The 57671-nt window shown below is 57.0% G+C and carries 43 protein-coding genes, 2 tRNA genes and 1 other RNA gene (2 of these 46 cut by a window edge); 29 read left to right on the top strand and 17 right to left on the bottom strand.

All coding sequences use genetic code 11. The annotated features are described in order from the left end of the window. Positions 1-3058, top strand: the 3' portion of a protein-coding gene (locus Q4P78_RS07240; protein ID WP_303339694.1) for an amino acid adenylation domain-containing protein. 1184 nt of this gene lie to the left of the window's left edge; only the last 3058 of its 4242 coding nucleotides appear in the window; the start codon falls outside the window, past its left edge; its stop codon occupies positions 3056-3058. Positions 3059-3471: 413 nt separating this feature from the next. On the opposite strand, the gene aceE is transcribed toward Q4P78_RS07240, so the two are convergent. Continuing rightward, entirely contained in the window at positions 3472-6207 is a 2736-nt protein-coding gene (aceE, locus tag Q4P78_RS07235; protein ID WP_303339693.1) for a pyruvate dehydrogenase (acetyl-transferring), homodimeric type, read from the bottom strand. Positions 6208-6527: 320 nt separating this feature from the next. Between aceE and Q4P78_RS07230 the strand changes: the two genes are divergently transcribed. Both Q4P78_RS07230 and gndA read left to right on the top strand, forming a co-directional pair. Then, positions 6528-6603 (top strand) — tRNA-Val (locus Q4P78_RS07230). A gap of 173 nt (positions 6604-6776) precedes the next feature. Beyond that, positions 6777-8249: an NADP-dependent phosphogluconate dehydrogenase gene (gene gndA, locus Q4P78_RS07225; RefSeq protein WP_303339692.1), complete on the top strand. Its 1473-nt coding sequence runs from the start codon at positions 6777-6779 to the stop codon at positions 8247-8249. A 68-nt stretch (positions 8250-8317) separates the two neighbouring features. Here the strand turns inward: gndA and epsC are convergent, their stop codons facing one another. Both epsC and cysK read right to left on the bottom strand, forming a co-directional pair. Then, positions 8318-8899 (bottom strand): serine O-acetyltransferase EpsC, encoded by a 582-nt coding sequence (gene epsC, locus Q4P78_RS07220; RefSeq protein ID WP_303339691.1) that lies wholly within the window; start codon positions 8897-8899, stop codon positions 8318-8320. A gap of 224 nt (positions 8900-9123) precedes the next feature. Beyond that, positions 9124-10056, bottom strand: a complete 933-nt coding sequence (cysK, locus tag Q4P78_RS07215; protein WP_303339690.1) for a cysteine synthase A — start codon at positions 10054-10056, stop codon at positions 9124-9126. 385 nt (positions 10057-10441) lie between these two features. Between cysK and Q4P78_RS07210 the strand changes: the two genes are divergently transcribed. From Q4P78_RS07210 to Q4P78_RS07200, 3 genes are all read left to right on the top strand, one after another. Beyond that, positions 10442-10834: a hypothetical protein gene (locus tag Q4P78_RS07210; protein WP_303339689.1), complete on the top strand. Its 393-nt coding sequence runs from the start codon at positions 10442-10444 to the stop codon at positions 10832-10834. A 189-nt stretch (positions 10835-11023) separates the two neighbouring features. Then, complete coding sequence (locus Q4P78_RS07205; protein WP_303339688.1) at positions 11024-11329, top strand: hypothetical protein; 306 nt, start codon at positions 11024-11026, stop codon at positions 11327-11329. Beyond that, positions 11304-12278, top strand: coding sequence for a hypothetical protein (locus Q4P78_RS07200; protein ID WP_303339687.1), 975 nt, complete (start codon positions 11304-11306; stop codon positions 12276-12278). Before Q4P78_RS07205 ends, Q4P78_RS07200 begins: the two co-directional genes overlap by 26 nt. Positions 12279-12404: 126 nt before the next feature. Here Q4P78_RS07200 and Q4P78_RS07195 read toward each other — a convergent pair whose 3' ends face one another. The 6 genes from Q4P78_RS07195 to Q4P78_RS07170 form a co-directional block, all read right to left on the bottom strand. Then, positions 12405-13163, bottom strand: a complete 759-nt coding sequence (locus tag Q4P78_RS07195; protein WP_303339686.1) for a DUF6318 family protein — start codon at positions 13161-13163, stop codon at positions 12405-12407. 147 nt (positions 13164-13310) lie between these two features. Then, the gene (locus tag Q4P78_RS07190) at positions 13311-14150 is read right to left on the bottom strand and encodes a DUF6318 family protein (RefSeq protein WP_303339685.1); all 840 of its coding nucleotides are present in this window, start codon (positions 14148-14150) and stop codon (positions 13311-13313) included. A gap of 70 nt (positions 14151-14220) precedes the next feature. After that, complete coding sequence (locus tag Q4P78_RS07185) at positions 14221-14994, bottom strand: DUF6318 family protein (RefSeq protein WP_303339684.1); 774 nt, start codon at positions 14992-14994, stop codon at positions 14221-14223. 624 nt (positions 14995-15618) lie between these two features. Next, positions 15619-16314: a DUF6318 family protein gene (locus Q4P78_RS07180; RefSeq protein WP_303339683.1), complete on the bottom strand. Its 696-nt coding sequence runs from the start codon at positions 16312-16314 to the stop codon at positions 15619-15621. A 183-nt stretch (positions 16315-16497) separates the two neighbouring features. Then, positions 16498-17319: a DUF6318 family protein gene (locus Q4P78_RS07175; protein WP_303339682.1), complete on the bottom strand. Its 822-nt coding sequence runs from the start codon at positions 17317-17319 to the stop codon at positions 16498-16500. Between the two features lie 224 nt (positions 17320-17543). Then, complete coding sequence (locus Q4P78_RS07170; RefSeq protein WP_303339680.1) at positions 17544-18410, bottom strand: IclR family transcriptional regulator; 867 nt, start codon at positions 18408-18410, stop codon at positions 17544-17546. Positions 18411-18765: 355 nt separating this feature from the next. On the opposite strand from Q4P78_RS07170, the gene murA reads away from it, so the two are divergent. From murA to rnc, 14 genes are all read left to right on the top strand, one after another. Then, positions 18766-20202, top strand: a complete 1437-nt coding sequence (murA, locus tag Q4P78_RS07165; protein ID WP_303339679.1) for a UDP-N-acetylglucosamine 1-carboxyvinyltransferase — start codon at positions 18766-18768, stop codon at positions 20200-20202. Beyond that, positions 20202-21041 carry a 1-acyl-sn-glycerol-3-phosphate acyltransferase gene (locus Q4P78_RS07160; protein WP_303339677.1) on the top strand — a complete coding sequence of 280 codons (840 nt, stop codon included), beginning with the start codon at positions 20202-20204 and terminating at the stop codon, positions 21039-21041. Before murA ends, Q4P78_RS07160 begins: the two co-directional genes overlap by 1 nt. Before the next feature lie 3 nt (positions 21042-21044). Then, on the top strand, positions 21045-22139 hold the full coding sequence (locus tag Q4P78_RS07155; protein ID WP_303339676.1) for an NAD(P)H-dependent glycerol-3-phosphate dehydrogenase: 1095 nt from the start codon (positions 21045-21047) through the stop codon (positions 22137-22139). Between the two features lie 171 nt (positions 22140-22310). After that, positions 22311-23429, top strand: coding sequence for a D-alanine--D-alanine ligase family protein (locus Q4P78_RS07150; protein ID WP_303339675.1), 1119 nt, complete (start codon positions 22311-22313; stop codon positions 23427-23429). Positions 23430-23815: 386 nt separating this feature from the next. Continuing rightward, positions 23816-25558, top strand: a complete 1743-nt coding sequence (locus tag Q4P78_RS07145) for a serine protease (protein WP_303339674.1) — start codon at positions 23816-23818, stop codon at positions 25556-25558. A 463-nt stretch (positions 25559-26021) separates the two neighbouring features. Continuing rightward, positions 26022-27446 (top strand): PT domain-containing protein, encoded by a 1425-nt coding sequence (locus Q4P78_RS07140; protein WP_303339673.1) that lies wholly within the window; start codon positions 26022-26024, stop codon positions 27444-27446. 250 nt (positions 27447-27696) lie between these two features. Then, positions 27697-28878, top strand: a complete 1182-nt coding sequence (locus tag Q4P78_RS07135; RefSeq protein WP_303339672.1) for a thiamine-monophosphate kinase — start codon at positions 27697-27699, stop codon at positions 28876-28878. A 112-nt stretch (positions 28879-28990) separates the two neighbouring features. Further along, a complete protein-coding gene (locus tag Q4P78_RS07130; protein ID WP_303339671.1) occupies positions 28991-30154 on the top strand; it encodes a Dak phosphatase in 1164 nt (387 codons plus the stop codon). Between the two features lie 146 nt (positions 30155-30300). Then, positions 30301-33666, top strand: a complete 3366-nt coding sequence (locus Q4P78_RS07125; protein ID WP_303339669.1) for a helicase-related protein — start codon at positions 30301-30303, stop codon at positions 33664-33666. 65 nt (positions 33667-33731) lie between these two features. After that, positions 33732-34358 (top strand): 16S rRNA (guanine(966)-N(2))-methyltransferase RsmD, encoded by a 627-nt coding sequence (gene rsmD, locus Q4P78_RS07120; protein ID WP_303339668.1) that lies wholly within the window; start codon positions 33732-33734, stop codon positions 34356-34358. Positions 34359-34361: 3 nt separating this feature from the next. Continuing rightward, entirely contained in the window at positions 34362-34859 is a 498-nt protein-coding gene (gene coaD / locus Q4P78_RS07115; protein ID WP_303339667.1) for a pantetheine-phosphate adenylyltransferase, read from the top strand. A gap of 188 nt (positions 34860-35047) precedes the next feature. Next, entirely contained in the window at positions 35048-35551 is a 504-nt protein-coding gene (locus Q4P78_RS07110) for a DUF177 domain-containing protein (protein ID WP_303339723.1), read from the top strand. 30 nt (positions 35552-35581) lie between these two features. Next, complete coding sequence (gene rpmF, locus Q4P78_RS07105; RefSeq protein WP_005505656.1) at positions 35582-35785, top strand: 50S ribosomal protein L32; 204 nt, start codon at positions 35582-35584, stop codon at positions 35783-35785. A gap of 18 nt (positions 35786-35803) precedes the next feature. Beyond that, positions 35804-36502: a ribonuclease III gene (gene rnc, locus Q4P78_RS07100; protein WP_303339665.1), complete on the top strand. Its 699-nt coding sequence runs from the start codon at positions 35804-35806 to the stop codon at positions 36500-36502. Positions 36503-36600: 98 nt separating this feature from the next. Here rnc and Q4P78_RS07095 read toward each other — a convergent pair whose 3' ends face one another. Further along, positions 36601-37233, bottom strand: coding sequence for a hypothetical protein (locus tag Q4P78_RS07095; protein WP_303339664.1), 633 nt, complete (start codon positions 37231-37233; stop codon positions 36601-36603). A 215-nt stretch (positions 37234-37448) separates the two neighbouring features. Between Q4P78_RS07095 and smc the strand changes: the two genes are divergently transcribed. Then, on the top strand, positions 37449-41087 hold the full coding sequence (gene smc / locus Q4P78_RS07090; protein ID WP_303339663.1) for a chromosome segregation protein SMC: 3639 nt from the start codon (positions 37449-37451) through the stop codon (positions 41085-41087). Between the two features lie 100 nt (positions 41088-41187). Here the strand turns inward: smc and Q4P78_RS07085 are convergent, their stop codons facing one another. Next, positions 41188-42645 carry an MFS transporter gene (locus Q4P78_RS07085; protein ID WP_303339662.1) on the bottom strand — a complete coding sequence of 486 codons (1458 nt, stop codon included), beginning with the start codon at positions 42643-42645 and terminating at the stop codon, positions 41188-41190. 139 nt (positions 42646-42784) lie between these two features. Here Q4P78_RS07085 and ftsY point away from each other — a divergent pair, with 139 nt between their 5' ends. The 3 genes from ftsY to Q4P78_RS07070 all read left to right on the top strand — a co-directional run bounded on the left by ftsY (position 42785) and on the right by Q4P78_RS07070 (position 46994). Next, entirely contained in the window at positions 42785-43891 is a 1107-nt protein-coding gene (gene ftsY / locus Q4P78_RS07080) for a signal recognition particle-docking protein FtsY (protein ID WP_303339661.1), read from the top strand. 366 nt (positions 43892-44257) lie between these two features. Further along, positions 44258-46360 (top strand): LPXTG cell wall anchor domain-containing protein, encoded by a 2103-nt coding sequence (locus tag Q4P78_RS07075; protein WP_303339660.1) that lies wholly within the window; start codon positions 44258-44260, stop codon positions 46358-46360. Between the two features lie 561 nt (positions 46361-46921). Next, positions 46922-46994 (top strand) — tRNA-Glu (locus tag Q4P78_RS07070). Positions 46995-47134: 140 nt separating this feature from the next. On the opposite strand, the gene Q4P78_RS07065 is transcribed toward Q4P78_RS07070, so the two are convergent. Both Q4P78_RS07065 and msrA read right to left on the bottom strand, forming a co-directional pair. Continuing rightward, a complete protein-coding gene (locus tag Q4P78_RS07065) occupies positions 47135-47986 on the bottom strand; it encodes a DUF6318 family protein (protein WP_303339659.1) in 852 nt (283 codons plus the stop codon). Positions 47987-48238: 252 nt separating this feature from the next. Then, on the bottom strand, positions 48239-48766 hold the full coding sequence (gene msrA / locus Q4P78_RS07060; RefSeq protein ID WP_303339658.1) for a peptide-methionine (S)-S-oxide reductase MsrA: 528 nt from the start codon (positions 48764-48766) through the stop codon (positions 48239-48241). 117 nt (positions 48767-48883) lie between these two features. Between msrA and Q4P78_RS07055 the strand changes: the two genes are divergently transcribed. From Q4P78_RS07055 to Q4P78_RS07045, 3 genes are all read left to right on the top strand, one after another. Beyond that, a complete protein-coding gene (locus Q4P78_RS07055) occupies positions 48884-49792 on the top strand; it encodes a Nif3-like dinuclear metal center hexameric protein (protein WP_303339657.1) in 909 nt (302 codons plus the stop codon). Between the two features lie 120 nt (positions 49793-49912). Further along, positions 49913-50737 carry a glycosyltransferase family 25 protein gene (locus Q4P78_RS07050; RefSeq protein WP_303339656.1) on the top strand — a complete coding sequence of 275 codons (825 nt, stop codon included), beginning with the start codon at positions 49913-49915 and terminating at the stop codon, positions 50735-50737. Positions 50738-50757: 20 nt separating this feature from the next. Further along, positions 50758-51579: a glycosyltransferase family 25 protein gene (locus Q4P78_RS07045; protein ID WP_303339655.1), complete on the top strand. Its 822-nt coding sequence runs from the start codon at positions 50758-50760 to the stop codon at positions 51577-51579. Between the two features lie 85 nt (positions 51580-51664). Here the strand turns inward: Q4P78_RS07045 and Q4P78_RS07040 are convergent, their stop codons facing one another. The 3 genes from Q4P78_RS07040 to Q4P78_RS07030 all read right to left on the bottom strand — a co-directional run bounded on the left by Q4P78_RS07040 (position 51665) and on the right by Q4P78_RS07030 (position 54747). Next, positions 51665-52903 carry an S-layer homology domain-containing protein gene (locus tag Q4P78_RS07040; protein ID WP_303339654.1) on the bottom strand — a complete coding sequence of 413 codons (1239 nt, stop codon included), beginning with the start codon at positions 52901-52903 and terminating at the stop codon, positions 51665-51667. Positions 52904-53070: 167 nt separating this feature from the next. After that, the gene (locus tag Q4P78_RS07035; protein ID WP_303339653.1) at positions 53071-53796 is read right to left on the bottom strand and encodes a hypothetical protein; all 726 of its coding nucleotides are present in this window, start codon (positions 53794-53796) and stop codon (positions 53071-53073) included. Between the two features lie 168 nt (positions 53797-53964). After that, positions 53965-54747, bottom strand: coding sequence for a YaaA family protein (locus tag Q4P78_RS07030; RefSeq protein ID WP_303339652.1), 783 nt, complete (start codon positions 54745-54747; stop codon positions 53965-53967). Between the two features lie 70 nt (positions 54748-54817). On the opposite strand from Q4P78_RS07030, the gene rnpB reads away from it, so the two are divergent. Then, positions 54818-55205, top strand: an RNA gene (rnpB, locus tag Q4P78_RS07025) — RNase P RNA component class A. A gap of 95 nt (positions 55206-55300) precedes the next feature. On the opposite strand, the gene Q4P78_RS07020 is transcribed toward rnpB, so the two are convergent. Further along, positions 55301-55921: a flavodoxin domain-containing protein gene (locus Q4P78_RS07020; RefSeq protein WP_303339651.1), complete on the bottom strand. Its 621-nt coding sequence runs from the start codon at positions 55919-55921 to the stop codon at positions 55301-55303. Positions 55922-56288: 367 nt separating this feature from the next. On the opposite strand from Q4P78_RS07020, the gene pyk reads away from it, so the two are divergent. Next, positions 56289-57671, top strand: the 5' portion of a protein-coding gene (pyk, locus tag Q4P78_RS07015; RefSeq protein ID WP_303339650.1) for a pyruvate kinase. The gene runs 99 nt beyond the window's last position; 1383 of the gene's 1482 nt are visible here — the first part of the coding sequence; the start codon lies at positions 56289-56291; the stop codon falls past the right edge of the window.

The raw sequence follows: 57671 nt of genomic DNA, 5'->3' as shown, positions 1-57671 counted from the left end.
CGCAGCGGGTAAGCGCCCCGAACCTCCCGTGAGTGCGCGCATTCATAATATTTCCGCCGGTCCCGTGCCCGATATGACCGTGACCCTGCGCGGTATGCCCGGTCGCGGTAACCCCATTGCCCTGGAAATCGACGCGAACCCCGCACTCTACTCGCCCGAGATTCTGCGCGCCCACGCCAGCCATCTGGCGGATTGGTTCCGCAAATGGGCTATCGCCCTGGAGCACAACCTACCTCTTGAGGCACTCTCCACCGCGACCGATGCTGAGCTGGCGGTGCTCGATAGCTTTAATGCTCCCGAGCATCCGGTGGAGTATCAGAGCCTGCTGCAGCGTTTTATTGCGGCGGTTCAGCGCCACCCCGAGCAGATTGCTCTGCGTGCAGCGGCTCCCGCGCGACGTGCTGACGGTTCCTTTGGTCTGACTCCTGAGGATCCTCAGGCTTATGATTTCAGTCAGGAATTGAGCTATGTTCAGCTGGATTATCGTGCCCGCGCGCTCGCCGCTGAACTCATTGGTGCCGGTGTACGCCCCGGCCAGGCGGTGGGTCTGCGCGTGGAGCGCGGCATTGAACAATATGTGGCGCTCTACGCCCTGCTCTACGCCGGTGCCACCTATGTACCCGTGCTACCCGAACTGCCCGCCGAACGTATTGGTGTCATGCTTGAAGACGCCGGTGCTGCCGCCCTCATTCACGGACCCGGTTTGGCGCCCCTGGGTGCGAGCGAGCTTGCTCCCGAGCAGCCTGAACTCTACGCTCAACTGCCGCAGATTCAGCTGCCTCCCATTAATACTGCTCAAATGCTGAGCGAATCCGAGGTACCCGCCCGCGAGTACCTGCCCGGTCTGGATACCGACCTGGAGTCTGATGCCTATATTCTCTTCACCTCCGGCTCCACCGGCCGCCCCAAGGGCGTTGCCATTAGCCACCGCGCGATCGATAACCGTCTGCGCTGGCAGCAGCACCAGATCCCGATCGCTGCGGGGGATAAGGTTCTACACAAGACCGCTATTTCCTTTGATGTGCACGTCTGGGAGCTCTACTGGCCGCTACAGGAAGGCGCAAGTGTGGTCATTGCCGCGCCCGAGGGGCACCGCGACCCCGCCTACCTGGCGCGCGTTATCGCCGAGCAGGGCGTGGACTGCCTGCACTTTGTGCCCACTATGCTCACCGCATTCCTTTCCTCCCCGAGTGCTGCCCGTATTCTGCGCGAAGTCGGCTACGGTGAGGGCGAAAACGATAAACACCTGAAGTACCTGGTCTGCTCGGGTGAGGCGCTGCACCGCGAACAGATTCTGGAGGCTCACCGCGCCCTGGGTGTGTGGATTTTGAACCTCTACGGCCCCACCGAGGCAGCCGTGGATGTCACATTCTGGGATAGCTCTGAGGATCCCGAACGTGAGCAGGTACCCATTGGTGAACCCGTGTGGAATACCGGTACTTTTATCCTGGATAAGGCGGGACGTCCCGTGCCCGCCGGTGTGCTGGGCGAGCTCTACCTGAGCGGTGTTCAGTTGGCACGTGGCTATAAGAACAACCCCGAAGCCACCGCCGCCGCTTTCGGTGAAGACGCCGCCAACGGCATGCGTGTCTACCGCACCGGCGACCTTGCCACCTGGGAGCTGCTACCCGATGAGAGCGCACCCTATGGCGTGCGCGGCGTGATTCTCTACCGCGGCCGCGCCGACTCGCAGGTCAAACTCAACGGCCAGCGCCTGGAATTGGGCGATATTGAAGCGACCCTGACCGACTCCGAGCATGTGAGCGGTGCCGTGGCTATGCTCTACACCGGCCCGGAGGGTCATCGCGCCCCGGCGCTCGCCGCTTTCCTGGAGACCGGCACCGAGAGCGAAGAAGAGCAGGCGCAGATTATTGAGTCGGCTCGGGCTCACGCTCAGGCGAGCCTGCCGGAGTATATGGTGCCGACCCTCTGGCACGCGGTGCATACTTTCCCGGTGGGTACCAGCGGCAAGGCGGATCGTAAGCTGCTGGCGCGCCACGATTTCGCGGTCTCTACCGGTGAAGACGGCCCGCAGGATTTGCTGCAGCAGCAGCTGGCGGCTATTTTCGCCTCTGCCCTGGGGGTGGAGCGTGTGGGTGTGCACGATGATTTCTTTGCCTTTGGTGGCTCGTCTATGAGCGCGCTGAATGTGATTGCGTCCATTGAGGAGCAGCTGGGCATTACGGTCTCTATTGGTGCGCTTTTTGCCTACCCTTCGGTGGCTGAGCTGGCTGAGTCCCTGGGGGAGAATAGCGGTGCTGAGTTCCTGCCGGTGCTGCCTCTGCGCCGTGTGCCCGAGAGCCCGGAGCCGGATGCTCCCGCACCCCTGTTTATTCTGCCTCCGGCGGGTGGTTTGGGCTGGTCCTACGCGCCTTATGCTGCTGCGCTACCGTCGAATCAGGCGATATATACCCTACAGCTGGCGCCTTTTAGCGATGAATCTGCGAGTATGCCCGCAAGCTTGGATGAGCTGGCGCGCTATTTCCTGTCCCTGATTCTGGGTGTGCTTGAAGAGAAACAGCTGCCGGCTCGTGTTCAGCTCATGGGTTGGTCTGTGGGCGGTACCGCCAGTGTTCAGACCGCGGCTCTGCTGCGTGAGGCGGGCGTTGAGATTGAGCGCGTGGTGGTTTTGGACGGCTACCCGGCTGAGCAGTGGGCGGATGTTCCCGCGCCGGATGAGCAGGAGAGCTATCGTGCTCTGCTGCGCATGGCGGGTCTGCCCGAGCCCGACCCGGAAGAAGTGCTTGACCTACCCACGGTTCTTGAGCGTTTGAAAGCTATTGGTTCGGCTCTGGGTTATTTGGGTGAGGATGCGCTGGGCGTGACTTTTGCGGCTATGCAGGCTTCTCCTGCTCTGCTACGCGGTGCGTCTCATCGCTACTATGATGGCCCGGTGATAATGGTTGCCGCTGTCCATGAGGATCAGCCCTATTTGGATGCTTCCGGGTGGTCTGCTCATTGTTCGGATCTTGAGGTTGTGAACATTTCTGAAGCTAGCCACACTGGCATGGTCAATGATTCATTTGTTCCTCAGATCGTTTCATCTATCTGGGGCTAATCCGTTTTCGGGTTCATCGTTGGGATTGACCCGCATGGGATGACACTGTGTGACAGACTGTGAGCGCTCTAAGTGTCTATTGAGTGCTGTATTACATGACTCAATAGACACTATCTACGCTCACAGTCTGTCAACACCCGCATGCGTAAGCTGTAGAACGCAAGCAAGTTGTGCCGCCGGAACTCAAAGCTTCAGAAACCGGAGCAGGAGAGAGAAAGGTTGAGCGCTATTAGCTGGGGCTTCGCGCCCCAGCGCAAAGGCACAGGTCGTGCGCAAATGCCCTTCTCTCGAACCGCGACCCCGACTCAAAAACTCTAGCCCCGCCTCAAAACTCAAAAGCATATAACTATAGGGGTTGTCTCATATGAGACAACCCCTATAGCTTAGCTATCGCCTATAACGACTAGAGTGTATTACTCAGCGTCGCTACCGGTGCGACCAGCGTTGACATTTGCCAGGTCGTACTTTGCGAATGCCTGTGCAGCCAGATCAGCAGATACCTTGCCCTGCTTTGCCAGCATCTGCAGGGTGCGTACCACGAGGGACTCTGCATCGATGTGGAAGAAGCGGCGTGCGCCGGGGCGGGTGTCTGCGAAGCCGAAGCCGTCTGCGCCCAGTGCTGCGAAGTCGCCGGGCACGAAGGGACGGATCATGTTCTGCAAATCGGATGCGAAGTCGCTGGTTGCGATAACCGGGCCTTCTGCACCTGCCAGCTTCTGGGTCAGGTAGGGCAGGCGTGCGGGCTTGCCGGGGTTAAGGAGTTCCTCTTCCTCAGCCGCCACGCCGTCGCGAGCCAGTTCAACCCAGGAGGTGACAGACCATACGTCTGCGGATACGCCCCAGTCCTCAGCCAGCAGGCGCTGTGCTTCCAGAGCCCAGGGGACAGCGATACCGGATGCCAGCAGCTGTGCCTTGGGGCCTGCAACGGTGGAGTCCTGCAGCTTGTAGATACCCTTGATGACGCCTTCGACGTCCAGGTTCTCGGGTTCCTTGGGCTGGTGGATGGGCTCGTTGTACACGGTCAGGTAGTACATGACATCGTGGTCTTCATCCAGGTTGCCGTACATCTGCTCGATACCGCGCTTGACGATGTGGCCAATTTCGTAGCCGTATGCCGGGTCGTAGCTCTTGATAGCGGGGTTGGTCGCTGCAATGAGCGGCGAGTGACCGTCCATGTGCTGCAGACCTTCACCGGAGAGGGTGGTGCGGCCTGCGGTACCGCCGATGATGAAGCCGCGAACCAGCTGGTCGCCTGCTGCCCAGAATGCGTCGCCGGTACGCTGGAAACCGAACATCGAGTAGAAGATGTAGATCGGGATCATGGGCTCGCCGTGGGTGTCGAAGGAGGAACCAACAGCGGTGAATGCTGCGGTTGCGCCTGCTTCGTTAATACCCACGTGAATGATCTGACCTGCTGCAGACTCGGTGTAGGAGAGCATCAGGGCACGGTCAACGGGCACGTAGTTCTGGCCGTTGGGGTTGTACAGCTTTGCGGAGGGGAAGAAGGAGTCCATACCGAAGGTACGTGCTTCGTCGGGGACGATGGGCACGATGCGGTGGCCGAAGCCCTTGACACGCATGAGGTCCTTCATCAGACGCACGAATGCCATGGTGGATGCTGCCAGCTGCTTGCCGGAGCCCTTCATTGCGCCCGCGTATGCCTTGTCGTCCGGCAGGTCGATGACCGGCTGGGTGTTGGGGCGTGCGGGGATTGCGCCGCCGAGCTCTGCACGGCGTGCGTGCATGTACTGCAGTGCCGGGTGGTTTGCCTCGGGCAGGTAGTACGGCGGGTTGTAGAGGTCCTTCTCGAGTTCCTCGTCGGAGACGGGGATACCCAGGTGGTCACGGAAGCCCTTGAGTGCTTCCATGGTGAACTTCTTCATCTGGTGGGTGGAGTTACGGGACTCGAATGCGGGGCCCAGCTCGCGACCCTTGACGGACTGTGCGAGGATTACGGTGGGCTGACCCTTGGTCTCCAGAGCTTCCTTGTATGCCGCGTAGATCTTCTTGTCGTCGTGTGCGCCACGGCGCAGTGCCCAGATCTCGTCGTCGGTCATGTCGGCGACGAGTTCCTTGGTCTCGGGGTACTTGCCGAAGAAGTGCTCGCGGATGTAGCCGCCGTCTTCACCGCGGAAGGTCTGGTAGTCACCGTCGAGGGTTTCGTTCAGCAGCTGGACGAGCTTGCCGGACTTGTCCTTCTCCAGCAGTGCGTCCCACTCGGAACCCCACAGAACCTTGATGACGTGCCAGCCAGCGCCGAGGAAGAATGCTTCCAGCTCCTGCACGATCTTGCTGTTACCGCGCACGGGGCCGTCCAGGCGCTGCAGGTTGCAGTTAACAACGAAGGTCAGGTTGTCCAGCTTTTCGTTTGCTGCCAGCTGCAGTGCGCCGCGCGATTCGGGCTCGTCCATTTCGCCGTCGCCCAGGAATGCCCAGACGTGCTGCTCGGAGGTGTCCTTGATGCCGCGGTTGTGCAGGTAGCGGTTGAAGGATGCCTGGTGGATTGCGTTCAGCGGACCGATACCCATGGACACGGTCGGGAACTGCCAGAATTCGGGCAGGCAGCGGGGGTGCGGGTAGGAGGGGATGCCGTTCTCGCCCTTGGTCTTCTCCTGGCGGAAGCCGTCCATCTGCTCTTCGGTCAGGCGGCCTTCGACGAATGCACGTGCGTAGTTACCGGGGGATGCGTGACCCTGGAAGAAGACCTGGTCGCCACCGCCGGGGTGGTTGCGGCCGCGGAAGAAGTGGTTGTAACCCATTTCGTACAGGTCAGCAATACCTGCGTAGGTGGAGATGTGACCGCCAACGCCGATGCCCTTCTTCTGTGCACGCTGAACCATGATGGCTGCGTTCCAGCGGATCCATGCGCGGTACTGACGCTCGAGCTCTTCGTCGCCGGGGTACTCGGGCTGCTGATCTGCCGGGATGGTGTTGATGTAGTCGGTCTTGATCAGAGTAGGAACGGATACGCCCTGCTCGCCTGCTGCCTTGGTCAGTGCGCGCAGGATGTATTCGGCACGCTCGGTGCCGTGGGTCTTGATGAGATCCTCGAGGGATTCAGCCCATTCCTGGGTCTCCTCAGCGTCGATGTCCTTCAGGCCATCGAGGAGAGTGCTCAGGGAGTGTTCGTTCGGAGTTGCGTTACCCAAACTATTCAACCTCTCTTTGTTGTGGTTGAAGGCGCCGGTGCAATGGTGTTCGCGTGAGTCGGCGTCTTGCTGTTGCCAAAGGGTGATTGCGGTGCAGTGTCGGTCGTGCCGGGTGTGCCGCAGCCACTCTTAAGTGTCTTTACTATTTTAGTCCTAAATCAACGCTTAGTTTGCACCTTTGCGTAAATTTATGGGTGTTTCGCACTATGTGAGCCAGGTGTGCATATGCATGTGACTCAAAACACTGCTTTTCGAGTTGCGCGCCCCCTTGAACTGCCGTATAGTATTACTTGTTGCTCCGGTCAAGGAGAAAACGAAATGGGTCTTTAGCTCAGCTGGTAGAGCGCCACGTTTACACCGTGGATGTCATCGGTTCGATCCCGGTAGGACCCACCACTAACCCGCTAGGTTTTCACCTAGCGGGTTTTTTTGTTGTGCTCCGGTGCTTCTCCTGCAAGAATCCGCATAACCTGCACAATCTGCGCTCGGAGCGGGGGAGTGCCTTTCGCCAGACGATACATCGACCACAAAATTCCACGCTGGCGGGTAGAAAAGCGTACCCTATATATATGACTGAAACTAAGAAGGCACAGATTGGTGTAACCGGCCTTGCCGTGATGGGCGCAAACCTCGCCCGCAACCTGGCACGTAATGGCTACACCGTTGCATTGCACAACCGTTCTGTAGAAAAGACTGACGCTCTGCTGGCAGAGCACGGCTCCGAGGGTGACTTCATCCGCACCGAGAGCCTGCAGGAGCTCGTGGACTCCCTGGAGAGCCCCCGCCGCATCCTGGTCATGGTCAAGGCGGGTGCTCCCGTTGACGCCGTGATCGAGCAGCTCGAACCCCTGCTGGATGAGGGCGACATTATTATTGACGGCGGTAATTCGCACTTCCCCGACACCATTCGCCGCGAGCGCGCCCTGGCTGAAAAGGGCCTGCACTTTGTGGGCGTGGGCGTTTCCGGCGGTGAAGAGGGCGCTCTGTGGGGCCCCTCCATTATGCCCGGCGGTTCCGCTGAATCCTATCAGCACGTTGGCCCGCTGCTGGAGAAGATCTCCGCAAAGGCTCCTCAGGATGGTGCTCCCTGCTGCGCATGGATCTCCACCGACGGTGCGGGTCACTTCGTGAAGATGGTCCACAACGGCATTGAGTACGCCGATATGCAGGTTATTGGCGAAGCCTACGATATTCTGCGCTCCATCGCAGGTATTGAGCCGGCCGATCAGGCTCAGATTTTCGCTCAGTGGAATGAAACCGAGCTGGATTCTTACCTGATTGAAATCACCTCCAAGGTGCTGGCTCAGGTGGACGCTAAGACCGGCAAGCCCCTGGTGGACGTAATTCTGGACCAGGCTGGTCAGAAGGGTACCGGCCTGTGGACCGCTCAGGCTGGTCTGGCTCTGGGCTCGCCCGTGACCGCTATTGCTGAGTCCGTATTCGCTCGCGCTCTGTCTTCCTCTAACCCGGCTGCTCGTCAGCAGGCTCAGGAGCAGCTGCCCGCAGGTCTGATTGCAACCACCGGTATTGCTGCTGGCGACCCGGAGTTCGTTGAGGATGTGCGCCGTGCGCTCTTTGCCTCCAAGCTGGTTGCTTATGCTCAGGGTCTGGACCTGATTGCTCGCGGTGGCGAGGAGTATGGTTGGGATCTGAAGCTGGATACCATTGCCTCCCTGTGGCGTGCGGGCTGCATTATCCGCGCCGAGCTGCTGGATGACATTATGGCAGCGTACAAGGACCAGAGCCCGGTGAATATGCTGCTGGCTCCGCAGTTCACCTCCCTGATGGAAGAGCTGGTTCCCTCCTGGCGCCGCGTGGTGGCGAAGGCTACCGCTGAGGGTGTTCCGGTTCCGGTCTTCGCATCGGCTCTGTCTTACTACGACGGTCTGCGCCGTGACCGCCTGCCCGCTGCCCTGATTCAGGGTCAGCGTGACTACTTCGGTGCTCACACCTACGGTCGTATTGACGCCGAGGGCGCATTCCACACCATGTGGAGCGGCGATCTTTCTGAGGTTAACGCAGCCGATATTCACGTTCACTAAGGCTGAACGGTAGATAGGATAAAGCCCCGATAGCTTGCTATCGGGGCTTTAGCGTGTCTAAAAATATTTTAGATGGAGTATTCAATCAGATATTCCACCGCATCCACCAGAGGCTTGTGCTTATCGGGGGTGCGGGGGCGCGCCTTGGCGGGAATACCGGTAATAATGGAGTCCTCCGGGTGGTCATGAACCACCACGGCATTGGCACCAATGGCGCTATCCTTACCGATAACTACCGGGCCGAGCACCTTGGCGCCGGCACCAATGGTCACGCCATCTTCAATGGTGGGGTGGCGCTTGACCTTCTCCAGGGAGCGACCGCCCAGGGTCACGCCGTGGTAGAGCATCACATCGTCACCGATTTCGGCGGTTTCACCAATTACAATACCCATGCCGTGGTCAATGAAGAAGCGGCGGCCAATGGTTGCGCCGGGGTGAATCTCCACGCCGGTCAAAAAGCGGGTGAATTGGGAGAGGGTGCGCGCCAGGGACTTGGTTTCGTCTTTTTGCCAGAGCTTATGGGCGAGACGATGGGACCAGATGGCGTGCATGCCGGAGTAGTTGATCATAATCTCGGCGGTGCCTCGCGCTGCGGGGTCGTGGGTGCGGACCGTTTTGAGGTCTTCGCGCAGGGTCGAGAAAAATCCCATGGTCTTCTTTCGGTTCAGTGTATTTTGTGGGCTTGGCGATTATCGTAGCACGGCGTGGTGCGTGCAGCCTTGGCTCGGTTAGCGCCTATGCTGCCGGCGTATGCGCCCGGATACCTAGATGTATGGCGTAGCAAACGCCCCGCTGTCTTCGCGCGCTGCCTCCTGAGGAAGGTGGGCAGTGCGCGGGGACAACGCGGGGCGTAATGCTATGATCCGGTTACGCCTTAGCCGCGGATATCTTCGTAGAGAACGGTAGAGACGTAGCGCTCGCCGAAGTCGGGAACGATAGCAACGATCAGCTTATCCTTGTTCTCGCTCTTCTTTGCTTCTTCCAGAGCTGCAAAGGTTGCTGCGCCGCCGGAGATACCCGAGAGGATACCTTCTTCTACAGCCAGTGCGCGTGCGGTGCGGATTGCGTCCTCACCGGCAACGGGGGAGATGGCGTCATAGATGCCGCGGTCGAGGGTTTCGGGTACGAAGTTTGCGCCCAGACCCTGGATCTTGTGGGGACCAACGCGACCCTCGGAGAGCAGCGGGGATTCCTTGGGTTCTACAGCAACAACCTTAATGTTGGGGTTCTGTTCCTTCAGGTACTTGCCGGAGCCGGAGATGGTACCGCCGGTGCCGATACCTGCCACGAAGATATCTACCTTACCTTCGGTGTCTTCCCAGATTTCGCGACCGGTGGTCTCGTAGTGCTTGCGGGGGTTTGCTTCGTTGGTGAACTGGGATGCGAGGATTGCACCGGGGGTTTCTGCAACGATTTCTTCTGCCTTGGCAACGGCGCCGCTCATGCCGTCGGTGCCGGGGGTCAGTACGATTTCTGCACCGTAGGCGCGCAGCAGCACGCGACGCTCTGCGGACATGGTCTCGGGCATGGTCAGGATTACGCGGTAGCCGCGTGCTGCGCCAACCAGTGCCAGGGCGATACCGGTGTTGCCACTGGTTCCTTCAACGATGGTGCCGCCGGGCTTGAGTGCGCCTGCCTTTTCTGCGGCGTCGATAATTGCTGCGCCGATGCGATCCTTCACGCTGCCTGCGGGGTTGTAGAACTCGAGCTTGAGGGCGACGGTGCCGGGCAGGTCCTTGCTCAGGCGGTTGAGGCGAACGATCGGAGTGTTACCGATGGTTTCAATAATGTCGTTGTAGATTGCCATGGTGGTTATCCTTAGCAGTTGTGAAGTATTAGTGGGTTAGTACTCTTGACACTGTACTCCGCTGCGGCACGCTCTCAAAGTCCAGCGTCATATTTCGTAATACGGGTAATATATGACGTTTTGAAGGGCGGAGCGTTGATGCTCTTGGGAGGTGGTCCGAGGGACGGCTGATGTAGGCACGCTTGTATCTATATGGTATCAAAAACCATAAAGGCTATGCATGAAAATTCACTAAAGCTCTAAAAATTTATCCTATTGCGGTAAAGTACTTCAAAAATTTTCACTTAAATACATGATTTTCCTGAAATTTCTAGCCAGAAAGAGTAGAGTGGATCTAAACGTGGAAACGTTAATCACTTGAATCCCTGGGGGAAGGAGACACACGATGAAGTATCCTCGTTGCCTGTGTGCGTTCATGCTCGCTCTGAGTTGCGGGCTGGCAGCTTGCTCTGTTCCGGATGGGTCTAAGGACTCCTCTGGTTCTTTCATTATTCATGAGCCCTTTGACTCTATAGAGCCGAGTGATCATCCCGATCCTCAGGCCTATCAGAAAATAACGGAGCTCTTCACCTCTTCTTCCTCAGTGTTGAGGGCAAAAGAAAAGGCAATTCAAGATTGTATGGCGTCTAAAGGTTTTCCTGGATATAAATCAGTTCAAGAAAACCTCTACTCTATACGTTCTGAAATTCTTGTGGCTCCGCTGAGTGTCGAGCAGGCTCGGCTTCACGGCTATGATCTTCCCGTTGGCGAAAACTATCGGCGTATGGCTGAGAGTTAGGGGAATCTCACCTCAGAAGAGCACGAAGCTCTATATAGTAGGGAATCTGGGACTAGAATTGCCGGGTATCCCAATGGACCTACCCATAATAGCGATGGGTGTATAGTTCAGGGGCTCACCAAAATCTACGGTTCTGAGATTGACGCTGTCTTTATGGAGACCATCCCCCTGAGGGCAACGACCGCCTATATGAACTCTTTTGCTCTGTCCTCAGGATTTTATAGCATGCTCAAGCAGCGGAGTGTGTGTATGAAAGAGATGACGGATAAGGAGATTGATTATCCTGAAAAGGCGCGGCGTGAATACTTTAGTGATCATAGTATTGCCCTTGCAGATGCTCAATGTCGTGAACGAGTAGATTATGAAGGGTATATCCTCAAGGAAAGCGCTCCCTATCTCACGAAGTTTTTGGAAGAAAATCAATCCATGATTGCTAAAATTACTGAGCTGAAATCTGTGGGTGAAAATAATGCACAGAAAATTCTTAAAGATTAAATATGCTCTTTCTATAGTTTGCGCTCTTCTTCTCTGTGTCTCTCTGACGGGATGTTCAAAATCTGGGAAAAGCATTCCCTCAGAATCTCCCAGTTCATACACCCCGGAAATAGATATTCAGCCGGCAGCCCACCCTAACCCGCAGGCTCAGCAGATTATGAATTCTATGATGCAATATCCAGAAGAAATGACGGATCTAATCCAGCAAGCCCTCACACTGTGTATGAAATCCTCAGGAGCAGACTATGTGAGCAAAACGCCTGTGCATCTACCCGTACGGAGTCATTACACTCTTCTGGATGTGCCCGAGATGCGCACCCCCGATTATTCTCAGGATACGCGATTTCAAGTGGGCTACCTGCAGCGCTATGGATTACACTTCTCTGAGCTTTATGCTTATGGGTATACCCAAGAGCAAGCAAGTGCCTATCACTGGGCACTCTATGGGGATATGGATCATCCAGTTATTGGAAGTACCGGTCAGTCTCTTGGTACCGAATCTAGCTGCATGGTACAGGTATCCAGGTATATCTTTGGTGATCCCTCAACTCTCTTTTACTATGCCCTCGGTACCGGATATGCGGGAACAAGTTATATAAGCTCAGTACGATCCGATAAAGACTTTAAGGCCTTGGATCGAGAACTCATGGCATGTGTAGATAATCGGGCTGGAATCAGCTTTAAACGAGATATTCTCGAAGGGTATGCCTATGTCTACCCGGGAGCTCAGGAAGTGCCGGATCCTTCAATAGCTCGGGTTGAGTTGGACTGCCGGCAGGAACTCAACTGGGAACAGAAGATATCCTCCCTGCTCGATGCATACATCACAGCATTCTTGGAGAACCCAAAATATGAACGGGAACGAGAAGCCTATAAAAAAGCTCACGAGTACGCTCTGGAGCATTATGAAGAACGTAAAGCACAGCTAGCGGATTACCGCTGGATGTAAAGCTCCTGGGGTGCTATGGGCATTGCGATACAAGGGAGCTGAAAGCGGGTATAGCAAGAGAGTGAAGGCGGCACTCGGATTCCCGGGCACCGCCTTCACTCTCTATCTATATCAAGCTATAGGGGACTAGTTCACGTCCATCTGAAGATCCCAAATATTGTTCACATAGCGACCAACAGCCTCGCCGGTCATATTCACATAGCGCTTATCCTTGGGAGTCTCCTGTTCCTTACCGTTAGCAAAGAGCTTCTCACCCAAATCAATCACAAAGTCAACGCTCCAGTTGTACGCACCGGATGCCAGCACCGGCTGAGCGGACTTAATGGTGAGGGTAGCGGTGGGGTTGGCGTACCAGGTCTTCTTCTGGTCAATACCTTCCTTGGTGCGATCCGCGTACTTCTGCAGAGCGTTCAGGGTCTCGGTATTGGTGCTGACCTTGCGCAGGTACTCCATATCACCGGTCTTGAGCAGGTAATCCACCGCCGCGCTAAAGTACGCTAGAGCGGAAGCGAAGCCAGCCACGCTATTCTGGTGCATGGAATCGGGCAGAACCGGGGTGGGAACATTCTGTGCCGGGTGCTCAGCGTTTGCAGCCTGGTATTCGCCGTGGTTATCGAACTTCTCCAGCTTAGCTACACCCGAGTAGTTCTTATCGTCATTAGGCAGCGGGGACTGGTTTGCACTCGCCGATGCACTCGCGCTTGCCGAGGCAGAAGCGCTGGTGCTTGCCGATGCGCTAGCGCTGTTGGAGCTTGCTGCAGAGGTGCTTGCTTCGGAGGAAGCGGCTGCGGTGGACTCGGAGTTAGAGGAGCCGCAGGCAGCCAACAGACCCAGGGAACCCAGGCCCAGCACGCTCAGTGCAGCGCGACGATTATATGCAGTCATGTAGAAACCTTTCAATCCTGTGGTTGGGATAGTGTGCACGAAAAATTTTCGGTGTAAAGTTTTCAAGTGTAGCAGGAAAATACGCTCAGGTCGATACGAACCCGTCACATACCTTATTCAAAGAGCACTTTCCAGCCTCTTAATTCACTAGGAAGCAGTGGCACTATAGGAGGCCTGAGGATCAACCGTAGCGCCTCCAGCACCCGCAGAAGACTCAGCAGAAGAGCTCGGAGCGGCAGAAGCAGACGCACCGGCACTCGCCTGAGTATAGGCAAGATTCAGCTCCCACTTCTTGTCATCCTTCAAGTACTTGCCGCGGAACTCGCAGCCCTGAGTCAGCACGCGCTGCTCGGCGGCAACCTCCTGGAAAGCCCCCTCCACCACGGACTTCTCACCATAGGAAATAGTCACCGTGGAGCGCCAGAGCAGATTACCATCAGCCATGATTGAGGGCTGGCTGGTGCTCAGATCAAAGACCATACTGGGGGAGATATACCACTTACCGGCGCTAATATCGCGCTTAATCACCTCGGCAAGCTCAGTATTGGCATTGCCATCACCGGCCGCCAGGGACACCTGAGAAACGGGTGCGGTATCCGCCATTTTCAACAGATAATCCATAGACGCCGCAAAATAGGCGATGGTGGTGTAGAAACCACTCACGCTATTCTCAGCCATAGCATCGCTGGTCACCGGCTTGGGCGCATTGCGCGGCGGGTGCTCCAGGGTACCGGGCTCAAAAATACCCGCAGAATCATCAAATCGGGTGTATCGCGTCTCACCCGAGTGATTCTGACCGTCATCACTATAGTTATTCGGGTTCTTTGCATTGCCGCCGGAGCCCGAGAGAGCACCGCCGGAAGGACCCGGAGCGGGGGAAGAGGAACCACAGGCAGCCAGCAGAGCGCTCAAACCCAAGGCAGAGGCGCCAACCAGAGCCGCACGGCGCGTGGGGGAAGTCTTCGATAAAGAGTCGGAGAAAGACATAGTTCTATCCTACCGGGCACGAGGCTAAAAATCATGCTCCGCGCGCAGCTATGACAGGCTCTATGGACTCTTAAGAAGCGCTGGCAGAGGAAAGCGCACTAGCAGAGGAACTAGCGGATGCGCTCGCCGAGGCGGTTGCCTTCGCGGTGGCTGCAGAAGAGACCGGAGCCTCCAGGGGAGTCACATGCAGGGACCATTTCTTATCCTTATAGGTACCCTCAATACGCAGCTTCTGTTCCAGATGACGCTCAGATTCGGGAATATCAATCACCGCATTATCGCCCACCAGCTGCGGGCCCTTATCCACATGCTGCAGAGCATCCCAGGAATAGGAGGTTTCGCTGTGCACCGTGGGGCGCTCGCCATTGAGGGTAATGGTGGCGCTGGGGGATACGTACCACTCCTGCAGCTGCACGGCGAATCCGCTCTCATCATCAAAGCGAGTCAGGGTATTCATATAGTCGGCACCCAGATTCAGCTCCGCCACATAGTTCAGGGAGCCGGTAATGAGCAGGTAGTTCAGGGATGCCGCAAAGTATTCAATGTTTGCTTTGAAGCCCTCGGCGCTCTGCTCGGAGGCATTGGCTGCCAGCTTGGGTACAGGCACATTAATGGCGGGGTGGTTAATATTTGCCGGGGTGTAGACTGCGCCGGGGGAGGGTGTAGCAAAACCGGTAGGGGTCACCATGCCGCCCAGGGAAGCCGGTGCGGTGGGGCTAGGTTCGGGAGAGGGCGCGGAGGGGGCGCAGGCAGCTAAAAGAGCACCCAGGGCTGCGCTGCCTCCGGCATAGAGTACGGTGCGACGGGTGTAACGGGTGCGGGTGGATGCTGTCTGCGCATTCATAAAGTGGCGATCCTTGGTACGAGAGCTGATGCTCAATGGGTTGGGCAGTCCTGATATCAAGCGGAAAGAGCCGGGGAGAGTGCCCCCTGAAGGATATTGTAGCCCACATCAGACTCTCCATTGAGTAATGATGTGGGGAACACCCGGGGTACCGTGTAAGAAGAGGGCCATGTAGTTAATATGACCTGATACCCCGGGCTTATTTCGAATGTACCGCGAAATTTTTCTACGGTCATGCCGTGAGGTGATTTTCGGGCGAAAAGGCCGAATAAGTCAGATTGTTACAAGAGGCGATTACACCTACATAGTGAGGCGAGTAACAATACACTGGGTGCTGTGTGCAGGGGAAAAAGTGAATCGACCTACAATATTGCGGCTCTGTATGCCCCTGATCGGGATCCACAGTGGCACAGGATAACTCGGGGCAATTCCGGGTGAGGGTGCCACAGAATCGCAGAATCACAGATCCGCCGAACCGAAGAGCCGACGAGAGGTAGCCGGATATACCTCAGCCCGGATAGCTTCCGCACGCCGGCTCGTAGAGTATATCTTCAGAGCGGGTACGCGGGTCTATCCGGGCTAATGTATCGATATATAGGGTAGCGGCCGATAGGGGCAGCAGATCTAGAAAGAAGCCACCTTCGAGGGCTTCCAATCGGAGGGCAGCTCGGTGGTCTCAACCATCCAGCGGTTCTGTACATAGGTCAGATACACATAGCTGACATTCTTCGCCACCACGGAGCTGAGCTTCGCCGGCTTATCCGGGTGCTCCCGATTGAAAAGATAGGCCTGCTGGTTGATGGTCACGCGCGCGGGCCAAATATAAGAATTGGGTTCCGGGCCCTCATAGGGGGCGGTCTTCTCCAGAGAAAGGTCTAGAGGAGCGGAGCTCTCAGAAATCAGCCAAATATTACCGGTCTGGTACATGCGGCTCAGACCGTCCGCAAAACGTTTGGTCTCCTCGCGTGCAGCGTTTGCCTGAATAAAGGGTGCGGAATCACCGGTGAGCAGCAGATAGTTCTGTGCGCTCATCCAAAACTCCAAAAAGGCGCGCGCACCCTGCAGAGACTTGGACTGCGCATTGGGCTGCATCATGGGCTGAGGGACGTTCTTTGCCGGTCCCTCTTCAGTGCCGGGGATATAGAAATTCTGTACACCGGCCTCGCTGGTCGCCGGTGCGGGGGATGCAGTGCCTCCCGGTGCGCAGGCGCTCAACAAAGAGGCGGCAGCTACACCGAGGGATCCACCCAGCAGAGCGCGACGCGAAACCTGTTTATGTTTCGAAGCGCCCGTGCCGGGCTGATAGAAAATATCACCCATATCTACAACTTTCTGTGCTGAGACACCCTGCACCGTGCCTTCATACTCAGCCGACTTTTAATGTCGCGCAGAGTGAGGGCAAACGGTGGTGGAAGTCAGGTACCTCGACCCTATCTATCGGATGGGTCATATTCGCCGCGCCATGTGCTCTAACGCGTATACGCGAGAAGACCCTCTATAAGATTAGCGAACAACCGTCACTTTTGGTGTAAATGTGCTCGAAGGATTCGGTTTTGCCGGTTTTTGGGTTCGCTCTTCCTCACGCTTAGGAACGGGCTCCCCCTCAGCATAGTCCTTGGGGCTAATCACCCACCAGCGGCTCTGATCCTCATCCCAACGGGCGTAGATCTTCTTCCACTGCTTAGCCTCAAAGTCAGTCATTTGCTTCAGAGTATTACTCTTGGGATCCACCAGAGTGCCCTGAGCCTGCTTGACCGTGCAATCCCAGGCGAAAAGACCCTTCTCATTCTTTACCGGGGAGGTCTCGGTCAGGGTAATGGTCCACTGACCGTCCACAATCCAATGACCGTCCTTATAGATCTTTTCGTAGGAGCGCAACTGCTCCCAGCCATAATCATTATTGGCAGCAAGAATCTGCTCCGCAGGCTGAGTATTGCCGGTCATGCGCGCGTAATTAATACACGCCGCGTAGTACGCCAGGGATAGACGCAACGCCTGAGGGGTCGGAACAAACATGGTTTCCAGGGGAACCGGAATGGGGGTGTTTGTCGCCTTCTTGGTCAGATTCGCATTCTGACCCTCCGGAACAGCCTGAGCCGAGCTATTCTCCTGGGGTCCCTCCACCCACTTCTCTTCACCCGCAGCGGCAAATTGATGCCAGATCAAATCGCCTTTGAGATTCTCCGCCGGAGCGTAGGATACGCTCACGCTCGGTGTGATGCTCGTCTGCACCTGGGTAGGCTGCGAGGAAGAACACGCAGCAAGTAGAGCAGAACCGCACACACCGGCTGTACCGGTAAATAAGGCTCGGCGGGATAAACTCATCGGGTGGCTCCTTAGAGAGGGGACAGGGGCGCTCTGCACAAAAATCCGCATATGCCCCCGGTGTGGGGCGGGGAGTACAGAGACTTCAGATAATGGCTCGGAAACAGACACGCTATTGCGGATATGCCCTAGAATAGAGAAACTGCAGCCGGCGGGACTCGGTGAAATCCCACCATGATCTGAGATATCCTCTCATTTTATCTTAAGAAGGGGAGAAAACAGCCTTAGGAGGCGCTGTCTGCGTCTTTACGACCCACACCGTGAGCCAGCATAAGAGTCAGGCGGCGGCTAGCCTCCAGAACAGCCTCGGAATAGAGGCGACCGGGCTGGCGAGTCATACGCTCAATGGGACCGGAAATAGAAATAGCGGCAATGACCTTGCCCGAGGTATTACGCACCGGAGCCGAGACGGAGGCGGTGCCACGCTCGCGCTCGCCCACCGACTGAGCCCAACCCAGGCGACGAACCATAGCCAGCTGTGCAGCGCTAAAGTAAGCGTTATTTAGACCCTCGACCAACTTCGCCTGGTCTTCCCATGCCAGCAGTACCTGTGCGGCGCTACCTGCCTTCATGGACATCTGGGTACCCACCGGAATGGTATCGCGCAGACCCACGGGACGCTCGGCGGAGGCAACGCATACGCGCCAATCGCCCTGGCGGCGGTAGACCTGGGAGGATTCGCCGGTGCGCAGACGCAACCAATCCAGCACGGGAATACTGGCTGCCAGCAGTTCATCTTCACCGGCTGCCAGGGAGAGTTCACCCAGGCGCGGGCCGAGGACGAAATTTCCCTCCATATCGCGGGAAATCAGGCGGTGGTGCGCCAGTGCGGCGGCCAGGCGGTGTACGGTCGGGCGCGCCAGACCGGTGGTGCGCACCAGGCGCGCGAGGTTCATGGGACCCGCTTCGAGAGCGTCCAAAATAGCGACCGCTTTATCCAGTACGCCCACGCCGGAGGATACGGGCGGTTCAATTTCAAGCACCTGCTGATCGGGTGCCAGGTGCGGAATGGGCGCTACCGGGGGTTGTGCGGTGGTCGGGTCCGGCTGTTTGCCGGTACGCTGAGGGTGAAGCGGGTTCTGCGAAATCATAAGCTAATCATATACCGAACATCTCATATAGTGGACTCATTTCGCGGAAAATCACGCGAAAAAACCGCATTTACACCATTCAAAAGTGATACACCCATCAAAACATTTGGAATAAATTCTCAAAAATTTGAGTGGTGTACACGGGTGTAACCCCCAGAATTTCGGGTCTCAGGGCGCCATTTGGGCGTTTGGAATAGGGTAAATTGCGCCGTAAAATAAAGAGCAGATAAGAAATGCGCTACTTCACGCTTTAAACAACACACAGCATGGACACAGCTTAAAGAACTATAGTTAAGCCCGTCTGTGTTCCTACCGAGCGCACTACCACCAAAGATTTGTCCAAGGAGAGTCAGTCGTGACCCTAAATATCAGCAAGCTTCGCATCGAAGGCGGCGTGCCGCTCACTGGTGAAGTACATGTGCGAGGCGCTAAGAACCTCGTACCCAAGGCAATGGTCGCGGCCTTCCACGGAACCACTCCCTCCATCCTGCGCAATGTCCCCGATATTAGCGACGTGGAAATCATTACCACCCTGGCAGAGCTGCACGGCGCGCGCGTGGAATACAACAAGGAAGCCGGCGAGCTGACCCTTTACCCGAACCACAATATCGAAACCGCAAACAAGAACGCGGAAGATATTCAGCTCTTCGGCGGCAACTCCCGTATTCCCATTCTGATGGTCGGCCCGCTGCTGCACACCCTGGGCACCGCACGCATCCCCAACCTGGGCGGTTGCAAGATCGGTTCCCGCCCCATTGACTACCATATGGATGCACTGCGCTCTTTCGGCGCAGAAGTCACCAAGGACGACGAAACCGGCACCACTCTGCGCGTGCCCGAAGGCGGCCTGCAGGGCACCGAAATTGAGCTGAAGTACCCCTCCGTGGGTGCCACCGAGCAGGTGCTGCTGGTAGCTGTGCGCGCAGCCGGCAAGACCACCCTGAAGAATGCAGCTATCGAGCCCGAAATCCTCGATCTGATTAACGTGCTGCAGAAGATGGGTGCAATTATTAGCGTCAAGGATAACCGCACCATTGTGATTGAGGGCGTGGAAGAGCTCAAGGGCTACGACCACTTCGCTATCTCCGACCGCAATGAATCTGCATCCTGGGCCTCGGCTGCCCTGGCAACCCGCGGCGATATTTTCGTGCGCGGCGCCGACCAGAGCATCCTGCGCGAATACCTGAATATTTTCCGCAAGGCCGGCGGTATCTACGAGGTGCGCGAGAACGGTATCCGTTTCGCACACCCGGCCGTAGAAAATCCCGAGGCTGAGCTCAAGCCCGTTGTCTTCGAGACCAACGTTCACCCCGGCTTTATGACCGACTGGCAGCAGCCCCTGCTGATCGCACTCACCCAGGCAAAGGGCACCTCCATTGTGCACGAGACCGTGTACGAGGATCGCTTCACCTTCACCGAAGCAACCCGCCAGATGGGCGCCGATATTGTGGTGCTGCGCGAGTGCATGGGTACCGTACCATGCCGTTTCCAGGGCAAGGGCTACGCTCACTCCGCACTGGTCAACGGCCCCACCCAGCTGCACGGCGATGATATTGAGGTTCCCGATCTGCGCGGCGGCTTCTCGCATATTATTGCTGCTCTTGCTGCACAGGGTACCTCCACCGTTTCCGGTGCCGAGATGATTGCCCGCGGCTACGAGCTTTTCGAGCAGAAGCTGCAGGATTTGGGTGCAAAGTTTGAGGTTTTGGAGCGTAAGGAATCCAAGAAACCCGAACCTAACGCTAAGATTGAGGAAGAAAAGCCCATCGAAATCGAGGTTCAGGAGTCCTAATGAGCACCGCTAAGCGTCCAGAGTTGCCCGAATTGCACCCCACCCCCGGCGGTGACCGCCTCTATAAGGTGCTGGGCACTCTGATGCGCCCGGTGTACGCAACCATTGGTAAGGTTCGCTTTGAGGGCATTGAAAATCTGCCCACCAATGGTAGCTATATTGTGGTGGCAAACCACACCACGGAGCTGGACCCCGTGACCATTGGCTACGCGCCCTTTATCAAGGGTGCGCTGCCTCGATTCCTGGCGAAGGATTCTCTCTTCCACGCGCCCGTACTGGGCTATATTATGCGCAAGCTGGCGCATATTCCCGTGGTGCGCGGCTCCGCGGACGCCCGTAAGTCCCTGGATACCGCCCGCGGTGTGCTGGCAGCCGGCGGTGCCGTGGTGATCTTCCCCGAAGGCACCACCACCACCGAAGAAAGTAACTGGCCTATGCCGGCGCGTACCGGTGCTGCTCGCCTGGCGCTGAGCACCGGCGTGCCCGTAATTCCTATGGCTCACTGGGGTGACCAGGAGATTCTGGGATACGAGTATTACAACGATGAGAACGGCAAGCAGAAGTACCGCCGCAAGGTCTCTCTCTTCCCGCGCAAGACCGTGCGTGTGAAGATCGGTAAGCCTATGGATGTTCGTACTCTGGTTGCCGACCCTCGCCCCGAGGCTAAGCACACTCGCGCCGAGCTGCGCGATGTCACCGAAAGCATGATGGCTGAGGTGACCCGCCTGCTGGAGGAGCTGCGCGGCGAAAAGGCGCCGCAGGGTGTGTGGAATGCCTCCGCCCGCCGCTATGAGCCCGCAGCTGAGAGTGATACCGCTCAGCCCAAGGCAGGGGAGTAGTCTATGGCTGCTATTGAATACACCCTACCCGAGCGCATTGACAAGATCGCTGTACTCGGCGCCGGTAGCTGGGGTACCGCTTTCGCCAAAATTGCTGCCGATGCTGCACTCGAAGCCAATCGTGACACCAGCGTGGTGCTGGTTGGTCGCGATGCCCAGGCTATGGCTCAGGCGGAGCAGACCCGCACCAATGACCGCTATTTCCCGGGTATTGCACTGCCTGCCAATGTTGAGTTCACTGCCGACGCCCCCGTGGGTCTGCGTGATGCTCAGATTGTGGTGCTGGCGCTGCCCTCCCAGGTACTGCGCGAACAGCTGCTGACCTACGGCCGCTTTATCTCCCAGGACGCTATTCTGGTCTCCCTGGCGAAGGGCCTGGAAGTGGGTACCGGTCTGCGCATGTCCCAGGTAATTACCGAGGCCATGGAAGAATCGATGGCCCTTGCCGGTGCTGATATTCGCCGTATTGGTCATATTCCGCACCGCGTAACCGTGCTCTCCGGTCCGAACCTCGCCACCGAAATTATGGGTGAAGAGCCCACCGCCTCCGTGGTGGCTGCTCGCACCCTGCCTGTGGCTGAGATGGTGGCTGCTCACTGCGCCGCCAGCTATTTCCGCCCCTACACCAGTACCGATGTGACCGGTGTAGAAATTGGCGGCCTGGTCAAAAACGTGATTGCCCTGTGTGTTGGTATGTGCGAGGGTATGAACTACGGCGATAATTCCAAGGCATCGGTGATGACCCGCGGGCTTGCAGAAACTACCCGCCTGGCGCTGGCTCTGGGCGGTATCCCCTCAACCCTGAGCGGTCTGGCGGGCATGGGTGATCTGATTGCAACCTGCTCCTCGCCCCTGTCTCGTAACCATACTGCCGGTCGTCTGCTGGCAAGCGGTATTAGCCCCTCTCAGCTGCATGAGCATATGTCTCAGACTGCCGAGGCGATTAAATCCGCTCCCGTACTGGCTCAGCTGGCGCGCCGCCACGGCATTGAAATGCCCATTGTAGAGGCTGTGGTTGCCGTGCTGACCGAGCGTATTAGCGTGGAGCAGCTGGCTCCGCTGCTGCTGGGACGTAGCCTCAAACGCGAAGGTCACTAAGCCCACGCTGAGAAGTAATCTCGGCTGACCTGCCCGGATACCCGGTGTTCACTACACGCTAGGTATCTGGGCTCTTGAGCCTTTATACTTGTACATCTAGAAACACAAGACCATTCACAGCGTACGCATCAATAGCACATTGTATTGCGCGCCCATCTGCACAAGGACATTATGACTGACAAGCTCACCATTGCGCTGCTGACCGGCGGCCGATCCTCCGAACATTCCATTTCGCTGATTACCGCTGTGGGTGTGCTCGGCGCCCTGGACCGCAGCAAATACGATGTGGTGATCATCGGCATCACCCGTGACGGCCGCTGGTACCTGGCATCGGAAGAGCAGCTGCGCGAACTGGTGGACGCCGATCAGGCCTACGCCACCTTTGAAGGTGGGGGACAGCAGGTGTTCCTGCCCCTGGGTGCGCAGGATTCTCGTTTGCGTCTGGTGGATGAGAACCAGCAGCTGAGCCTGGGCTCTGCCATTGACGTGGTGTTCCCGCTGCTGCACGGCCCCTTCGGTGAAGACGGCACCCTGCAGGGTCTGCTCGAAATGGCTGATTTGAAGTATGTGGGTTGCGGTGTGACTGCCTCGGCTATTGGCATGGATAAGCACTTTATGAAGCTTGCTTTTGAAGCAGCCGGCCTGGAGGTGGGCCCCTACGAGGTAGTGACCGACCGTCAGTGGCGCCACAATCGTGAAGAAGCCCTGGAACGCGTGAACCGTTTGCAGTACCCGGTGTTTGTTAAGCCCACCCGTGCCGGCTCCTCCTTCGGTATTACCAAGGTGGATGAGCCCTCCCAGCTGCAGGCGGCGATTGAAGAGGCTCGCACCTTTGACCCGAAGGTGATTATTGAACAGGGTATTGACGGCCGTGAGATTGAGCTCTCTGTGCTGGATGGCCACCACGGTCAGATGCCGCGCGTATCGTACCCGGGCGAGATTGAAGTGGTTCAGCAGAGCGAGCAGGCATTCTACGATTTTGAAGCCAAGTACGTTTCGAAGACCGACGCCGTAACCCGCTGCCCGGCTGATTTGCCGCAGCAGGTTCAGGATGAGCTGCGTGAGCAGGCGGTTCGTGCTTTCCTTGCCCTGGATGGTGAGGGTTTGAGCCGTGCCGATTTCTTCTACACTTCTGATGGGCGTGTGCTGATCAACGAGGTGAATACGATGCCCGGTTTCACCCCGATTTCCATGTACAAGACTCTGTGGGAGTACGGCGGGTTGAGCTATAGCGAGCTGATTGATGAGCTGATTAGCTTGGCTGTGGAGCGCCCCCTGGGTCTGCGCTAAATTATTGGTGTGTGGTCTAAAGCCCCGTGCGGATAGTCGTGCGGGGCTTTGACTATGCCCTGCTGCGGTAGCTGGGGTGTGCTCAGAAGATAGTGATAGGGGAAAAGTATTCAGCTGCCTGTCAGGCAACTATCAGCGAACTATCAGCCCACCGTCACATTCGGCGTTTTGACCGTCATATTTGGGGTTTTCCTGCGCAAACTCTGCACAAAGGCTGTGGAAAGTGCTAGGCTGTAAGCAAAAGCCTAAAGTTTGAGTTTAAAGTTTCCTTTCCCTTGATGTCGGCGGGGTAGACAAACTCAAATGGACGTACCGTCCAAGGTTGCGGCGGAGAAGCCCACCCGGTGTAGCCGCCGTATCGCTACCATGAAGGTGAGGTTATTTCCATGTCGAAAATCCGCACTCGCGCCGGCGCTGTACTTGCCGGTGCAACCCTGATCGCTGGCGCACTGGCTCCGGTTCCCGCAACCTTTGCAGCCCCCGATACTCCCACTCACCTGAGCCCGCAGGCAAGCGGCTGCACTATCGTAGATGTGCAGGCACAAAAGTTCACCGGCTTCCCCGGTGAATACCAGCTCGCCTACGACGGTCAGAATATTTACACCACCTTTGCTAACGGTCGCCAGCCCGTGCTGACCGCCGGTATTGGTGTATACCAGCCCGGTCCTGGTGCCGCTCAGAATACGCACACCGGCGCGGCTCAGGCGTTCCAGTCCACCATTTTGATGCCCGTGACTGATTATATGCCGCGCGGCTCCGATACCGTGCAGGGCAAGCAGATTATGGCGCCCTACGGCATTGCCTCCGATTTTGCCGGCAAGCTGTGGGTAACCAATACCATGCAGAACTCGCTGACCGTGCTGGATATTAGCGGGACCACTCCCAAGCAGGTCTTCCCCAAGATGGACGGCGGCATCTCCATTAGCCACCCGCGTGAGGTGCGCCTGGACGGCAAGGGCGGTCACGCCTTCGTCTCCCACCTGGGTGGTGTGACCGTGCTGGACTCGGGCACCTTCAGCTTTATGAAGGCCTTCGAGTTCACCTACGAGGGCAAGCCCGATCCGGCAATGAATATGTTCGTGGACTCCATGGACTCCAAGCTCTACGTGCCCCTGCTCTACTCGGGCGAGGTCAAGGTCATTGATACCAAGAGCTTGGAAGTTGTGCAGACCCTCAAGCTGCCCAAGCAGGTCGAAGGCGCCCAGCTGCGCCCCTCCGATGTGGTGGTGGACCACAATACCTCCAAGATTTTCATCTCCGCCCAGGGCGAGATGGACCGCGCAACCGGTGTTAGCAAGGGTAACTCCGGCGTGCTGGTCTACGATCTGAAGAGCATGGAATACCAGGAGACTCTCAGCGCTGGTCCTCAGACCCTGCCCCTGGCATTGGATGAAAATGGTTACCTGCTCTACGCCGGTGACTTTGCCGACGGTACGATTCGCGTGATTGATACCCGTTTCAACCGCGTGGTCAAGGTTGTCAAGGCGGGTCAGAGCGGCGTAAACGATCTGATCTACACCGACCGCGGTGTCTTTGCCACCGTGCGCGATGTGACCGCCCAGAACACCGTTAGCTACGCAACCATTGACCCGGCAACGGGTGAGTACCTGCCGGCTGCTACCGGTGAACCCAAGGGCGAGAATGGTGCCCAGGTGCCGTTCAACTCCGGCGGTATTGTGGAGATTCACGCCCAGGCGACCGAGACTGCCGGCAGTTGCGAGGTCACCGAGGTGACCCCGACCCTGAGTAATAAGACTCAGCTGCCGCAGGGCGTGAAGGTGGATACCTCCGAGGCGCTGCGTACTCCCGCGCCGACTCAGAGCCCCGATCCTACGCAGAGCCCCGCCCCCAGTGCCTCGGCTACTCCCACGGTGACCGCTACTCCCACCAAGACGGCAGATGACGCCAAGGTTGATAAGCCCGAAGCTAACCAGAGCCCCGATAAGGCAAAGGAAGATTCCAAGGCTGAGTCTAAGACCGATGCTAAGGAAGAGACCAAGAGCGAAGCTCAGAAGGAGTCCAAGTCCCTGGCAAAGACCGGTGCCAATGGCATTGTGATTGGTCTGGGTGTTGCGGCACTGAGCCTGGCGGTGGGTATCATTTTGGTGGTTCGTCGCCGTAAGCTCTAGGCCTATCGCCATTATATGACGTGTTGTTTTCAACACATTTGAGGGATTCGGGGTGGAGTCTTGAATACCTGAAAAGGTGAGACTCGCCCCGAATCTTTCTATCACTCTCTAGAGGTTGATATAGGGTATTTGGTGGTGTTTTGAGCTTAAAATCCCCCAAATATTGGTACGACCAATGCATGTTTATTGAGATAATATGCAGAAATCCCTGTGCGTACTTGAAATAAGTTTCATAGAGTGCTTGAAGGTTGAACTTCAATTTAGATGGCGCAATCTTTCACCTTCAAGCACGGGGTGAAGATAAAAGAGGCTCTGCGTTCTGCTCTGTCGCCATAGGGTGGTATATACGGGGCTATAGATTCGCTATGATAGAGGATAGCTATGTGTGCCCAAGGGTGCACAACTCAACCATGAAACACTCTCCCGATAAAGTAGGAATAACTTGGGAAAACGACAGCTTAAGATGAATACGGCCCGTGCTGCCGCAGCGGCACTGACCGTTGCCGCTATGCCCGTGGCTGCTTCTGTTGCGAATACCGCTCAGACCAATGCCACGCAGCCTACTGCGGACACCTCGGCTAGTGCTAGCGCCAGCGCTAACCCGAGTATTTCCACCACTTCCGTAGCGCCCTTCCCGAGCTCTACGACTAGCGCAAGCTCCTCGGCATCTTCCTCGGCAACCGCAAGCCCGAGTGCTTCCGCATCTGCAACTGCTAGTGCAAGCTCTTCGGCTACTGCAAGCCCCAGCGCATCGGCTTCCGCTTCCTCTTCGAAGACCGCAAGCCCGAGCGCATCCGCATCGGTGAGCGCAAGCGCCTCGGCAAGCTCTTCGGCAAGTGCAAGCCCGAGCGCATCTGCATCGGCGTCGGCATCTTCTTCGGCAAGCGCAAGCCCGAGTGCCTCGGCTTCTAGCAGCGCGCCGGTAGTGCCCCCGGTACCCACCGTTGCACCCACTACGGAGCCGACTGTGGCTCCCACTGTGGCACCGACCGAACAGCCCACCGCGGAACCGACTGCACAGCCTACCGTAGCTCCCACTGAGAACCCGACTCCGGATCCTCAGCCGACCGAGCAGCCTACCGCTGAGCCCACCGTGGCACCGACTCCGGATCCTCAGCCGACTGAGCAGCCTACCGTGGCACCGACTCCGGAACCCACCCCCGAGCCCACCAGCCCGGTGAATCCGGATCCGACTCCTCAGCCTACCCCGGATCCTACTCCCGAGCCGACTCCGGACCCCACCAAGCCGGTGAACCCGACTCCGAACCCGGAACCCACCAACCCGGTGGTACCTACCCCGGATCCTACTCCCGAGCCGACTCCGGAACCCACCAATCCGGTGGTTCCCACTCCGGAACCGACCCCGAATCCTGAGCCCACGGCACCGGCTACCCCGGATCCCACTCCGCAGCCGACCCCCAGCCCCGACCCCACTGATGACGATAATCCTCTGCTGACCGGCGGCACCACCCTGGGTCGTATTGCGGCAAGCACCCCCAGCAGCGATGCCATTCCCGGCGCCGATGACTGGGTAGCGGGTTACCTCTCCCGTTCGGGCGATGAGGACTCCTCGGGCTCTTCTAGCTCTTCCTCGAGTTCCTCTTCGTCGAGCTCTTCAAGCTCCTCCCCGAACTCCTCGAGCTCTTCGTCCAGCACGGTCGCAAGCCCGCGTAATGGCACCAGCTCGAGCGCAGCGGCAAAGAGCAGCTCCAATAACGCTCAGCCCTCCAAGGCTGCTTCCTCTGCCTCCGAAGCAAAGGAAAAGTCTCAGGAAGTTCAGGACTCCGGCCTGTCCAATGTTGGTTTCTTGATTTTCTTCTCGACTGTTGCTGTGATTCTGGTGGCTCTGGCTATCCGATTCTTCATTCGTTCTAAGAACGAAGGCTAGTATCTAAAGTTAAAGCGTCCGCGCATAACCTGCGCGGGCGCTTTTGCTATACCCGTGGATAGTAGTATGCCCGGGGATAACGGGGTATGCGCTGGGAGCGTGCAAGCCAGGATAGGGGCATAATAGGACTATGCACCAGGAACAGAATCAGAGCACTCTTACCCCGACGCGCCCGCAATTTGCCAGGATTATCGGGGGCGAGCTTGTGCCCGCGCCCTCTACCTCTGAGTACGGGGCGAGCGTGGGATCGATGGGCGAAAGTGCTGTTCTGGATTCCTTTATGCCCATTATTGCCGCCCACAATGAGCGCGTGAGGCAACGCTTTGAACATCGCGGAGAAGAGCCCATTATGGCGATGGGTCCGGGAGACGATTGTGCCGTGCTAGCGCCAGTTCTACGAGCTGACGGCAGTGCGGCTTCGTGGGTGAGTACCATTGATACTCTCACCGCCAACCAAGATTTTATGAGCCCCTGGCTCCTGAAAATGGACAACTATTCTCTAGGCTCCGGAGGCTACGATATTGGCTATAAGACCGCCACCCAGAACCTTGCCGATATTGCCGCCATGGGTGCTGTACCCGCCGCGCTGCTGGTATCCCTCTCGCTACCGGCTGAGACACCCTATGAGTGGGTGGAAGATTTTGCACGCGGAATCACCGAAGGCTGCGTAGAAAACGGCGCCCTAGAATGCACCATTGCAGGCGGTGATTTTGGTGCCTCGACTGAAATCTCGGTAACCGTGACCGCCTTTGGTATCACTGATAGCTCGGCTCCAGCGGGGGTACGTCGAAGCGGTGCTCGGGTGCTCAATGACGATAGTGCGGAACTCGAAGATAACGGTCATGCGCTGGCTATTCTTGCGCTCGCCGGTCGTACCGGCTGGGCCGATACCGGTCTGCGCCTGCTATTGCAGGACGGATCGATTGCTCGCCCGAGCCAGCAGACTCTGGAGGCTATTGCTGCTCAGCTGCGCCCCACCTCGCCCCTGGACGCCGGGGTGCAGGCGGCACACGCCGGAGCCCTTGCCATGATGGACCTCTCCGATGGGCTGCGCAAGGACGCCGGGCGCATGGCGCGCGCCTCCTCGGTTGCCTGCGTGATTGATGAGGCCCAGCTTATGCGCCGCGCCCCCGAGCTTTATCCCGCACTGGAGCAGCTATTGGCTCTGCGAGGTAACGCAGTCAATGATAAGAGCCTATATGCTGCGGCTCTGCGTGCCCTGCTGGGCGGGGGAGAAGATCACGGCCTGCTGGCAATTTTCCCCGCGGATACGCAGCTACCTGAAGGTTTTGAAAGCATTGGTAGGGTATACCCTGCGCGAGTGTATGAACCGGGAGTATATCTGCAGCACGCTCAGGGCGACTCAGCGGAGATTGAACGGCTGGAAGGCGAAAGTTGGGAGAGCCTGGGTTGGGAACACTATGGAGCGTAAGCACTGACTGTAGAAGCCGGGGGACTGATAGCTTCGCGCGGATTCTTCACAGATGAGCGGGCACAAGCGCGCGGAGTACAATAGAAAGCCTATGCACCACGGAGGGGAGAACATGACTGACCAGCACGAACTGAAGCCTAGATCTTCTGGCCCCGAGGCGCTCTCTTTTCCCGGTGATACTCTGCGCGAAACCCTGGCGCATCTGGCATTTGGCCGCGCCTGGACCCGCACCTCCGTACGTTCTTTAGAACGCTATGCGCCTGCGCTCAATGAGCTCAATGGCTTCCCTGTACCGGATAAAGATACCGGATCGAATCTGCTTGCAACCCTGCAGGCACTCGCCTCTCGTTACGCCTCGAGCGCTGCCCAAGCGCATACCGCGTGGGAGGACGCCCTGATACAGACTCTGGCTCGGGCACGCGGCAACTCCGGTATGCTCACCGCCCTCTGGGCGTTGGAAGTGGGGCGTAGTTACTATGGGTTCGCCGGTAGCCTGGAGGAAGAACTCGGAGCGGATGCCGTGGACTCTCTACCCCTGATCTCTGCGCTTTGCGAGAAAGCAGCTGAGCTGGGTCAGGATTACGCCAGTGTGCCCGCCTATGAGCTCACGCGAGCCCTGGCACTGGGTGCTGAGCGCATTGCCCGCACCATTAGCGACCCGGCACTAATGCCCAGCACTTTAGGGGCACTCATGCTGGTGCTGGCGGATTATCGTTTCCACTATCTGCCGCAGGATACTATTCGCGCCCGTACCGAGCGCGCCGTATACCGTAAAGATGCTCTTCGCGCCGCCCTGATGGGCACAGCGCAGAACCCTCCCGCAGCTCACCTTGCTGGCACTGTGGATGCCGGCGCTCTCGGCTTTTATCTGGGTGTTATTGCCACCAACCCCCTCTGGGTTGATGCCCGTCTAGATGAGGGAGAAGTGGAGCGTATGCTTGAACCCAGAGCCTATGCTGAGGGCATTTCCGCTGGAGCTGCAGCTATTTCGAGCGAGTCGGAAACGGAAGCAGGGGCAGTGCACACCGAATGGGAATTTATGGCAACCCTGCTGATTGAGGACGCCAGTCGCGTGGTGGAACTGCGCGAAGATATTCAGCCGCTGGGGGACTCTTTGCTGCTCACCCCGGTGGATTTGGGACGCGGTGCCTGGGCGCTACATATTCATGTTGCCGATTGTGACGCGTTGAAAAAGGTGCTGGGGGAGTACGGCGCCTGGGAAAATGAGCGTATTTCCTCCCTCTCGGCGGGCGAACACGGGGAATGTTCCGAGTAGAACTATAGCTGCCTATCGTGAAAATATTCGATAATTTGGTGTGTTCTACCGAATATCTAGCTCATATGTACTATGATAGAAGTGTACTCGCACCCTAGCCATGAATACGACGAGCGTATTCTCTAGGATTTAACGAAAGGAGGGATATGGCACAGCGAGATCTTCAACCCAGCCTCTTTGACGGCCTGGCGGAGGTCGACCCCCAGCAGCTCTGGGGCGAGTTCGCACGCCGTCCCTCCTCTAAAACTGCTTCTTCCAAAGCTAAAGGCTCATCTCAGAAGAAGGCAAAGAGCGCGGACACTAAAGCTCAGAAGTCGAAAGAGCAGGGCGTTCAGAAGAAAAGCGCAGCTGCTGAGAGTTCGGGACAGAAGACCCCTGGTCAGCGTGCTCCGAAAAGCTCTTCCTCCTCTCGCTCGGTGAAGACTACTGCCCCTGTTACTCTAACTGCCGATCAGCTGGCGACCCATCCTCTGCTGACCGTGCGGGACTTGGCGCACTATGCCCACGGAGCGGCAAGCTTGGAGGAACTGAGTGCTCGTGTGGCTCATCGATCCTCTGCTGAGTTTGCGCAGGTGAGCGCTCGCCTGCGTGACTCCCTGGGGTCTCATGCACGCACGATGGCACCCGAGGACTTTTATGAGCTCGTGGATGCCGCACTGGCAGCCGTGCCTGCCGAGACAGCACCCACTCACACTGCCCCCGTAGAATCTGAGCCTACTGGTACGGGAAGCTCCGAGGTAAAGCCTGTAGAAGAACCCACCCCGCAGAAAGCACCGAGGAAAAAAGTAGCTCAAAAATCTGAGTCTCGTACCGCCGAACCGAGTAAGCGTGAATCTACAAAAGCCTCGCAGAAGAAGACAGCTCAGAAGCCGGCCTCTGAGAAGAAGCTCTCCGAACCTAAAGCTCGTTCCTCCGTGACTAAAGAACCTTCTACGCCCAAGAAGTCTGCCGCACCCAAAGAGCCTCAACCTTCTAGAACACCCAAGGAACTCAGCCCCGCAAAGGCAGCCCAGCAGGCACAACGAGAGGCAAAAGCCCAGGCTGTTCAACGCTATAACGCCGAGGAACGTCTGGAAAATGAGCCTCTAAAAACCTACCTTCCCGCCCCCACGGCTCAGGCGATTAAAACCCATTTGAAGCTGGAGCGCGTGGGCGAGCTGCTGGATTACTATCCGCGTAAATATTTGCCGCGCGGTGAGCTCACCTCTTTTAGCTCCCTGGAAGAAGACCAAGAAGTGACCCTGCTGGCTCGCGTGGTCTCGGTGACCACCCGACAGATGGCATCGCGTCGCGGGCGTATTACCGAAGTGATTATTAGCGATAGTCTGCAGGATGACTACGGGCACGCCGAGACGGGGTCGAATCTCACGCGCGTTCAACCCAATAATCCGCGTATTTCCGGGCTTGCAACTGCGTCTTTGAGCGGATACTCCGATAGGTTTGGGCAGGATACTACTGACTTTTATGCACCCGCTCAGGCGGGTCTCTTTGGCGTGCCCGTACACACCGTAGGTTCGCGGATGAAGCTCTCCTTCTTCAATGCCTGGACGGCAGCCCGTGATTTGCATGCGGGGGAAAGCGCCATGTTCTCCGGCAAAGTCGGAACCTACCGCGGGGAACTGACACTGACGAACCCGCACTACGCCGTCATCGCGCCGGATGCCTCCGCAGAAGATCTGGAGAAGGCAAAGAGTCGAGCCAATGCGCCGATCCCGGTCTATAAAGCCACCGAGAAATTCACGACCGACCGCATTGCCGCAGCCATTGCGACCCTGATTGATAGGGCACCCCTGGCACAGCTGGAGGATGCCCTGCCCTATACCCTGCGCAGGCTGCGTAAAGTACCCTCCCTGGAATGGACTGTGCGTGCCCTGCACACCCCCGATAGTGAGGACACCTGGCGTGCTGCCCAGACACAGATGCGCTATCGTGAGGCATTTATTCTGCAGGCGGCCCTTGCCCGTCTTCAAGCATTGCGTGCCGCTCAGGCAACCGTGGCGCGCCCTGCAATTATCGGAGGTTTCGCCGATGCGCTACTGGCAGCTCTGCCCTATGAACTGACCGAAGGACAGCAGAAGGTCGGCGCTGAGATCGCAGAGGATCTGGCATCCGATTCGCCCATGAATCGTCTGCTGCAGGGCGATGTGGGTTCGGGTAAAACCGTCGTGGCTCTGCGCGCCATGCTGCAGGTGGTTGATAACCGCGCCCAGGCAGCTCTGCTGGCTCCCACCGAGGTGCTGGCCGAACAGCATTTCCGATCCATGGCTGAACTACTGGACGGTTGGGTAGATACCGGGGAAGAGAGCGCCACTGAACCGGGAGTCAACGAGAGCACTCAGCCTGCGGTTCGCCTGCGCCTGCTCACTGCCTCCATGCCAGCACGCGTGAAAAAGCGCGTGATTGCTGAACTTGCCGCCGGGGAAGTCGATATTATTATTGGCACCCACGCGCTGCTTTCTGACGGTATCCGATTCCACGATCTGGGTATGGTGGTAGTGGATGAGCAGCACCGCTTTGGTGTTGAGCAGCGCGACGGTCTTCGCGGCCCCAAGGGGGAACTACCTCACCGCCTGGTGATGACCGCAACCCCCATTCCGCGCACCGTCGCCATGACGGTCTTCGGTGATTTGGATGTCTCCGTATTGGATCAGCTACCGGCGGGGCGCCAAAAAATCACCACCCATGTGGTTCCCCTGGCTGAAAAGCCCGCCTGGGCCTCTCGCCTGTGGCAGCGCGCTCGCGAAGAAATCGACGCCGGCCACCAGGTCTATGTTGTGGTGCCTAAAATCGGTGATGACGAAGACTCCTGGGAAGAAGGCTCTCAGCTCTTTGGCTCCGCCGGAACCGCCCTGGATAGTGCGGGGCGCAGCGGAACCACCGCCAGCGACGGGCGCACCCAGCTTACCAGCGTGGCGGGCATGTACCGCTATGTGCAGCAGCAGCCCGCCCTGGCCGGTTGCCGTATTGCCTATCTGCACGGTCGTATGGACCCGGACGAAAAATCGCGCGTGATGACAGATTTTGCTGCAGGAAGCATTGACCTGTTGGTGTGTACCACCGTGATTGAAGTAGGTGTGAATGTGCCCAATGCGACCCTCATGATGATTATGGACGCCGACCGATTCGGTATCTCCGGCCTGCACCAGCTGCGCGGTCGCGTGGGACGAGGACAGCACGCGGGTACCTGCCTGCTCATTACCCGCCAGGGTGCCGAGGGGGCTTCCCGCGAACGACTGGAAGCGGTCGCCAGCACCACGGACGGCTTTGAGCTCTCCCGCATTGACCTGGAGCAGCGCCGAGAGGGCGATATTCTGGGCGCCGCCCAATCGGGTACCAAGAGCAACCTGCGTTTCCTGCGTGCCCTGGCGGATGCCACCATTATTGAGCGTGCCCGCGAGGATGCCCGCTCTGTAGTAGCAAGCGACCCGACTCTTGCTAAGCACCCGAATTTGGCGCGCACCATTGACCGTGCCCTGGATGCCGACCGCGAAGCCTTCCTGGGTAGGGGATAATAGAGGAGCTGCTAGAGCCCTACGATGGCTCCGGTAACCCCGCCACTTGAGAGAAAAGAGAAAATATGAGCCGTATTATTGCCGGCGCCGCCGGTGGTCTACGCCTGGCATCCGTGCCGGGAGACGCCACGCGCCCGACCACTGACCGCGTCAAAGAGTCTCTTTTCTCCAAGCTGGAAAGCTACGATATGCTGCGTGGCGCTCGCGTGCTGGATGCCTACGCCGGTTCGGGCGCTCTGGGCTGCGAGGCGGCGTCCCGCGGCGCCTCCACGGTGCTGCTGAGCGATAAAGCCCCCAAGGCGGTGACCGCCTGTCGTAAAAATGCTGCCGCCGTGCAGCAGGCTCTGGCAGGCTCCGGCACAATTAGCGTGCAGCAGAGTTCCGCGCGTGCTGCTCTGAATTCCGGCACCTGGGATGTGGTTTTTATTGACCCTCCCTATGCCCTGGAGAATGAACAGATCGTTCAGGATATGCTCGCTGTACAGCCTCATCTTGCTCCCGGCGCTATTGTGGTGGTGGAGCGCGCCAGCCGCGATGAGGAGCCCGCCTGGCCGGTTGGCTATCACCGTTTTGCTCTCAAAAAGCACGGTGAGACGGTGCTCTACTATGTGGAGCCCGACCCTGAATCTGAGAATGCTGCTGAGAGCACCGAAGACAATAGCTCCGAAGACATCGTAGAAAGCGAAGAATAAACCATGCGCGTTGTATGCCCCGGCTCTTTTGACCCGATTCACAAGGGCCATATGGAAGTTATTGCCCGCGCCGCTGCGCTTTTTGACGAGGTGATCGTGGGAGTGGCTCATAACTATTCCAAGAAGTACCTTTTTAGTCTGGAAGAGCGCCTGGATTTGGTGCGCGCCGCCGCAGCTGAACTGGGTCTGAATAATGTGAGCGTTGAGGTTATTGAACCCGGTGTGCTGCTTTCTGCGTGGGCTCATGAGCGCGGTGCGGCGGCTCTGGTCAAGGGGCTGCGCAGCGGCAAGGACTATGAGTATGAGGCTCCTATGGCGAGTATGAACCGCCATGTGCGCCCGGTGGAAACTCTCTTCCTTTCGGGTGAGGATCGCTATACGGGTATTTCTTCCACGATTATTCGCGAGGTTGCTTCCTTGGGTGGTGATGTTTCGGCCTTTGTGCCCGCGGCTGTTGCGCGGGCGCTGGGGGAGAAGTTTGCCTCTGCCTCCGCCTCTTAAAGTCCAGGTATTTAAAGCGCGGGGCGCGTTTAAGTGCTTAAAACCTCTTAAAGGGCCTCTGTGACTTTAAATTCTTGATTAAGAGCTCTGCAGGGGCTACACTGGGACTTTGGTTTAAACATTTCGTAAGGAGATACGTCATTTCACGTAAAGACTCATCGGAGCTGGTGTTTTCAGTAACTAACCTGATGCACCGCCCGGGCAGCATGGAGACCATCGACGAGGTCGTGCCGGCACCGGCCGATCTTGGTAATACCCTCATTGGGGTACCCGAGGGATCCGACATTGATCTCAATGTGCGTTTGGAGTCCGTGGTAGATGGTATCCTAGTAACTGGTGAAACCACTGTGGATGTACACGGTGAGTGCAGCCTGTGCCTAGATCCGATTGATTTCGAGATGTCGGCAACCATACAAGAGCTTTTCGTCTTTGAGAAGGCGCCCGAGGGCGGCCCCGAAGATGAAGTAGATGAGCAGTATGCCGTGGACGGGGATTCTATTGACCTGGAACCGGCTCTGCGGGACGCAGTGATCCTTCAGCTGCCGTTCCAGCCCGTGTGCAGTGATACTTGTCAGGGTCTGTGCTCCGAATGCGGAGTGCGCCTGGAAGATAACCCCGGGCATCATCACGAGGTGTTGGATCCGCGCTGGTCGGCGCTTGCCGGTCTTTTGGCTGCGGATACCGAAAACTAAATTGTCATTACGAGAGATTGAGAGATAGCTGTGGCTGTTCCCAAGCGCAAGATGTCCCGCGCTAACACCCGCGCACGCCGTTCCCAGTGGAAGGCATCCGTGCCCCAGCTGGTGAAGACCGTTGAGAACGGTCGCGTCACCTACAGCCTGCCCCACCAGGCTAAGGTTGTTACCGACGCTGCAGGCAACGCCCTGTTCCTGGAGTACAAGGGCCGTAAGGTAGCGGACGCTTAAGTCTAAGCGGTATATCTTATGAGTGAACCTAGCGTCAAAGATGCTAGGGAACTTCAGAAACGTCTCGGCGTCGATATCGATGCCGAGACGTTTTTGCTTTCCCTCACGCATCGCTCCTATGCTTTTGAACACGGCGAAATAGCCCATAATGAGCGCCTGGAATTTGTGGGTGACTCGGTGCTCTCTCTGGCCATTGCGGAAGAAGTCTACCGACGCTTCCCCGAACTGCCCGAGGGTGAACTGGTGCGCCTGCATCACGCCGTGGTGTCCACTGTGGCTCTGGCGAAGATTGCGCGTACCCTGCACCTGGGCGACTATATTCTGCTGGGTAAGGGTGAGCGCATGACCGGCGGCGCGAATAAAGACTCCATTCTGGCTGATACTATGGAGGCTATTTTCGGTGCCGTGTACCTGACCCTGGGTCGTGAGCGTGCACGTGAAGTGGTGCTGCAATTCATTAGCCCCCTGCTGGACGATGAGGCGTTCCTGGATTCCGGTCGCGACTGGAAGACCGAGCTGTACAATCTTGCCTTTGCGCATTCTTGGGGCGATATTCGCTATGAGGTGACCGGTGAGGGACCGGATCATGCGCGTTTGTATACCGCGACGGCTTATGTTGCCAATCAGCAGGTGGCGCGAGGCACCCAGGCGACCACGAAGAAGGAAGCGGAGCGTTCTGCCGCTCAGGCAGCCTATAAGGTGCTGCACCGCGACTAGGCCGTATCCCTTATCCTTTCCCGTGTGGGTGCAAAAAGTAACAGTGGACGCAAAAAATTTGCGCCCACTGTTACTTTTTGCGCCCAAAACTCATGATCTTAGTTGTCGTCGTAGACTTTGCGGAGGGTCTTAACCTCCCTGCCGATACGCACCAGTAGAAAGAACGTGCTAAAGCTCAGAATCAGCGCCTGGTAGTATTCGGTATCCTGCTTATTTTCACTGAGCACTTTGGTCACAAACAACCCGAAATTCCACAGGTAGCCGGTGAGCACAAAATGGTAGGGGAGTACGGTGAGCGTGTAACGCAGCGTGGGCCATTTTTTGAGTTTGCTGGCGGCATAGGCCATGCCTTCAACCAGGTAGTAGATAACGCCTAGCAGCAGCCCCAGGCTGAGCATCGCCTGGGTAAAATCAAGTTTGAAATTGATATCGAAGTAGCTGGCGATATCAAGGTAGGTGTCTGCGGCCAGGTAGATCAGGATGATGAAGCTGAGCGTGTGGATGGTGATTTTCACGCTGGGCTTCAAGCCGCTTTTTTCGCTGGTGCCTTCCTGGAGACTCATACGAGGGCGCGCCTCAGGTTCCTGGCACGGGTTTGCCTCGGGGTGCGCGGTGGGTCTCTGTCCGGTTTTCATATCCGGATTCTGGCTATTCTTCACCTCGGGTTGTGTATCGTGGTTCGTGCTGGAAGGTACACTGCTGCTTGTGGATGTCATATGGTTGGATGCCATGTATCTAGTCTAATGCACTCGTCTTTCCCACCCGTTTGGGCGCAAAAAGTAACACTGGGCGCAGAAAAATTGCGCCCGTTATTACTTTTTGCGCCCAAAACGGAGGGAGGTAGGGCAGGAGAGAATACAGGAAGCCGACAAATAGGGTGAGTCAAGCAAGAGGGATAGAGTGCGATACCCTTAAAGGTAGAGAAAACACCGATGGAAGGAATCCCATGCATTTGGCGTCGCTGACCCTGCGCGGCTTCAAGTCATTCGCCTCCGCCACCACCTTCGAATTTAGCTCCGGCATGAACGCCGTGGTCGGCCCCAACGGCTCCGGAAAATCCAATATCCTGGACGCGCTCGCCTGGGTCATGGGCTCCCAAACCCCCAAGGACCTGCGCGGCGCGAATATGCAGGACGTGATCTTCTCCGGCTCCGGTGCGCAGGACGGCAAAGCGCAGCTCGGACGCGCCAAAGTCACCCTCACCTTCGACAATAGCGACGGTACCCTGAGCGTACCCACCCCGCTGGTGTCCATCTCCCGCACCATGTTTCGCGCCGGTGGTAGCGAATACGATATTAATGGTCAGAGCGCGCGCCTGAGCGATATTCACGACCTGCTGGCTGAAGCCGGTCTGGGCACCGACCTGCACGTGCTGGTCGGGCAGGGACGCCTGGACTCGGTGCTGCACGCCAGCTCCTCCCAGCGCCGCGACATTATTGAACAGGCAGCCGGCATTGAGAAATACCGTCGCCGCCAGTCCAAAACCGAACGTAAACTTGCCGATTTGGGTGCGAATCTCACTCGCCTGAACGATGTTGCCGCGGAGCTTTCTCACCAGCTAGAGCCCCTGGGGGAGCAGGCGGAGGCGGCTTCGCGCGCCCGCGAGCTGCAGGCCCGTATTCGTCAGGTGCGCAGCATGATTGCCGTGCGTGAGGCTCAAGAGATTAATGAGCGCCTGGAAGATAATGCGCGGGCTCGTGCGCGTGAAGAAGAGCTGCTAAACGAGCGTACCGCAGCCGCAACCCAGCATGCCGAAGAGGTTGCCCAGCGCGCAACCCAGCGTGAAGAGCTTAGCCAGCGGGCGCAGAGTATGCTTGGCGCCTTCTCCCAGATTCAGCAGGCGCTCACCCGCGTGCGCAGTGCAGCAACTATCGCCCGTCATCAGCAGGCTGGCGGCGCTGAAGATATTGTGCCCTTTGAGCAGGAGCTGGAGAGCGTTACCGCGCGTATGCGTGAAGAGGAGCACCAGCTGGATCTTGCCACGGTGCGCCTGGAAGCTAGCCAACGCGCCCGCGAGGTGATTGAAGCGAATCTGGTGCAGACCCAGCAGCTGCTGGATGAATCCCGCCTCATGGCTGAGAACCTGGAGCAGGATGTTCAGCGTGCGCGTGATGAGCGCCTGGAAAATACCGAGCAGGTTGCTCTGAGCCGTGCTGCACTGGAGCGCGCGAGTGAAGCCCTGACTGAAGCTCAGAAGGAGCTGGAGAGTCGTACTTCAAGTGCTCAGCAGCTTGAATCTGAGCATGTGCAGGCACTGGCAGCTGTGGAAACCGCGCAGGCTCATGAGCAGAGCCACACCCAGGCGGTGGCAGTGGCGCGCGTAAATCGTGAAGAGGCTGACAAAGCGCGCGATGCTGCTCGAGAAGAATCCGCTCGTGCTTCTCAGGCTGCTGCTGTAGTTGCTGAGCGTGTTCAGGCTTTGTCTCTGATGGTTTCTGAGTCCTTGGGCGATTCTGAGGACAAAGATTCTGTGCTACGTATTGCCCGGGTGATTGAGCCTGCCCAGGGCTGGGATCGTGCCCTATCTCAGCTGCTGGGTTCTTCTGTGCGCGCTAAGATTTCGAGTGAGTATAAGCCGAGTCTCAATGGTGCATCGAGCGTATCTGAGCCTGTAGAAAGTACTCTCTATTCTTCGCCCCTGAGTCTTTCTAGCCAGGGTAGCGACTACGATAAAAACCTTAATGTTGCATTGCGTCAGAATCTTAAACCCGGAAGTCTCATGGCTGCTGATGCCCTGAGTATCTCGGAGACCCAGGAGTTGAGCGAGAGCGAACGGAACGTCCTCGAAACTGCCCTTGCAGAACTATGCTCCGCCGTGGTCTTTATCTCGGCGGGGGATAGCGCCGCCGCCTATTCTGCCCTGGAGGCGGGTGCTCGGTGCGCTATTGATTCTCGTGGTTTCGCCTATTTCCGTTCGCTGGTGCTTGCCCCCGAGTCCGGCAATAATACGCTGGTGGTTGCCCAGCAGCTGCGTGAAGCGCGGGCTTTGGCTCAATCGGCGGATACAAAAGCTCAGCAGAGTGCGGCAAGCTATCAGCACAGGAATACTGAGTACGATCAGGCTCGTGAGCGTGAGCGTGCGCTTTCCCGTGTGCTGGGTGAGTCCCAGGCTGAACTGGCTCAGGCACGTGTGGCTCTTGAATCGGTATTGGTGCGTATGAAGAGTGCCGGTACCGAGATTGAGCGCGCTCGTGAACGCTTTGAGGGTGCTAAGAGCCGTTTGGAGATTGCCCGAGTAGAGTATGATCAGCAACTTGCTGAGCTTGAAAAGAGTGAGGAAAATCTGGAGCGTGCTCTGCAGGCGCTGGCTGCGGATACACATAAGAGTGAATCGAGTAACTCAGATGCAGATAACGATCAAAATAGCTCCGAATTTATTCCGGAAAGCCTACCCGAACGTATTAGTCGCCTGAATAAACAGGTTGAAAAATATACCGCTGAATTAGCTGAGGCACGGCAAACGTGGGTGCGCGCCGAAAGCGCTCGTGAACTCATTCTGGGTACCCTGCAGCGCACCTATGAAGAACACGGCCGCGCAAGCTTCCAGCTGGAGCAGGCAAAAGAGCGCCGGAACAGCCTGGCAGCGCGCGCCGCACGAGCTGTATCCGTGCAGAAGTGCGCCTCCGCCCTGGCAGAGAAGCTTAGCGAAGCTCTTGCGCAGGCAGAAAGCGAGCGTACCCGGGCGCAATCTGAGCTAGCGGCTCATCGTGAGCACCAGAGCGCCGATGAGCAGAATACTCGTGCTATGGCAGTAGCGGTTGAAGCATCCCAGGCGCTGCTTGCTTCTCTGGAGATGGAACGGACCCGCACGGAATCCTCCCTGGAGTCCCTGCAGGAGCGCACCCTGACCCACACTGGCGACAGCCTGGAAACCCTCGCCGCAGCCTACCCGGTAGAAGAGGATGAAGACCGTGCTGAGGTTCGCACAGCCCTGACTGCGCGCCTGAACGCAACCCAGAAGGACCTTGAGAAGCTGGGCGTCACCAACCCCCTGGCTCTCCAAGAATACGAGGCTCTGCAGGAGCGCTATAGCTATCTGAGCCGCCAGATTGCCGATGTGCAATCCAGCCGTGAGGATCTGCGCACCGTCATGGACGAGGTTACCGCCCGTATGGGCGAGGCTTTTATGCAGGCCTTTGAGGATATTAACGGTCACTATCAGCGCATTATTGGGGTGCTCTTTCCCGGCGGCGAGGGCAGCCTGAGCCTGAGCGACCCGCAGGATGTGCTCGGTAGCGGCGTGGAGATTAGCGTGCGCCCGGCAGGTAAGAAGGTCAAGCGCCTCTCCCTGCTGTCGGGTGGCGAGCGTTCCCTGGCGTCCCTGGCGCTGCTGATTGCGATTTTCATGGCGCGTCCCTCGCCCTTCTACGCCTTGGATGAGGTCGAAGCGGCTCTGGACGATAGGAACCTGGGGCGCCTGCTGCAGGTGCTGGAAGAGCTCAGTGAATCCTCGCAGCTGCTGATGATTACCCACCAGCAGCGCACCATGGAACGCGCGGATGTGCTCTACGGTATTTCCATGCGCGATGGTGTCTCGGCGGTGATTTCTCAGGATATGCAGCAGCTGCGCGAGCTACTGGATTAAGACACCTGGAGCTGGCCTAGAGCCTCAGAGCGCGTGAACATAGAGTAAAGCCCTCCGGCTCCCCAAGACGCGGGGAAGCGGAGGGCTTTGCTCTGAGAAATTAGCGACCGGTGTAGCCTTCTTCAGCCAGTTCCGGATCGAACTTCGGCTTGACCCAGGGCAGCCAGCCCAGGGAAGCCAGTAGCAGCACTGCAGAGCAGAGCATAAAGGCGGGCATAAAGCCGAAGGCGTCCGCCACCAGACCGGCAAAGAGTGGGCCGAGAATCAGACCCAGATCTGCGCTCATCTGGTAGATCGCCAGCACGCGGCCACCATCGCGCTGAGTACCGATAACATCCGATACGGCTGCTTGCAGGGAGGGACCCATGACTGCAGCGCCCACGCCCAGGAATACGGCGGCGGTAATAAAGACCCAGATAATATGTACAACACCCATGAGCGCCGTGACGGCTGCCGCCATGAGCAGACCGATAAAGAGCAGAATGCGGCGACCCACTTTATCTGACAGAGAACCGGAGAGGCTCTGAGTAATGGCATTGCCCAGGGCGTAGGCGGTCATAGCGGTGGATGCCAGGACAGTACCACCGGCAATATTATTCGGGTCACTTGCCAGAACCAGGGAGGCAGCCAGCAGAGGAATCAGCGAAGACTGCACGCCGAAAATCGCCCAACCATTAGCAAAACTGGTCACCAGAGCCGAACGGTAATTGCCAAAAGTCATTGCCTGCTTGAAGGTCATGGACTCCTGGACGGGCTTGGGCTCGGTCGTCTCAGCAGTACCAGCAGCAGCGTGCTCAGTACCATCCATCGCATCACGCTCACGCTCCAGCTCGGCGGTCGAGGGCATCATAAACCACACAATCGCACCGGCAATGATCAGCGCCACACCGTAAATCACAAAGGGCAGGCGCATACCAAAGGGCGAGAGAAGACCGCCCAACACCGGCCCCAGAATATTACCGAGCATAAAAGCGGTAGCGTACAGACCCGAAATCCGGCCGCGCATATGGGCGGGGGAGAGGCGCACCAGCAGACCCATGGCCGAGACGGTAAACATCACCGAACCGATACCGGCAAAAGCACGGGATGCCAGCAGCACCCAATAATCCCAGGCAATAGCATTAATAAAGGAAGAGATCGCCACAATGAGCATGCCCAGGGTGTAAATGGGGCGCTCGCCGTAGCGGCTAATAAGCTGGCCGCTGGTGGGCGCAAAAAGCAGGCGGGTGAGTGCCAGCGCCGAGACCACCATGGTGGTTGCCGCGACACCCACATCGAAACTACGGGCGTAGCTGGGCAGCACGGGTGCCACCAGGCCGTAACCCAGGGCGATCATAAAGGAAGCGGCAATGAGCACCCACAGGCCGGTGGGAATGCGCTGTTTAGTTTTTGCCGACGGCTCTTGCTTCCCCTGCTGACCCGGCTGAGACGCGGGGCGGGTATAGACCCTCTTTGCACCCAACTCATTTTCAATGGTGGTGCTCGCCAGGGCGTCCGCGCCGGGGGTGATAAGGGGAATAGCACCTGTGGCGGTGCTGGGGTGTTTGTCCTGACTCATAAATTATGGTTCTTCTGCGAGTAGTGAATAATCTTCTATCTAATAGTGAACTTATCAAGTCTACTCTTTTCGCCTGCATTGTGCGTGCTTCTCGCTGTGCCCGCGGTGAACACGCTAAGCTAGAAGGGTGGATACTACGTTGTTAATTATTTGTGCCTGCGTTTTAGGCGTGGGTGTGCTGGCGGGCTTGATTATCGCCTTTGTGCGCAAGCCCAAGGCACCGCGCGGGGGATATGCCTCCACCCGTGATGAAAATGACCTGCCGGAGGGCGAAAGCACAGAGGAAGAGAGCGGGCAGAAGGCGCCTTCCCTGGATGTGCCCGCCCCGACCGCCGGTCGCCTGGTACGTTTGCGTGCCCGCCTGGCTCGCTCGAACTCTATGCTCGGCAAGGGCCTGCTGGCGCTGCTCTCCCGCGATAAGATTGACCAGGACACCTGGGATGAGATTGAAGAAACCCTGCTGCTGGCTGATCTGGGATCCGAGCCGACCACTCGCCTGGTTGAGGCTCTGCAGCAGCGCGTGCGCGTTGAAGGTACCGAGGACCCGGTAGCGGTCAAGCGCATGCTGTGTGAAGAGCTGCTCAAGATTATTCGCCCCGAAATGGACCGCTCCCTGGCAACCGAAGGCGCCGACGGCAATCCCGGCGTGGTGCTGGTGGTGGGCGTGAACGGCGTGGGTAAGACCACCACCGTGGGTAAGATTGCCCGCGTTATGGTCGCTGACGGTCACACCCTCATGCTCGGTGCAGCCGATACCTTCCGCGCTGCTGCCGCTGAGCAGCTAACCACCTGGGGCGATCGCGTGGGCGTGCGCACCGTGCGCAGCGAGAAGGAAGGCGCTGACCCTGCCTCTGTCGCCTATGATGCTGTGACTACCGGTCGCGCCGAGGGCGTGGAGACCGTGCTGGTTGATACCGCCGGCCGTCTGCAGAATAAGGCGGGTCTGATGGATCAGCTGGGCAAGATTAAGCGCGTGATCGAGAAGGAAATGCCGGTCACCGAGGTGCTGCTGGTTATTGACGCCACCACCGGTCAGAACGGCATGATTCAGGCGAAGGTCTTCAGCGAGATTGTGGACGTCACCGGTATTGTGCTCACTAAGCTGGACGGCACCGCAAAGGGCGGCATTATTGTTGCCATTCAGGAAGAGCTGAACGTGCCGGTCAAACTGGTTGGTCTGGGCGAAGGGCCGGATGACCTGGCTCCCTTTGAGCCGGAGAGCTTCGTGGACGCTCTGCTGGACTAAAGCTAAAAGCCATATACCCGGGGTTATACCCTGTATGTGATACGAGGCGCTCGCTGGTTCTCTTTATATAGAGAGGATCGGCGAGCGCCTTTGGTGTATTCGGGGTTAGTGCTCTCTAAGGTGCCGGTTTAGCCCTGTATGTTCGCGGTAAGTGCATGATGAAGAGCACTATATCCTTGAAAAAGTTGGTCATAATCTAACAATTTCATAAAATTTGCCTCAAAAATACGGGTTGCACTTGAAAAACGCACAGGAAAACGTAAGGATAGTCTAATAAGGCATACAGCTATGTCTAAAATAGCGCCCGAAGACACCAAGCGGTGCCAACAGGCGCACCCATACGTTCATCCGAAAGGACACCCTTCCATGATCACTTCCGGCAAGGCGTTCAAGAGCCTGGCTATCGGTGCACTGGCACTCTCCCTCTCCGGTGTAGCAACCGTCCCCGCAACCTTCGCGGCAGACGCAACCGCACCCGCAGCATCCACCACCGTACGTAACCTGGATGCAAGCGCAACCAAGGCAAAGATCACCCAGGGTCTGCCCGGTCAGTTCCAGGTCAGCTACTCTGCAAAGAACCACAAGGTGTGGATTGCAGGCACCTCCAACAACCAGGCGTCCACCATTGCCCGCGCAGACGCTAACTCCCTGAAGATCGAAGCAGTAGCCGCCCTGCCCACCAACACCGTTGACGGCGTGTCCTCCTTCGCAGCAGCCTACGGCATCTACGTGGATGACGCATCCAACACCGTATGGGTTACCAACACCCGCGACAATACCGTCGCCGCATACGACCAGGACACCATGGAAATCGTATGGTCCACCCTGGGCGCTAAGGAAGGCGACTCCAACTGGATCGAACACCCCCGCGAAGTACTCGTCGACAATGCAAGCGGCAAGGTCTTCGTCACCGGTCGTTTCTACATCTCCGCAATCGACCCGAAGAACAACACTGTTGAGAAGATCCAGCTCGAAGGCGCACCCGATGGCGGTACCCGCTACATCAGCATGAACATCTTCGTGCAGGACGGCAAGCTCTACGTACCCGAGCGCACCGGCGGCAAGCTGTTCATCATCGACACCAAGACCTTCAAGGTAGAGAAGACCATCCAGGTGCACGCTGACACCGAGGGCACCGAAGTGCGCCCCTCCGACGTGGCGGTAGACAAGTCCCTGAACGAAATCTACGTCTCCTCCCAGGGTGTTAAGGGCGTCAACTCCGGCGTGACCGTCTACGACGCAACCACCGGCGCATACAAGGCATCCATCCCCTTCGGCACCCAGGCGCTCTCTCTGGTTCACGACGAAGACCGCGACCTGGTCTACGTTACCGACTTCGGCACCGGTAAGGTCGGCGTATTCGACGGCCGCAGCGACAAGCTCATCGGTGAAGTCGCCATGAATGGTGCCAAGGCAAACGACCTGGTACTGGACAAGAACGGCGCAATCATCGCCGTTGATAAGGTAGACCTCGAGGGCGCAGCAGCCGTACCCTACGTACTGGACTACAAGACCAACAGCATCTCCACCTCCTCCACCGTGACCCTGCCCCCCAGCAAGGACCGTCAGGGCAATGACGTGCCCGAGAAGCAGGTAGAGCTGCACGCGAACTCCATCCTGAAGTTCAAGGCAGAGGTCAAGGAATCCTCCACCGGTACCGTCGAGAACACCCAGATTACCCCCAAGCGCGTTGAGTTCCAGGGCTACCCCGAGGATGCAACCGACACCGTCGTGTTCCACCCCCAGCTGTCCTTCGAAGAGACCAGCTTCACCAAGGGTGAAGCAATGACCATTAAGGTCTCCGGCAAGAACTACCTTGGCGAAGGCGCAGAGCACGGCGTGTACGTCTTCATCCTGCCCAAGGGTGCATGGGAGCCCGGTCAGGAAATGACTCCCGAACTGCTCAAGACCGTACAGGGCGCAGCAGCAATTACCTGGGTTAAGGCAGAGCAGATCAAGGACGGCGAGTTCTCCACCACTCTGGAGATCCCCGCAGAGAAGTCCCTGGCAGACGGTGAATACATCATCGGTACCATGGCAGCACACCGCCTGGCACTGACCGACCGCTCCATGGATGCCGCTGCTATTGCACAGGTGGTCGCTAAGGATAAGGCAACCCCGACCCCTAGCGCTGATGCATCCGCATCCGCAACCCCCTCGGCGTCTGCAAGCGCCTCCGCAAGTGCAGAAGCATCCGCTTCCGCAAGCCAGAGCGCAGCAGTAGTCAAGGACAACACCAAGGGTTCCAACGACAAGAACGGCTTCACCGTCTCCCAGAGCAACGACGGTAAGAAGACCACTACCGAGGCAAAGACCACCTCGTCTAACGGCTCCACCGCTACCACTTCTACCTCCAATGGTACGAAGCTGGCATCCACCGGTGCAGACGTTGCCCTCTACGCTGGTATTGGTGCGCTGGCACTGCTGGCAGGTGCAGCACTGGTTGTAGCACGTCGCCGCAAGGCATAACTCAGTCTTCTGGGACTGAGCGAGTCATAGGCTATAGGGTCTATTGGCTATAGAAAAGTCGGTGTGTATCAGAACTACGTATCTGATACACACCGACTTTTCTATTGCACTCATATCTGAATCAATCCGGCAAGGCTGTGGTCCTCTATCCGGCAAGGCTGTGGCTATACAATGGCTTGAGTTTCTGAGTTTGGGGAGCTATCCGAGGAAAAGGCGCTCGCGCACGACCTGTGCCCTCGCGCTGGGGCGAATGCCCAGCTATGAGCGCTCAACCTTTTTCTCTTCCTGCTCCGACCCTCTGGATGGCTGGGTTCTTTATTTTTTACTTGCTTTTGATTCAAGAACCGTGGCCTAGTCGCAGAAAAACTCTGCTCTCGTCTCAGAACTCAGAAACGCAACCACGGAGTAAGAGGAGATCAATAGTTCGACTAGGCTCAGAGCGACACTAGAGTAAGTGTAATTCAAAACACTCTATTTCGATTTGCGTTGAGAAAATAGTGCCTGTATAGTTATATGTGTTGCCGAGGAAAGCAGTGAAAACTGAAAGAATCGAAAACATATGGCCCCATCGTATAGCGGCCTAGTACTCCGCCCTCTCACGGCGGCAACACCGGTTCAAATCCGGTTGGGGTCACTAGGATAAACCTCCAGTCAAAAGACTGGAGGTTTTTTCATGCCCATTTTATGTACTCTTGGAGTATATCGATAGATAAAGCTCGACAGACATAAGAAAATGCCCCGGATACTTGTTCCGGGGCATTTTAGTGCCAGCCTTTATTCAGCTGCGGTCGACTCCGCAGCAGCTGCCTCAGTGGCCTCAGCCGCGGCAGCGGTATTCTCTGCAGCGGGCGCCTCCGAAGAAGCAACAGCCGAGGCGGAAACGCTCGGAGCGGCAGAAGCGGAACCCGGAGTGCGTCGCACCATACGCCAGTTGCCCTCAACATAGTGAGCTACAATCTGACCCTTGACAACACCGGTGGGCGCATTTAGGGACTCGGTCAGAGGCTTGGAACGGCGGCCTTCCTTGTACCAGATCGCGGAATCCTTGTTAACTGCCATGTCCATGGACCAGGTGAAAATCTCGCCGTCCTGCTTGGGGTGGTCCTCCGTCAAAGTGCCGCGCAGGGGGCGTGCCGGACCGGTCACCCAACCAATATTACCGTCGTAAATCAGCTGGAAACCTTCAATAGTGGAGGTGTAATCACCGGTGTGGTCAATATTGCTAAAAAGGGTGCCGTTGCCGGTGAGCATCAGGTAGTTCAGGGTCTCAACCCAGTAGGCGGCAAAAGCCTTCAAACCCTCCGGGCTGTTTTCACGCAGCTTAGCGGGCTCATTCGGCATGGGAACATTATTCGCCTTGTGCTCCTCATTGCCCGCTTCAAAGGCGCCCGGCTCGCTGAAGGAATCAACAGCCAGCTCACCCTTCAGGCTCGGGCCAGCCGGAGTGGTAGCGCTGGGGGTAACCGAAGCACTGGTTGCTTCCGCATTCGGGGACGCCGAAGCGGATGCGTTAGTCGTGGTGCTCTCAGCAGCCGGCTCGGAGTTGGAGCCACATGCTGCCAGCAGGGTTGCGGCGATGCCGGTGCCGCCCAAAGTCAGGGCTCGGCGTCGGTTCAGAATGGTCATTACTGTCCTTCATCTGGGCGGTTGGGTTTTCTTTCAAATCCAGCGTACCGCACGCGTGGGGGCGGGGAGAACCCAATCCTAAAGTATTACTGAAGTTTTTGGGCGTGCGGGCGTGAAATCCGCTACTCTGCGCGCACCGTGCCACGGCATTATGCACTACCGGATAAACATCACTGCTAGAAAACACGGAGCAGGGGAGAAATAGCTCCCCGGCTCCGTATCTATCTATCAACCCTTTAGAGTTGCATACACCTACTTCAGCAGGTGTGCGTAGCCCTTGCGAACCTTGGCAACCTTGGGACTGACCACAAAGGTGCAATATCCCTGCGCCGGGTTCTGCGCGTAGAAGTCTTGGTGATATTCTTCCGCACGGTAGAACTCACCTAGCGGCTTGATTTCCGTAACAATGGGCGTCTCGAACATTGCCTGCGCGCGTTCCTTGGCAGTCTCAAAAAGAGTGCGTTCTTCCTCTGTCGTGTATAGCATGACGGAACGGTACTGGCTGCCGGTGTCTGCACCCTGACGGTCCCAGCTGGTCGGATCATGTGAGGTGAAGAAAATATCCAGCACTGCCTCGGGGCTAATAATCTTGGGGTCAAAATCCACGCGTACCACTTCGTGGTGACCGGTTTGACCGCTGCACACAGAACGATAGTCTGGGTTGGGCATGTCGCCACCACTATAGCCGCTCACGCAATCCTGCACACCGCGCAGCTGACGGTAGACCGCATCCAGGCACCAGAAACATCCGCCGCCGAGTACGAAACTTTGAGTAGCCATGTTTATCCTTTCGCTGATGTACTGCTAAGGCAACGCCGGGCGGGGGAATATTATTCCGCAAAACGCCGTGTCGTTCTCTTCTAGAAGAATGAGGCGGTGCCGTGCGACAATAGTGCCATGGCAGAGCAGAATACTCTTAAAACTCCCACTCTTGAGCAGGTCGTTCGAGCTTTTCACGATCTTTACCCGCCGACTCTTCAAGCTGGCTGGGATAAGTCCGGGCTGATTGCTGGACGCGCGCAGGCTCCCGTGGAGCGCATTCTTTTTGCTGTGGATGCGCTGGACGCTACCGCACGCGAGGCGGTGGATTATGATGCCGGGCTGATGATTACGCACCACCCGCTGCTGCTGCGCGGGGTGTCTTTTCTGCCTGATACGGACTATAAGGGCAGTGTGCTGCACACTCTGATTGGCGGTGCCTGCGGTCTGTTGGCGGCGCACACCAATGTGGATTCTGCGGTGGACGGCACCAATGATTTGCTCTGTGAGGTGCTGGGACTGGTGGATTGTGTACCCCTGGCTGAGCCTCAGGTGCAGGTACGTGATGGCGTGGAATATCAGGTTGGTACCGGTCGTGTGGGTCGTCTGGAGCAGCCTACTACGCTGCGAGAGCTTGCTCAGCGTCTTGCTCAAGCCTTGCCGGGTGTTGCTGCACCCTTGCGTGTGGCGGGTCGTGCTGATCAGATGATTGAGCGTGTGGCGTTGTGCAGCGGTTCCGGTGATTCTCTCTTTGATGCGGTGCGCGCTGCACATGTGGATGTGTATATTACCGCGGATCTGCGTCACCATCCGGCGAGTGAATTCCGTGAGGGCGAGCGTGCCGCGGGGCGCGAGTGTGCCCTGATTGATTGCTCCCATGCAGCCAGTGAATCTCTGTGGATGCAGCGTGCGGGTGAGCGGGTTCAGGCTCTGCTTGCTGAGCGCGGCTATGCCGTGGAGTTTAGGGTCTCTGAGCTAAATACCGACCCCTGGGACTTCACGGTGGATACTGCTGAGACTGATGGCTCTGCTTCGACTCTCCGGTAGGTTCCCGTTAGCTCACCTTCGCGGGTTATTTCCGCAGGTCAGGGCTGTATTTCTGATACACTAATAGTAATCTTGAGACTGTCGCACTCACAGTCTTCGAATTCTAGAAGGAACTCACTCATGGTTAATATTGTCTCCCGCTATGTGATTGGCTTGGAAGGTGCGAACCGCTTTGACCAGTTCTTCGCCGTACCCTATGCCAAGGACTTTAAGCGTTTCTGGGGCTTTGATGCTCGTCAGGGCTATGACCCCGGTCTTTTTGATGTGGCTCATTTTGAAGAGCATTATGGGCGTCCTCCCAGAAATGCAGAAGTGGGTTGCGCCTGGAGCCATCTGAATGTGTACAAGAAGTTCTTGGAAGAATCTACGAACGATGATGACATTCTAATCGTTGCTGAAGATGATGCCTTGATTGACGCGGATATTGATGGCATCACCCTAAAAATTTTTTCAATGTATCCCACCTTGGGGGTTGTTGTTTTGGGTGATGGGGTCTCTATGAAGGCTCATAAACAGAATCCGTATGTTCCGTATTCTCAGATTTCCCTTCTATCGAAATTTGTTGATGGTCGTCACCGTGTTGGTCCTTACGCGGGACGATTGACCGCGGCAGGCTTATATGCAATGACTCGTAAGTCAGCCCAGCAAATTATCGACTTCTTGGAAGGGCATAATGGCGTCCCATACTGGGTAGCTGATGAATGGGGTATGTATCAAAAAGACTGTGGAATTTTGGTGTATGCTTTGCGACCAGGAATCTGTGGATGGGTTGGTAGTTCCACGATTGAAGAAACAGGTGAAGCCTGGGCGCAATTCTCATATACCATAAATGAGGGTGGTAATCGCTCTATGCTAGATAAGGTTAGAATCTTTTTAGCTCCTCGTGCGCGATGGGCAAACTTTAAAACTGCTGTCGAGGCCACAAAAAATCATCTTTTGAAGTAAATATATTTTGAGGCGTTACGATGTTTAAATATGTTATTGGTCTTAAAGATTCAAATCGCTTTGATAAGTTCTTCTCTGCGGAGGGTGCACAAGGTTTTAAACGCTTCTATGGATTAGACGCCCGTGGTGGATACGATGTAAATATTTATGATAAGACTCGCTTTGAAGCGATTATGCTTCGTGAGCCTGCTAATGCAGAGGTGGGATGCACCTGGAGTCATCTTAATGTGTATCGTCAATTTTTATCTGAGTCTACTGATGATCAGGATATTCTGATCGTTGCGGAAGATGATGCCCTGATTGATGCAGATATTGACTCTATAGTTCAGAAAATTTTCTCGAAGTATCCTCAGCTGGGTGCTGTAGTTCTTTCGGATGGATTCGCATGGGAATCTCATACACAGAACCCGTACTTCGTATATTCGAGGATTTCTCTTCTCTCTCGTTTTATTGATAGTAAGCACCGTGTAGGACCTGCTGCTGGCTCTCTCTCGTCGACTGGGCTGTACGCAATTAGTCGATCTGCTGCCGCTAAGATCGTCGAGCTGGCAGAATCGAACGGGAATCGTCCGTATTGGGTAGCTGATGCATGGGACTTCTTTGAACAGACCTGCGGCTTCCGTGTGTATGCTCTTCGTCCCGGTTTGTGCAATTGGGTAGGTGATTCACTTATCAGCGATGGAGGAGAGCCTATGTACAAGGTAATTCAGAAGTTAAATAGCGTTCCTAAGAACTTTGTTGATAAGCTCCGTATTGTGGCTGCCCCTCGCTCACGCAGGGGCAACTTTAAGAATACCTTGGAAGCAACTAAGAAGCATCTGAAGCAGATGTGCGCTCGCTAAGGTGTAATACCTATAAGCAAAGGGTGTGTGGGTATTGGTGATTAAACCAATATCCACACACCCTTTTACCGTATCATTGGGGGATTTAGCCTCGAATATCCTCAAAAATATAGGCGTCCAGACGCATCAAAAAGGCGGCAGTCTCCGCACGAGTCAGCGCACGATGCGGGTAGAAACGGGAACCCTCCGTGCTGAGCTGAGGCACCAGATTATAGTGTGCCGCCCAATCAATCTCGCGGAAGAAAGAAGAGCCGCTGGGGACATCCTTAAAATAGGGCCCGCCCGAAACATAGTGCGCATGACCGCTAAAACGATACATAAAGGCCGCCATCGTTGCGTGACCTGCCTGTGCATCCGCATGGTACTTACCGTCAGACCAGCCTCGACTCAAGCCCTGATCGCTGGCCCAAATAATCGCCGCGTAGTTCGGGTGATTCGGGCTAATATCCTCAAAGGGCGAGGTTTCGGGCAGATACACCTCGGGAGAACCCGCCAAACGGTAGAAGTACTCGGTCAGCTCACCGCGGCTCACACGCTTGGACGCGAACTCTTCCGACGTGTCGGAGACAATACCGCGCTCAGCAGCCCACGCCAGCTCAAGAGAATAGCGCTCGGACTGAGGAGTGTCAGCCTTAAAACCGGCTCGGACCGGCAATTGTACATGGGAGATAGCCGGGGTACCCTCACGATCCTGGGTTTCAAGCACCACCGTGTACACCTTGGCGCCGTCAATGGTGTGGTTGAGGGCAATCTCCTGCTCATAGGTGTGCTGGCGAACATTATACCCCTGAGCATCTTTTTTCAGGATCAGTACGCCCTCGCGCGGATCAACGCCGGCATCATGCTCGTACACGCTAAAGACCATAGCTCGAGGCTTACCGGAGAAAGCGTCTTCATACTCAAGAGAAATTAGGTTATAGCTGGTGCCGGCAATGAGCGCACCGTGACGCGCCACCGCCAGAGCAATACGCTCGCTATCGTCAATGGGTGCTGCTTCACGCGCTGCATCCTCCGTACCGGTTTCTTCGGTAGAATCCTCGGCTATCAAGGGAAAAGCCGGGGTTTCTTCAAGAGCCTCAGATATGGGAGAAGGCGCAGCCTGTGCGCTCTCCGCAGCGGGGATATGCGCGGCGGGAGGTGCCTGTACTGCTCGGGTGTCTAGCTCGGGGCTCGCTACTTCTTGCGCTGCGGATACCTGAACTTCGGGTGCAGGGGTATTAGGGGCAGCATCTGCGGGAGCTGCCAGAGCGGGAAGCGAGGGGCTGAGCATTGCACCCAGGCTAAGCGCGGTCAGGGCGGTGCGTGCGCTGGTGGAGTGGGCCATGGTGACCTTTCGTCATATGGGTATGTGTATATGAGGGGAACGTACATCACTGGAAACCAGTGCGACAGCGTACGCGTGCAGAGAATCTGCAGAAGCGAGTGAGATTCTGCCCGGTCTCTTCTGAGCGTGAAAAGACCGGGCAGAAAAAGCTGAGGGGTTATCGGATATTAGCCGAAAATATGACCCAGGAAACCAATAAAACCCTTGATGACCTTACCCACAAGAGAGGTAAAGAAATCCCAGCCGGAGGTGGAATCCTGACCGACCGGCTGCTGAGTCTGCGCGGGCTCGGGTGCAGGGGTCGGATTCTCGGTGACCACCGGAGCGGGGATCTCAGTCGGTGCGGGTTCTTCCACGGGGGCGGGCTGCTCGGGCTGAATCGTTTCAGTAGGTTCAGGCGGCTGCACCATGGGGAGGACGCGCATTTGGGAATCTTCTACAGCAGGCAAGATGACGCTATTACCTTGGCCATCGAAAGCTTCAAAAACAAGCTTATACGTATGGGTAGCGGTAATCTGAGTACCGGAGAAGGTAAAGGAATATACCTGTTCCAAACCTTCAAAGGGGGATGTGTTGAACTCGTTAATAGAATGGGTTTCAGAGGCGAGAGTGGCAATAGTGCGTTCCTGGCTCTGCTCGATGAGGGTCACCTTGAGAGAAGCAACCTTTTGTGTGGGGTCATTGAGCATAAGAGTGAAACCGACGTAACCGCCGGTGTCACCTTCAGTCAGAGTGAGACCTGATCCACCACGCAGCCCCATCGAAATAGACTCGGATGCAGAGGAGACGTTGGTACCTGCGGGTGCAGCCTGCGCTGCAACGCTTGCGGGTAGTGCCAGACCTGCTGCCAGAGATACAGCAAGGACGGTACGGGAAAGAGTGGAGTGAGTCATAGTACTCTCCTGATGAAATTATCGGTGGTTAGAATATTAAAGATAAACCGGAAATCTTCATTGTGATAGTATCACGCTGGCAGTCATTCTGTATTGCTTCGACGGCATAATATAGGTGTTATCTCTATCACGTAGTTATCTTAAGTCGGAGAGAGAAATATTGTAGATTTACTCCCGTACCAAGACCGTCAGCTGTGCTGCTTTTCGCGCGGTGGAAGCCTGTAGCTCAACCTCCCAGCCTGCGGCAGTCAAAAACTCTGTCAGTGCCTCGGGAGTGTCGAGCTCAGCCAGCATCGAAGCGCCGTTGCGCACCATAAAACCCGCCAGTAGGCCACGATAATGCTTAGCCATATGGGAAACCACTTTACGGCTACCGTCCTCAAAAACCTTTTCCACGCGCACCGCCACACAGCGTGCCGGGGTAGGCACCCAGGTTTTGGCGTAGACACCCGAACGGCAATCAATCATCAGCTCTTCCCCATAAAGCTCGTTCAGTACGGGGGTGAGGGCGCCCTTCCAGAACTTTGCTATATCTCCCAGCTCGCCGAGTTTCACACCCATGGATAGGCGATAAGCGGGGATGCGGTCCAGGGGAGTAACGGTACCCCACAGGGCTGAGGAAATTAGCAGACTTTCCTGCGCTCGCTGCAGCTGGGCGGTATCCATGCCCGGCATATCCAGGGCTTCAAAAAGCACACCGCTATAGGTTTTATAGGCTTCCTGCGCCGGCTCGCGCAGCAGGTGGGTATTGCGTTCTACTTCTGCCGATAGGGATGCGCCCACTTTGAGCTGCTCCATAGCGTTCGGCTGAGCAGATACTCGCATGAGGGTTTCCAGTACGGTTTCGCGCTCTTCGGTCAGCTCCGGCAGGCTCAGTTCCGCCAGATCCACGGGCACCTCAGATGCGGGTGCGGGGGTTTTACCTTCGGAGGGCGGCAGCAGAATCTTCATGCTCCCATTCTATAGCGTGTGCCCTCCCTCTGCTTTCCTACACGGTTTACCCTGTATACTGGGGAATGTTCAGGTGCGCTGGGCAATCGCGAGATCCTAGAGGTTTCGAGGAAAGTCCGGGCTCCACAGCACAGGATGGTGGATAACGTCCACTCGGGGTAACCCGCAGGCTAGTGCCACAGAAAAGAACCGCCCGCACAATCAGTGACGGGTAAGGGTGAAAAGGTGGGGTAAGAGCCCACCGCGCTTCTGGCGACAGGGGCGGCATCGGTAAACCCCATCCGGAGCAAGGTCAAATAGAGTACGACTGAGGGCAGTGCGTCCAATTATTCGAATCTGAATATCGTGCTCGGGTAGGCTGCTTGAGACGCGCAGCAATGTGCGTTCTAGATAGATGATTGCCTCGGGCGCTCGCTAGAGCGCCTAGACAGAACCCGGCTCATAGGTGCACCTGAACCCCTTAGTTTAAAGATCTATCCCCGCCTCCTAGCGATGTAAGGAAGCGGGGATAGTTTGTATATAACCGGCGCAGTGCACCGGATAATTCTACGGCTTAGAGGAATGCCTTAATATCTTCAATCAGCGGCTCGAGCTGATCGGGGGAGGCATGCTCGCTCTTACCGGTCTTGTAGCATTCGAGCATTTCGGTCACGGCGGGGTTCGGGTCGGTAGCATTCTTACCGATCAGCCATGCGTGCACGGGGCCGCGCAGGGCGACCTTGTGTGCGGTGGAGAGAATGCTGAAGTCAATGCCGCCGCGCAGGTGGTAGACGGGGCGTCCTTCGGTCAGGGCGGGGGTGTAGCTCTTGGCAACCTGCTTGTCCAGGAATGCCTTGGAGTAGGGACCGGTGAAGGAGACTGTGTAGAAGGCGGTCTTGTCCTTCTTCTCGAGCATAATGGGGATGATCTTCTTGCGCAGCTTGGGTGCGCCATTGAGGAATCCACCGTAGTCGCTGCCGCCGACAATAATCGAGTCTGCTGCGCGCGCCTGGTCTTCGGTGACCTCCTGTGCCGAGACGACCTCTACCTCGGGGGCTGCGTCAAGCTGGCGCAGGGCGTCTGCGAGCCAATTGGCGTACTGTTCGGTGCGGCCGTAGCTGGTACCGAAGATAATGAGCACCTTGGGTGCCATAGTGTCCTCCAATGGTGGGTGGGATGCGCGTGCATCGCGCATATATCGGCTTTATTTTCTCATACGGGTAGGGTTTTGTCTGTACTCGCATGAAAATTTGCATCAATTATACAGACTTTTTCCTGTGGGCTCTGAAGGGGTGAAGAATAGAGGGTAATCACCCCGTGCTACGCCCTTAGATAGGCCAATGAACAAATGTGCACGCTGCCTGTGCTAAGAGTAGATATCCGTACTTTGGGTGTGCTGAACCATTCCCAGCGGGGGCTAAAAAGTCTATAATGGAAGCTGAACCTTCTGCCGAAATCTCGCCCCGCGAGAGTGACCGGCAGAGTAGACATGGCGGGCACATCCCGCCGGAAAACGCGAGAAACCGCCCAGGTTTTTGGCACAACACACAAAGGTTAGGTACATGAGGCGCGCAAAGATCGTTGCAACCATTGGTCCGGCAATTGAGTCTCCCGAGAAGATCGCGGCAGCTATTGAAGCCGGTCTGAACGTTGCTCGTTTGAACATGAGCCACGGTGACCATGCAGAGCACCAGGCACGCTACAACACCATTCGTGAGCAGTCTGCTCTGCAGGGTAAGGATGTTGCTATCCTTGCCGATCTGCAGGGGCCGAAGATTCGCCTGGAGCGTTTCAAGGACGGTAAGGCCTACCTGGAAACCGGTGCTGACTTCACCATTACCAGCGAAGATGTTGAGGGTACCGCAGAGATTTGTGGCACCACCTACAAGGGTCTGCCTGGCGACGTGAAGCCTGGCGATGACCTGCTGTTGGATGACGGCAAGATCCGTCTGAAGGCTATTGAGGTGAGCGAGACTCGCGTGCGCACCCGCGTGATTGTGGGCGGCCCGATCTCCAATAACAAGGGTATTAACCTGCCCGGCGCTGCCGTCTCCCTGCCCGCCCTGACCGAGAAGGATGCGGCAGACCTGCGTTTCGCTCTGCACATGGGTGCCGATATTATCGCTCTGTCCTTTGTGCGTACCGGTGCCGATATTGACCCGGTCCACAAGATTATGGACGAAGAGGGCATTCGCATCCCCGTCATCGCTAAGGTTGAGAAGCCTCAGGCTGTGAAGAACCTGCAGGATATTATTGACCGCTTCGACGGCATTATGGTTGCCCGTGGCGACCTGGGTGTGGAGCTGCCCTTCGCTGAGGTTCCCACCGTGCAGAAGCGCGCTATCACCATGGCTCGCCGCTGGGCAAAGCCGGTGATTGTGGCGACTCAGGTGCTGGAGTCCATGACTCACGCTCCCACTCCCACCCGTGCAGAGGTTTCTGACTGCGCTAACGCTATCCTGGATGGCGCGGACGCCGTTATGCTCTCCGGTGAGACTTCCGTGGGTGAGTACCCCATTGAGACCATTGAAGCAATGGCGGCTATTATTGCTGACGCCGAGAAGAATAGCTTCTCTCGCGTGCCGGAGCTTGACCGTAAGCCGCGTTCTCGCGGTGGTGCGATGACTCGCGCTGCGGTGAACATTGCTGATCAGCTGGAAGAAGTAAAGTACATTAGCACCTTCACCCAGTCGGGCGATTCGGCGCGTCGTTTGGCTCGTCTGCGCCCGCCGAAGCCGGTGTTGGCTTTCACCCCGAACCCCAAGGTTCGTGCGTTCATTTCCTTGCTGTGGGGTGTTGAAGCTGCTCACGCTCAGATGGTTGATTCCATTGACGAGATGACCTACAAGGTGGAAGAGTATCTGCTGGATCGTAAGCTGGCTGAGAAGAACGATGCTTTTGTGATGGCCGCAGGTTCGCCTCCCGGTGTGGCTGGTTCGACCAAT

It is taken from the genome of Rothia sp. (in: high G+C Gram-positive bacteria), from assembly GCF_030540545.1.
Lineage (GTDB): Bacteria > Actinomycetota > Actinomycetes > Actinomycetales > Micrococcaceae > Rothia.
This window is presented reverse-complemented; position numbering and strand designations above follow the sequence as displayed.

What these genes read in the sequence shown, in the direction of transcription:
- gndA (WP_303339692.1), top strand. Translation starts at nt 6,777, where the DNA reads ATGACTGAAACTAAGAAGGCACAGATTGGTGTAACCGGCCTTGCCGTG.
- epsC (WP_303339691.1), bottom strand. Translation starts at nt 8,899, where the DNA reads ATGGGATTTTTCTCGACCCTGCGCGAAGACCTCAAAACGGTCCGCACC.
- cysK (WP_303339690.1), bottom strand. Translation starts at nt 10,056, where the DNA reads ATGGCAATCTACAACGACATTATTGAAACCATCGGTAACACTCCGATC.
- Q4P78_RS07210 (WP_303339689.1), top strand. Translation starts at nt 10,442, where the DNA reads ATGAAGTATCCTCGTTGCCTGTGTGCGTTCATGCTCGCTCTGAGTTGC.
- Q4P78_RS07205 (WP_303339688.1), top strand. Translation starts at nt 11,024, where the DNA reads ATGAACTCTTTTGCTCTGTCCTCAGGATTTTATAGCATGCTCAAGCAG.
- Q4P78_RS07200 (WP_303339687.1), top strand. Translation starts at nt 11,304, where the DNA reads ATGCACAGAAAATTCTTAAAGATTAAATATGCTCTTTCTATAGTTTGC.
- Q4P78_RS07195 (WP_303339686.1), bottom strand. Translation starts at nt 13,163, where the DNA reads ATGACTGCATATAATCGTCGCGCTGCACTGAGCGTGCTGGGCCTGGGT.
- Q4P78_RS07190 (WP_303339685.1), bottom strand. Translation starts at nt 14,150, where the DNA reads ATGTCTTTCTCCGACTCTTTATCGAAGACTTCCCCCACGCGCCGTGCG.
- Q4P78_RS07185 (WP_303339684.1), bottom strand. Translation starts at nt 14,994, where the DNA reads ATGAATGCGCAGACAGCATCCACCCGCACCCGTTACACCCGTCGCACC.
- Q4P78_RS07180 (WP_303339683.1), bottom strand. Translation starts at nt 16,314, where the DNA reads ATGGGTGATATTTTCTATCAGCCCGGCACGGGCGCTTCGAAACATAAA.
- Q4P78_RS07175 (WP_303339682.1), bottom strand. Translation starts at nt 17,319, where the DNA reads ATGAGTTTATCCCGCCGAGCCTTATTTACCGGTACAGCCGGTGTGTGC.
- Q4P78_RS07170 (WP_303339680.1), bottom strand. Translation starts at nt 18,410, where the DNA reads ATGATTTCGCAGAACCCGCTTCACCCTCAGCGTACCGGCAAACAGCCG.
- Q4P78_RS07160 (WP_303339677.1), top strand. Translation starts at nt 20,202, where the DNA reads ATGAGCACCGCTAAGCGTCCAGAGTTGCCCGAATTGCACCCCACCCCC.
- Q4P78_RS07155 (WP_303339676.1), top strand. Translation starts at nt 21,045, where the DNA reads ATGGCTGCTATTGAATACACCCTACCCGAGCGCATTGACAAGATCGCT.
- Q4P78_RS07150 (WP_303339675.1), top strand. Translation starts at nt 22,311, where the DNA reads ATGACTGACAAGCTCACCATTGCGCTGCTGACCGGCGGCCGATCCTCC.
- Q4P78_RS07145 (WP_303339674.1), top strand. Translation starts at nt 23,816, where the DNA reads ATGTCGAAAATCCGCACTCGCGCCGGCGCTGTACTTGCCGGTGCAACC.
- Q4P78_RS07140 (WP_303339673.1), top strand. Translation starts at nt 26,022, where the DNA reads ATGAATACGGCCCGTGCTGCCGCAGCGGCACTGACCGTTGCCGCTATG.
- Q4P78_RS07135 (WP_303339672.1), top strand. Translation starts at nt 27,697, where the DNA reads ATGGGCGAAAGTGCTGTTCTGGATTCCTTTATGCCCATTATTGCCGCC.
- Q4P78_RS07130 (WP_303339671.1), top strand. Translation starts at nt 28,991, where the DNA reads ATGACTGACCAGCACGAACTGAAGCCTAGATCTTCTGGCCCCGAGGCG.
- Q4P78_RS07125 (WP_303339669.1), top strand. Translation starts at nt 30,301, where the DNA reads ATGGCACAGCGAGATCTTCAACCCAGCCTCTTTGACGGCCTGGCGGAG.
- rsmD (WP_303339668.1), top strand. Translation starts at nt 33,732, where the DNA reads ATGAGCCGTATTATTGCCGGCGCCGCCGGTGGTCTACGCCTGGCATCC.
- coaD (WP_303339667.1), top strand. Translation starts at nt 34,362, where the DNA reads ATGCGCGTTGTATGCCCCGGCTCTTTTGACCCGATTCACAAGGGCCAT.
- Q4P78_RS07110 (WP_303339723.1), top strand. Translation starts at nt 35,048, where the DNA reads ATGCACCGCCCGGGCAGCATGGAGACCATCGACGAGGTCGTGCCGGCA.
- rnc (WP_303339665.1), top strand. Translation starts at nt 35,804, where the DNA reads ATGAGTGAACCTAGCGTCAAAGATGCTAGGGAACTTCAGAAACGTCTC.
- Q4P78_RS07095 (WP_303339664.1), bottom strand. Translation starts at nt 37,233, where the DNA reads ATGGCATCCAACCATATGACATCCACAAGCAGCAGTGTACCTTCCAGC.
- smc (WP_303339663.1), top strand. Translation starts at nt 37,449, where the DNA reads ATGCATTTGGCGTCGCTGACCCTGCGCGGCTTCAAGTCATTCGCCTCC.
- Q4P78_RS07085 (WP_303339662.1), bottom strand. Translation starts at nt 42,645, where the DNA reads ATGAGTCAGGACAAACACCCCAGCACCGCCACAGGTGCTATTCCCCTT.
- Q4P78_RS07075 (WP_303339660.1), top strand. Translation starts at nt 44,258, where the DNA reads ATGATCACTTCCGGCAAGGCGTTCAAGAGCCTGGCTATCGGTGCACTG.
- Q4P78_RS07065 (WP_303339659.1), bottom strand. Translation starts at nt 47,986, where the DNA reads ATGACCATTCTGAACCGACGCCGAGCCCTGACTTTGGGCGGCACCGGC.
- msrA (WP_303339658.1), bottom strand. Translation starts at nt 48,766, where the DNA reads ATGGCTACTCAAAGTTTCGTACTCGGCGGCGGATGTTTCTGGTGCCTG.
- Q4P78_RS07055 (WP_303339657.1), top strand. Translation starts at nt 48,884, where the DNA reads ATGGCAGAGCAGAATACTCTTAAAACTCCCACTCTTGAGCAGGTCGTT.
- Q4P78_RS07050 (WP_303339656.1), top strand. Translation starts at nt 49,913, where the DNA reads ATGGTTAATATTGTCTCCCGCTATGTGATTGGCTTGGAAGGTGCGAAC.
- Q4P78_RS07045 (WP_303339655.1), top strand. Translation starts at nt 50,758, where the DNA reads ATGTTTAAATATGTTATTGGTCTTAAAGATTCAAATCGCTTTGATAAG.
- Q4P78_RS07040 (WP_303339654.1), bottom strand. Translation starts at nt 52,903, where the DNA reads ATGGCCCACTCCACCAGCGCACGCACCGCCCTGACCGCGCTTAGCCTG.
- Q4P78_RS07035 (WP_303339653.1), bottom strand. Translation starts at nt 53,796, where the DNA reads ATGACTCACTCCACTCTTTCCCGTACCGTCCTTGCTGTATCTCTGGCA.
- Q4P78_RS07030 (WP_303339652.1), bottom strand. Translation starts at nt 54,747, where the DNA reads ATGAAGATTCTGCTGCCGCCCTCCGAAGGTAAAACCCCCGCACCCGCA.
- Q4P78_RS07020 (WP_303339651.1), bottom strand. Translation starts at nt 55,921, where the DNA reads ATGCGCGATGCACGCGCATCCCACCCACCATTGGAGGACACTATGGCA.